This window comes from Streptomyces sp. NPDC042100, from assembly GCF_055582325.1.
This window is the reverse complement of the sequence record NZ_JBVJDK010000018.1, coordinates 55,055-110,805: the sequence shown is the minus strand read 5'-3', so window position 1 is coordinate 110,805 and position 55,751 is coordinate 55,055. Positions and strand designations below refer to the sequence as shown.

The 55,751-nt window shown below is 74.6% G+C and carries 48 protein-coding genes (2 of these 48 running past the window's edge); 17 read left to right on the top strand and 31 right to left on the bottom strand.

Features of this window, described 5'->3' with window-relative positions:
• The 7 genes from ACZ6J5_RS31805 to ACZ6J5_RS31775 form a co-directional block, all read right to left on the bottom strand.
• Positions 1-581: the 5' portion of a response regulator gene (locus ACZ6J5_RS31805; protein WP_469397247.1), read on the bottom strand. Its footprint begins 100 nt before the window's first position; the window shows 581 of its 681 coding nt (coding positions 1-581); its start codon is at positions 579-581; its stop codon lies beyond the left edge, outside the window.
• Positions 578-1,954, bottom strand: coding sequence for a sensor histidine kinase (locus tag ACZ6J5_RS31800; RefSeq protein ID WP_469397245.1), 1,377 nt, complete (start codon positions 1,952-1,954; stop codon positions 578-580). Before ACZ6J5_RS31800 ends, ACZ6J5_RS31805 begins: the two co-directional genes overlap by 4 nt.
• A gap of 50 nt (positions 1,955-2,004) precedes the next feature.
• Positions 2,005-3,255 (bottom strand): acyltransferase family protein, encoded by a 1,251-nt coding sequence (locus tag ACZ6J5_RS31795; protein WP_469397244.1) that lies wholly within the window; start codon positions 3,253-3,255, stop codon positions 2,005-2,007.
• A complete protein-coding gene (locus ACZ6J5_RS31790; protein WP_469397242.1) occupies positions 3,248-4,240 on the bottom strand; it encodes an alpha/beta hydrolase in 993 nt (330 codons plus the stop codon). The genes ACZ6J5_RS31795 and ACZ6J5_RS31790 overlap by 8 nt, the downstream gene beginning before the upstream one ends.
• 190 nt (positions 4,241-4,430) lie before the next feature.
• Entirely contained in the window at positions 4,431-4,994 is a 564-nt protein-coding gene (locus ACZ6J5_RS31785; RefSeq protein ID WP_469397240.1) for a dihydrofolate reductase family protein, read from the bottom strand.
• A 42-nt stretch (positions 4,995-5,036) separates the two neighbouring features.
• Positions 5,037-5,516 (bottom strand): (2Fe-2S)-binding protein, encoded by a 480-nt coding sequence (locus ACZ6J5_RS31780; RefSeq protein ID WP_469397239.1) that lies wholly within the window; start codon positions 5,514-5,516, stop codon positions 5,037-5,039.
• Between the two features lie 15 nt (positions 5,517-5,531).
• On the bottom strand, positions 5,532-7,886 hold the full coding sequence (locus ACZ6J5_RS31775) for a molybdopterin cofactor-binding domain-containing protein (RefSeq protein WP_469397237.1): 2,355 nt from the start codon (positions 7,884-7,886) through the stop codon (positions 5,532-5,534).
• A 217-nt stretch (positions 7,887-8,103) separates the two neighbouring features.
• On the opposite strand from ACZ6J5_RS31775, the gene ACZ6J5_RS31770 reads away from it, so the two are divergent.
• Positions 8,104-8,769 (top strand): NADPH-dependent F420 reductase, encoded by a 666-nt coding sequence (locus ACZ6J5_RS31770; protein WP_469397236.1) that lies wholly within the window; start codon positions 8,104-8,106, stop codon positions 8,767-8,769.
• A gap of 156 nt (positions 8,770-8,925) precedes the next feature.
• Positions 8,926-9,402 (top strand): RidA family protein, encoded by a 477-nt coding sequence (locus ACZ6J5_RS31765; protein WP_469397234.1) that lies wholly within the window; start codon positions 8,926-8,928, stop codon positions 9,400-9,402.
• Positions 9,403-9,447: 45 nt separating this feature from the next.
• Here the strand turns inward: ACZ6J5_RS31765 and ACZ6J5_RS31760 are convergent, their stop codons facing one another.
• From ACZ6J5_RS31760 to ACZ6J5_RS31740, 5 genes are all read right to left on the bottom strand, one after another.
• Positions 9,448-10,287, bottom strand: coding sequence for a PhzF family phenazine biosynthesis protein (locus ACZ6J5_RS31760; protein ID WP_469397232.1), 840 nt, complete (start codon positions 10,285-10,287; stop codon positions 9,448-9,450).
• A 98-nt stretch (positions 10,288-10,385) separates the two neighbouring features.
• Positions 10,386-11,216, bottom strand: a complete 831-nt coding sequence (locus ACZ6J5_RS31755) for a 2OG-Fe(II)-dependent halogenase WelO5 family protein (protein ID WP_469397231.1) — start codon at positions 11,214-11,216, stop codon at positions 10,386-10,388.
• 47 nt (positions 11,217-11,263) lie between these two features.
• Positions 11,264-11,455 (bottom strand): hypothetical protein, encoded by a 192-nt coding sequence (locus ACZ6J5_RS31750; protein WP_469397229.1) that lies wholly within the window; start codon positions 11,453-11,455, stop codon positions 11,264-11,266.
• Between the two features lie 119 nt (positions 11,456-11,574).
• The gene (locus ACZ6J5_RS31745) at positions 11,575-14,682 is read right to left on the bottom strand and encodes an alpha/beta hydrolase (RefSeq protein WP_469397227.1); all 3,108 of its coding nucleotides are present in this window, start codon (positions 14,680-14,682) and stop codon (positions 11,575-11,577) included.
• Between the two features lie 207 nt (positions 14,683-14,889).
• Positions 14,890-15,252, bottom strand: coding sequence for a hypothetical protein (locus ACZ6J5_RS31740; RefSeq protein WP_469397225.1), 363 nt, complete (start codon positions 15,250-15,252; stop codon positions 14,890-14,892).
• A gap of 130 nt (positions 15,253-15,382) precedes the next feature.
• Between ACZ6J5_RS31740 and ACZ6J5_RS31735 the strand changes: the two genes are divergently transcribed.
• Both ACZ6J5_RS31735 and ACZ6J5_RS31730 read left to right on the top strand, forming a co-directional pair.
• Positions 15,383-16,159 carry a type 1 glutamine amidotransferase gene (locus ACZ6J5_RS31735; RefSeq protein ID WP_469397223.1) on the top strand — a complete coding sequence of 259 codons (777 nt, stop codon included), beginning with the start codon at positions 15,383-15,385 and terminating at the stop codon, positions 16,157-16,159.
• 87 nt (positions 16,160-16,246) lie between these two features.
• The gene (locus ACZ6J5_RS31730) at positions 16,247-16,687 is read left to right on the top strand and encodes an OsmC family protein (RefSeq protein WP_469397222.1); all 441 of its coding nucleotides are present in this window, start codon (positions 16,247-16,249) and stop codon (positions 16,685-16,687) included.
• Between the two features lie 101 nt (positions 16,688-16,788).
• On the opposite strand, the gene ACZ6J5_RS31725 is transcribed toward ACZ6J5_RS31730, so the two are convergent.
• Positions 16,789-17,481: an RraA family protein gene (locus ACZ6J5_RS31725; protein WP_469397285.1), complete on the bottom strand. Its 693-nt coding sequence runs from the start codon at positions 17,479-17,481 to the stop codon at positions 16,789-16,791.
• A 254-nt stretch (positions 17,482-17,735) separates the two neighbouring features.
• On the opposite strand from ACZ6J5_RS31725, the gene ACZ6J5_RS31720 reads away from it, so the two are divergent.
• A complete protein-coding gene (locus ACZ6J5_RS31720) occupies positions 17,736-18,533 on the top strand; it encodes a metallophosphoesterase (protein WP_469397221.1) in 798 nt (265 codons plus the stop codon).
• Positions 18,534-18,591: 58 nt separating this feature from the next.
• Here the strand turns inward: ACZ6J5_RS31720 and ACZ6J5_RS31715 are convergent, their stop codons facing one another.
• Positions 18,592-20,064 carry a carboxylesterase/lipase family protein gene (locus tag ACZ6J5_RS31715; protein WP_469397219.1) on the bottom strand — a complete coding sequence of 491 codons (1,473 nt, stop codon included), beginning with the start codon at positions 20,062-20,064 and terminating at the stop codon, positions 18,592-18,594.
• 285 nt (positions 20,065-20,349) lie between these two features.
• On the opposite strand from ACZ6J5_RS31715, the gene ACZ6J5_RS31710 reads away from it, so the two are divergent.
• Both ACZ6J5_RS31710 and ACZ6J5_RS31705 read left to right on the top strand, forming a co-directional pair.
• The gene (locus ACZ6J5_RS31710; protein WP_469397218.1) at positions 20,350-21,627 is read left to right on the top strand and encodes an ROK family protein; all 1,278 of its coding nucleotides are present in this window, start codon (positions 20,350-20,352) and stop codon (positions 21,625-21,627) included.
• A gap of 91 nt (positions 21,628-21,718) precedes the next feature.
• Positions 21,719-22,087, top strand: coding sequence for a hypothetical protein (locus ACZ6J5_RS31705; RefSeq protein WP_469397216.1), 369 nt, complete (start codon positions 21,719-21,721; stop codon positions 22,085-22,087).
• On the opposite strand, the gene ACZ6J5_RS31700 is transcribed toward ACZ6J5_RS31705, so the two are convergent.
• From ACZ6J5_RS31700 to ACZ6J5_RS31660, 9 genes are all read right to left on the bottom strand, one after another.
• A complete protein-coding gene (locus tag ACZ6J5_RS31700) occupies positions 22,069-22,599 on the bottom strand; it encodes a GNAT family N-acetyltransferase (protein WP_469397215.1) in 531 nt (176 codons plus the stop codon). The two genes, ACZ6J5_RS31705 and ACZ6J5_RS31700, sit on opposite strands and share 19 nt — an antisense overlap.
• A gap of 65 nt (positions 22,600-22,664) precedes the next feature.
• Positions 22,665-23,183: a DinB family protein gene (locus ACZ6J5_RS31695; protein WP_469397214.1), complete on the bottom strand. Its 519-nt coding sequence runs from the start codon at positions 23,181-23,183 to the stop codon at positions 22,665-22,667.
• Between the two features lie 119 nt (positions 23,184-23,302).
• Complete coding sequence (locus ACZ6J5_RS31690) at positions 23,303-25,618, bottom strand: arylsulfatase (protein WP_469397212.1); 2,316 nt, start codon at positions 25,616-25,618, stop codon at positions 23,303-23,305.
• Positions 25,615-26,634: a formylglycine-generating enzyme family protein gene (locus ACZ6J5_RS31685; RefSeq protein WP_469397211.1), complete on the bottom strand. Its 1,020-nt coding sequence runs from the start codon at positions 26,632-26,634 to the stop codon at positions 25,615-25,617. The genes ACZ6J5_RS31690 and ACZ6J5_RS31685 overlap by 4 nt, the downstream gene beginning before the upstream one ends.
• Positions 26,631-28,493, bottom strand: a complete 1,863-nt coding sequence (locus ACZ6J5_RS31680) for an ABC transporter ATP-binding protein (protein WP_469397210.1) — start codon at positions 28,491-28,493, stop codon at positions 26,631-26,633. Before ACZ6J5_RS31680 ends, ACZ6J5_RS31685 begins: the two co-directional genes overlap by 4 nt.
• Positions 28,490-29,389, bottom strand: coding sequence for an ABC transporter permease (locus ACZ6J5_RS31675; RefSeq protein WP_469397208.1), 900 nt, complete (start codon positions 29,387-29,389; stop codon positions 28,490-28,492). The genes ACZ6J5_RS31680 and ACZ6J5_RS31675 overlap by 4 nt, the downstream gene beginning before the upstream one ends.
• A 5-nt stretch (positions 29,390-29,394) precedes the next feature.
• Entirely contained in the window at positions 29,395-30,339 is a 945-nt protein-coding gene (locus ACZ6J5_RS31670) for an ABC transporter permease (RefSeq protein WP_469397206.1), read from the bottom strand.
• 4 nt (positions 30,340-30,343) lie between these two features.
• Positions 30,344-31,936 carry an ABC transporter substrate-binding protein gene (locus ACZ6J5_RS31665; RefSeq protein WP_469397205.1) on the bottom strand — a complete coding sequence of 531 codons (1,593 nt, stop codon included), beginning with the start codon at positions 31,934-31,936 and terminating at the stop codon, positions 30,344-30,346.
• 516 nt (positions 31,937-32,452) lie between these two features.
• Positions 32,453-33,682, bottom strand: coding sequence for an ROK family protein (locus ACZ6J5_RS31660; RefSeq protein WP_469397203.1), 1,230 nt, complete (start codon positions 33,680-33,682; stop codon positions 32,453-32,455).
• A gap of 399 nt (positions 33,683-34,081) precedes the next feature.
• Between ACZ6J5_RS31660 and ACZ6J5_RS31655 the strand changes: the two genes are divergently transcribed.
• Both ACZ6J5_RS31655 and ACZ6J5_RS31650 read left to right on the top strand, forming a co-directional pair.
• A complete protein-coding gene (locus ACZ6J5_RS31655; RefSeq protein ID WP_469397202.1) occupies positions 34,082-35,191 on the top strand; it encodes a TauD/TfdA dioxygenase family protein in 1,110 nt (369 codons plus the stop codon).
• Complete coding sequence (locus ACZ6J5_RS31650; RefSeq protein WP_469397200.1) at positions 35,191-36,609, top strand: sulfatase-like hydrolase/transferase; 1,419 nt, start codon at positions 35,191-35,193, stop codon at positions 36,607-36,609. Before ACZ6J5_RS31655 ends, ACZ6J5_RS31650 begins: the two co-directional genes overlap by 1 nt.
• 126 nt (positions 36,610-36,735) lie before the next feature.
• On the opposite strand, the gene ACZ6J5_RS31645 is transcribed toward ACZ6J5_RS31650, so the two are convergent.
• A complete protein-coding gene (locus ACZ6J5_RS31645) occupies positions 36,736-37,107 on the bottom strand; it encodes a cupin domain-containing protein (RefSeq protein ID WP_469397198.1) in 372 nt (123 codons plus the stop codon).
• A gap of 337 nt (positions 37,108-37,444) precedes the next feature.
• Here ACZ6J5_RS31645 and ACZ6J5_RS31640 point away from each other — a divergent pair, with 337 nt between their 5' ends.
• Positions 37,445-37,828: a VOC family protein gene (locus ACZ6J5_RS31640; RefSeq protein ID WP_469397197.1), complete on the top strand. Its 384-nt coding sequence runs from the start codon at positions 37,445-37,447 to the stop codon at positions 37,826-37,828.
• On the opposite strand, the gene ACZ6J5_RS31635 is transcribed toward ACZ6J5_RS31640, so the two are convergent.
• On the bottom strand, positions 37,803-39,047 hold the full coding sequence (locus ACZ6J5_RS31635) for a cytochrome P450 (protein ID WP_469397196.1): 1,245 nt from the start codon (positions 39,045-39,047) through the stop codon (positions 37,803-37,805). The genes ACZ6J5_RS31640 and ACZ6J5_RS31635 overlap by 26 nt on opposite strands.
• Positions 39,048-39,498: 451 nt before the next feature.
• Here ACZ6J5_RS31635 and ACZ6J5_RS31630 point away from each other — a divergent pair, with 451 nt between their 5' ends.
• The 3 genes from ACZ6J5_RS31630 (at position 39,499) to ACZ6J5_RS31620 (ending at position 41,902) form a co-directional block, all read left to right on the top strand.
• The gene (locus ACZ6J5_RS31630) at positions 39,499-39,858 is read left to right on the top strand and encodes an SPW repeat protein (RefSeq protein WP_469397194.1); all 360 of its coding nucleotides are present in this window, start codon (positions 39,499-39,501) and stop codon (positions 39,856-39,858) included.
• 193 nt (positions 39,859-40,051) lie between these two features.
• Positions 40,052-40,408, top strand: coding sequence for a DUF805 domain-containing protein (locus tag ACZ6J5_RS31625; protein WP_469397192.1), 357 nt, complete (start codon positions 40,052-40,054; stop codon positions 40,406-40,408).
• Between the two features lie 204 nt (positions 40,409-40,612).
• The gene (locus ACZ6J5_RS31620; protein WP_469397191.1) at positions 40,613-41,902 is read left to right on the top strand and encodes an ATP-binding protein; all 1,290 of its coding nucleotides are present in this window, start codon (positions 40,613-40,615) and stop codon (positions 41,900-41,902) included.
• On the opposite strand, the gene ACZ6J5_RS31615 is transcribed toward ACZ6J5_RS31620, so the two are convergent.
• Both ACZ6J5_RS31615 and ACZ6J5_RS31610 read right to left on the bottom strand, forming a co-directional pair.
• Positions 41,880-42,392 carry a GNAT family N-acetyltransferase gene (locus ACZ6J5_RS31615; RefSeq protein WP_469397189.1) on the bottom strand — a complete coding sequence of 171 codons (513 nt, stop codon included), beginning with the start codon at positions 42,390-42,392 and terminating at the stop codon, positions 41,880-41,882. The genes ACZ6J5_RS31620 and ACZ6J5_RS31615 overlap by 23 nt on opposite strands.
• A 60-nt stretch (positions 42,393-42,452) precedes the next feature.
• Positions 42,453-44,147 carry a hypothetical protein gene (locus tag ACZ6J5_RS31610; RefSeq protein WP_469397188.1) on the bottom strand — a complete coding sequence of 565 codons (1,695 nt, stop codon included), beginning with the start codon at positions 44,145-44,147 and terminating at the stop codon, positions 42,453-42,455.
• Positions 44,148-44,361: 214 nt separating this feature from the next.
• Between ACZ6J5_RS31610 and ACZ6J5_RS31605 the strand changes: the two genes are divergently transcribed.
• Positions 44,362-45,792, top strand: a complete 1,431-nt coding sequence (locus ACZ6J5_RS31605; RefSeq protein ID WP_469397187.1) for a PP2C family protein-serine/threonine phosphatase — start codon at positions 44,362-44,364, stop codon at positions 45,790-45,792.
• A 124-nt stretch (positions 45,793-45,916) separates the two neighbouring features.
• Here the strand turns inward: ACZ6J5_RS31605 and ACZ6J5_RS31600 are convergent, their stop codons facing one another.
• Positions 45,917-47,407, bottom strand: coding sequence for a DNA-binding protein NsdB (locus ACZ6J5_RS31600; RefSeq protein WP_469397185.1), 1,491 nt, complete (start codon positions 47,405-47,407; stop codon positions 45,917-45,919).
• 236 nt (positions 47,408-47,643) lie between these two features.
• Between ACZ6J5_RS31600 and ACZ6J5_RS31595 the strand changes: the two genes are divergently transcribed.
• From ACZ6J5_RS31595 to ACZ6J5_RS31585, 3 genes are all read left to right on the top strand, one after another.
• A complete protein-coding gene (locus ACZ6J5_RS31595) occupies positions 47,644-48,771 on the top strand; it encodes an aminoglycoside phosphotransferase family protein (protein WP_469397183.1) in 1,128 nt (375 codons plus the stop codon).
• Between the two features lie 306 nt (positions 48,772-49,077).
• Positions 49,078-51,012, top strand: a complete 1,935-nt coding sequence (locus ACZ6J5_RS31590; protein ID WP_469397181.1) for an N-acetylmuramoyl-L-alanine amidase — start codon at positions 49,078-49,080, stop codon at positions 51,010-51,012.
• A gap of 162 nt (positions 51,013-51,174) precedes the next feature.
• Complete coding sequence (locus ACZ6J5_RS31585) at positions 51,175-53,373, top strand: terpene synthase family protein (RefSeq protein WP_469397180.1); 2,199 nt, start codon at positions 51,175-51,177, stop codon at positions 53,371-53,373.
• A 40-nt stretch (positions 53,374-53,413) separates the two neighbouring features.
• Here the strand turns inward: ACZ6J5_RS31585 and ACZ6J5_RS31580 are convergent, their stop codons facing one another.
• The 3 genes in view from ACZ6J5_RS31580 to ACZ6J5_RS31570 are tightly spaced (at most 49 nt apart) and all read right to left on the bottom strand, a layout consistent with a single transcriptional unit that may run on beyond the window.
• The gene (locus ACZ6J5_RS31580) at positions 53,414-53,779 is read right to left on the bottom strand and encodes an RNA-binding S4 domain-containing protein (RefSeq protein WP_469397178.1); all 366 of its coding nucleotides are present in this window, start codon (positions 53,777-53,779) and stop codon (positions 53,414-53,416) included.
• Positions 53,780-53,798: 19 nt separating this feature from the next.
• Complete coding sequence (locus ACZ6J5_RS31575; RefSeq protein WP_469397177.1) at positions 53,799-54,299, bottom strand: hypothetical protein; 501 nt, start codon at positions 54,297-54,299, stop codon at positions 53,799-53,801.
• A 49-nt stretch (positions 54,300-54,348) separates the two neighbouring features.
• A protein-coding gene (locus ACZ6J5_RS31570; RefSeq protein WP_469397176.1) for an ATP-binding protein crosses the window boundary here: on the bottom strand, positions 54,349-55,751 show its 3' portion. The gene runs 1,570 nt beyond the window's last position; 1,403 of the gene's 2,973 nt are visible here — the last part of the coding sequence; its start codon lies off the right edge, out of view — the gene reads right to left on this strand; it ends in the stop codon at positions 54,349-54,351.

Below are 55,751 nucleotides of genomic sequence, written 5' to 3'. Positions count from 1 at the left end.
GTCTTCACCGTCTGCTCAGCGACCACCAGGCTCGCGGCGATCTCCGCGTTCGACAGGCCCTGCGCGATCAGGGTCAGCACCTCGGTCTCCCGCTCGGTCAGCGCCCCGACCCGGTCCATGAGCGGCGCGCGCGGCGCGGGGCTGATCCGGGAGAACTCGGCGATGAGCCGCTTGGTCACGTTCGGGGCGAGCAGCGCGTCGCCGCGCGCCACGACCCGTACCGCCTGGGCGAGTTCCTCGGCCGACGCGTCCTTCAGGAGGAAGCCGGAGGCGCCCGCGCGCAGCGCCTCGTACACGTACTCGTCCAGGTCGAAGGTGGTCAGGATGAGGACCTTGACCGTGGCGTCGGCGGGCGCGGTGAGGATCCGGGTGGCTTCGAGGCCGCCGGTGCCGGGCATCCGGATGTCCATCAGGACGACGTCCGGGGCGAGTTCGGCGGTCCTGGCGACGGCGTCCGCGCCGTCGACGGCCTGGCCGACGACCCGGATGCCGGGCTCGGCGTTCAGCAGGACGGTGAAGCCCTGTCTGACCATCACCTGGTCGTCGGCGATCAGGACCCTGATCTCGGGGCCGTCCGTCATGAACCGTCCTTCGTCGTGGGCCGCGTGGGCCGCGCGTGCAGGGGTGCGGGCAGGACGGCCGTGACGTCCCAGCCGCCGTCGGGGGTGGGCCCGGCGGCGAGTTCGCCGCCCAGCATGGCGGTGCGCTCGCGCATCCCGAGCAGCCCGTGACCGGGCTCCCGGGACCCACCCGAGGGTACGGGGCCCTCGGGTGGGCGGGTGGCGGGGGTGTTGGTGATCCGCACGGTCAGTCCGGCGGCGTGGTAGCGCGTGGCCACGGTGGCGCGGGCGCCGGGCGCGTGCCGCATCGCGTTGCTCAGCGCCTCCTGGACGATCCGGTACGCGGAGAGTTCGGTGCCCGGCGAGAGCGGACGGGCCTCCCCGACGGTCTCGGCGGTGACGTCGAGGCCGGCCGCGCGGACGTTGGCGAGGAGTTCGCCGAGCCGTTCCAGGGTGGGCTGCGGGGCGTGCCGTACGCCCGCGGCGGCGTCGCCCGCCGCCCCGTCGCCGCGCAGCACGCCGAGCACGCGGCGGAGTTCGGTGAGGGCGTCGACGGCGTTCTGCCGGATGCCGGCCAGGTTCTCGCGCAGTTCCGGGGACGGGTTCTCGACCAGGTGGGGGGCGACCTGGGCCTGGATGGAGATGACGGACATGTGGTGGGCGACGACGTCGTGGAGTTCGCGGGCGATCCGGCCGCGCTCTTCGAGCAGCGCGCGCCGGGCGCGCTCCTCGGCGGTCAGCTCCTCCTGGGCGACGAGCCGGGTGCGGGAGACCCGGCTGGCCCGCAGGGAGGCGCCGACCACGGTCGCGGTGGCGAAGGCGGTGGCGCCGGACCAGAGCGTGGGCAGGTGCGGGACGCCGCCGGGGCCGAGCGCCCCGACGCCGGTGAGGAGCGAGACGCCGAGGGCGGCGGCCGCGGCGACCGGCCGGACGCGCAGGGCCAGGAGCAGCAGGACGAGCGTGTGGAGGGCGATGGCCCCGGCGTTCCACGGCCGCTCGGCGCCGAAGACGGAGGCGGTGACGGTCGCGGAGACCAGGAGCGCCCCGGTGGAGAGCCACCAGCCGGCGGCGGGCCGGGAGAGGGCGAGGACGGGGGCGGCGCACTGGGCGACGACGAGGAGTGTGACGCTGCCGGGGAGGGGGTCCAGGTGGCGTGCGTAGAGGTTGAGGCTCCACACGCTCAGGAGCACGGTGAGCAGGACGAGGTGGGCGTGCGGCAGCCAGTTGAGCCAGCGGCTGCGCGGGAGCGGGTCGCGGCGGGCGGTGCCGAGGTCCGCGCGCAGGATGCCGGGCACGGCGCGCAGCGCGAGCTCCCACCGCCCGGCCGTATCCGTGGCCGCACCTGTGGCCGTGTCCGTGGCCGGTCCTGCCCCTGTCCGTGTCACTGCCTTCATCCTGTTCCCCCGGAATGCGTGTCGCATGGCCTCGGCCGTTCGCATGATGATCATCGTGCCGCCTTGACGCGGGCCCGTCGAGTGTTCGCCCGCGCCGCGGGCCCCGGGGTCGCGCGGTCCGCCGGGCGGCGGCGGGCCGTGCCCCGCTCGTAGGCGTGGAACGCGGCCCCGCAGAGCAGCAGGGCGGCCGCGAAGAGCGGCAGCCAGCCGAGCCGGGCCAGGACCCAGGCGTAGCCGTCGGGCACGGTGTGCAGTCCGGTGAGCGGCGCGTGGCCGAGGAGTCCGGCGGTGAACAGCCCGCCGGCGGTGACGGCGATCATCGCGGTCTGGTGCCAGAGGAAGACGGTCATGGCGCAGAGGTTGAGCAGGGCGACGGCCGCCCAGGCGGCGGGGCGGCGCAGGAGGCGCCGGAGCGGGCCGAGCAGGAGCAGGGCGCCGCCCGCCTGGGCGAGGCCGAAGGTGACGGCGGCGAGGGTGGGCGGGTTGAGGTTGGAGACGGGGGCGCCGGGCACGCCGACCATGGAGCCGGGGTAGCCGGCGAAGGCCACGAGCAGCCCGGTGGCGGCGGTGCCGCCGAGCAGCAGCGCCCAGGACGAGCGGAGCCTCAGCGGGCCGCGGCGGGCCAGCAGGGTGCCGAGGCAGTACGGGACGAGCCAGCCGGCGGGCAGGTTGAGCCAGCCGAGCGCCTCGGGGCCGCCGAAGCCGAAGCGGATCAGGTCGACGTGGAGGACGACGGCGAGCGGCCACAGCGGGTGGATCCGGGCGACGAGCGGCGTGGCGGCGGTCAGCGCGGCGAGGACGAGCAGGAACCACAGCGGGGACAGGACGAGCTTGCCGAGGGTGTACAGGGTCACCCACGGCACGCCGCAGGCGAGCATGACGCCCGTCGCCACGACCCAGACCGCGAGGAGCGGCACCACCGGGCGGAAGAGCCTGCGCAGCCGGGCGGCGATCCAGCGCCCGTGGCCCTCGCCTCGGGCGCGGGCCGCCGCGTGGCCGCGCGCGGCGACGTGGCCGCCGACGAGGAAGAAGACCGCGAGGGTCTGGAACGCCCAGGAGACGGGGGTGAGTTCGGGCAGGTGCCCGAGCGGGCTCTCGGCGCGGAGCGTGCCGCTGTCGGTGACGAGGGCGGTGACGAGCCAGTGCCCGAGGACCACGCCGAGGATGGCGAGGCCGCGCAGCGCGTCCAGGGCGCGGTCCCGCCCGGGCGGGGTCGCGGCCTCGATCCGGGCGGCGAGCGCGCGCACGGAGGCGGGACCGGAGAGGCGGGTGGAGCCGGTCGCGGTGCGCTGCTCACGCATGGCGGGGCTCCTGTCCGTCGGCGATGCGCGCGATGTTCGCCAGGGCCGTGGACCCGGGGACCAGGTAGTCGCTGTGGCCGCCGGGGCCCGCGTCGAAGGTCCGGGCGCCGAAGGCGGGGTCCAGGGGGTCGGCGCCGAAGCCGAGTTCGGAGCCGGCCGGCAGCGGGAGGCGCAGGTGCGGCACGTCGGCTATCCAGTCGGCGGCGCCGCGCCCGGCCCAGACGGCGGCCCGGGTGCGCAGGTCGGCGACGGTGTCGGAGCCGGTGCCGGGGCTGCCGTAGAGGACGAGGGCGTCGGCGGGGGTCCCCTCGGCGGCGCGGGCGCAGACCACGGAGCCGTAGGAGTGGCAGACCAGGGTGATCCGGGCCTCGGGTCTGGCCGCGCGCAGTTCGCCGACGAAGGCGCGGAGCGCGGGCGCGGACTGGTCGGCGCGGCCGGGGGTGAGGGAGGCGGTGCTGCCGGTGGCGGGGGTGCGGTAGCCGAGCCAGGCCACGACGGCGGCGCGGGCGCCGCGCCTGTCGCGGAGTTCGTCGCGCAGGGCGACGGCGCCCGCGCGGAAGCGCCCGTAGCGGTCGAGGTCGGTGTCGGCGCCGGGGACGAGGACCGCGATCCGGTCGGCGTCGGCGAGGTCGCCGACGACCTCGGCGGCGCGTCCGCCGTCCCGCCCGTCGAAGGTGAGGAACCGGCGGCCGGGCCCGGCCATGGCGTGCAGGGCGGCGGCCCGCTTGCGCGCCCCGTACTCCTCGGCGCTCCGCTCGGCCGCGCGCACCGCGTCCCGGCCGGCGGCGTAGCGCGCGGCGAGCTCCCCGGACGTCGCCGAGGCCAGCGGGGCGACCGGTGCCGGGGCGGGCGCGGGCACGTCCGCGGGCCGGGCCGCCCCGGCGACCGGCACCGCGAGCGCGGCGGTGACGAGCGCGGCGAGCAGCGTGCGGCGGAGCCGTCCGGGAGAGGGTGCGCGGCGGGGGCCGTGCGGCTGGGGCGCCATGGGAGTTCCTTCCGTACCGGGGTTCGATCCGGTACGGAAGAAACTAGGAAGCGGGCCCTGTGGTCGGCGTCCCGCCGGGGAGCCAATCCCGGCCGTAGCTCTCAGGTATGACGGGTAGTCCGCGAGGTTCGGCGGACGACGGGTCCGGAAGGCGGACGCCGTCCCCCGCGAGGCGGTCGGGCGGCGGCGCTCACACCCGCTCGTAGCGCAGCAGCACGACCCCGTTGGGGAAGGCCCGGGTGGTGTCGAGGCGCAGGTCGGTGAAGGTGTCGGTGGGGGCGAGGAGCGGGGTGCCTCGGCCGATCACGACGGGGTGGACGTACACCTGGTAGACGTCGATGAGGTCGTGTGCGCGGAAGGAGGCGACGAGGTTGGCCCCGCTCACCGTGAGGTCCCCTTCGGTGGCCGCCGCGAGGGCGCGGACCTCGTCCGGGTCGACGCGGGGGACGACGGTGGTGTCCCAGTCGGCCTCGGTCAGGGTGGTCGAGTAGACCGTCTTGGGCATCGTGCGCCAGATCCCGGCGAACTCGCGCGTGGCGGGCGAGCTCGCCGGGTCGGCGTCGGCGGTGGGCCAGTAGTCGGCCATCAGCTGGTGGGTGCGGCGGCCGCTGAGGAAGCGGCCCATGCCGGCCAGCTCCGCGTTGAAGTGGAAGTGGAGCTCCTCGTCGACGCGGTGCCAGCCGATGTCCTGGCCGGGACCTTCGGTGTAGCCGTCCAGGGACACTCCGGCGAACAGCACGATCTTTCCCGGCATCGGTGGTACGCCCTCTCGTCGGGGAGGGCCCCGGCCGCCGGGTCAGACCATGCGGCGGGCGCCCTCCTTGATGGCCTCACGGATACGGTTATAGGTTCCGCAGCGGCAGATGTTGCGGATCTGGTCCAGGTCGGCCTCGTCGACCTCGCGCCCGGCCTCGTGGGCGCGGCGCACCGCCGCCACGGCGGTCATGATCTGGCCGGGCTGGCAGTAGCCGCACTGGGCCACGTCGATGTCGAGCCAGGCCTCCTGCATCGGGTGCAGTTCCGCGCCGGCCGTCGCGGGCAGCCCCTCGATGGTGGTGACCTCGTCGGCGGGTCCGAGATCGCGGACCGGGACCGAGCAGGGGGTGAAGGCGCGTCCGTTGAGGTGGCTCGTACAGGCCTGGCAGACGCCGACCCCGCAGCCGTATTTGGGTCCGGTGACGCCGAGGACGTCCCGGAGCACCCAGAGCAGCCGGACGTCGTCCTCGACGTCCGCGGTGACGGCCTTGCCGTTGAGGATGAAGGTGTGCTGGGGCACGGTGGCTCCTGGGTCTCAGAGGGCGCGGGCGCGGCCGTCGACGGGCGCGGCGGGGATCGGGGGGACGGTCGGCAGGGGGGTGAAGGCGAGCGGCTCGGCGTGGTTGACGGGGAAGGCGGTCGGCAGGGTCCCGGTGGCCCGGCCGTAGGCGCAGGCGACGGCCGCGGCGGCGGCTCCGACGGCGAGCTCACCGGCGCCGCCGGGCTTGTCGCCGGTCGGCGGCATGACGATGATCTCCAGCTCGGGCGGGGTGTTCCACTGCCGGGTGTAGTAGTAGTTGTCCCAGCTGCTCTCCTGGAAGTGCCCGTCCTTCAGGTGCAGTCCGGCGGTGAGCGTGAGGGCGATGCCGTCGATGACGCCGCCCATCATCTGGGCTTCGAGTCCGCGCGGGTTGACGGCGAGGCCGACGTCGACGGCGCACACGACCTTGGTGACGCGGGGGCCCGTGCGGGCGTCGCGGACCGTGCGGCCGGTGGTCTCGGGGCGGCAGTCGATCTCGGCCAGGACGGCGACGAAGGCGTGGTACTCGGGGTGGACGGCGATGCCCTGGGCGGTGCCGGGGATCATCTTCCGTCCCCAGCCGCCCACGTCGGCGACCTTGTCGAGGACGGCCCGCGCCCGCTCGTCCTTCAGCATCCGGCGGCGGAACGCGAGGGCGTCCTGCCCCGTCCGCCGGGCGATCTCGTCGAGGACGAGTTCCTGGGCGCAGCGCACGTTGGGCGAGTAGATGTTGCGCATGGAGCCGGTGTTGAAGCCGGTGTCGACCTCGTTGAGGAGCTGGGTGGTCACCCCGAGGTGGTACGGGCTGGCCTGGGTGAGCTGGAACATCGTCTCGGAGAACGCCAGGTTCGCCACCGGGAGCCGGGCCGCCTCGGAGGTGATGATCTCGCCGATGCCGTGTCCGAAGTCGGTGGCGACGGAGGTGTGCCTCTGTTCGTAGGTGAGGACCTCGCCGAGCGCGTAGGTGGCACGGACCCGGGAGGTGGCCATCGGGTGCGTACGCCCCTGGCGGAAGTCGTCGGTGCGGTGCCACATCAGGCGGACCGGCTTGCCGAGCGCCTTCGAGATCTCGGCGGCCTCGCCGGCCGCGTCGTGGAACAGTTTGCGGCCGAACGAGCCGCCGCCCTCGGTGACATGGACGGTGACGGCGCCGACCGGCAGGCCGAGCTGGAGCGCGATCTTCTCCTGGGCGACGATCGGCGCCTTGAGGCTCGCCCAGATCTCCGCCGAGCCGGGGCGGACGTCGGCGACGGCGCAGTTGGTCTCCAGGGCGCCGTTGCTGGCGAAGGCGAAGGTGAAGCGGACGTCGACGGCCTTGGTGAGCAGGTCCAGCGGCGGGACGACGAGGGGGAGTTCGGCCGCGCGGAGCTTCTGGAGCACGGTGGCGTCGGAGGCGCCCTCGGCGGTGCCGGGGCCCCAGTCGACCGTGAGCGCGCGGACGGCGTCGATGCACTGGCCGAAGGTGCGGGCGCGGACGGCGACGCCGGTGGACACGGTGACGACGTCCGTGACGCCGGGCATGGCCCGGACCTCGGCGAGGTTGGCGACCGCGCGGACGGTGCCGTTGATGGTGGGCGGGCGGCAGACCATCGTGGGCAGGGCGCCGGGCACCTGGACGTCCATGGCGAACTTCTTCCGCCCGGTGACGGCTTCGAGGGCGTCCACCCGGCCCCGGGCGGTGCCGATGACCCGGAAGTCCGCCCGGTCCTTGAGGGTGACGGAGACCTGGGTGTCGGTGAGGGCGGCGGCCTTCACCGCGAGTTCCCCGTACGTGAGGCGGACACCGGCGGCCGAGGTGATGACACCCGCCTTGGCGGTGAGGGTGCCGACGGCCTCGCCGAGTTCGAGCGCGGCGGCGCGCAGCAGGCGCCCGCGCGCGACGGCGGCGGCGATCCGGATCGGGGTGAAGGTGGCGATGGTGGTGTTGGAGCCGCCGGTGAGCTGGTTGAAGAGCAGCTCGGGGCGGGCGTCGGCGAGGCCGACCCGGACCTTTTCGACGGGCAGGTCCAGCTCCTCGGCGATGATCATCGCGGTGGAGGTGGTGATGCCCTGGCCGACCTCGGCGCGGGGCAGCGCGAAGTGGGCGGTGCCGTCCGGGTCGATCCGGAGGGTGATGAGGTTCGCCGTCGGGAGGGTGGCGTGGGTGAGCATGTCGTTCAGGTCGTAGAGGTCGGCGGGCCCGGGGAGGGAGGGCACGACGGCCGGGACCGAGGCTTCGGCCGGCGCGGGCGCGAGGGCGTCGGCGCCTACCCGGGCGGCGACAGCGAGGGTCGGCGCCGCCAGTACGTAGCCGAGGAATCGGCGCCGTCCGATGCCGCGCGGCGGCGCGTCCTTCCGGTCCTGCGGTACGGCGCGGTCCTGCGCTGTCATCGGCGCTGCCTTTTCTGCGAGGGGTGAGGGGCGGGGCGCCGCTCGGTCCGGCGCCCCGTGGATCATCACCCGTCCGGCCCCGCACCGGGGCCGGAACGGCCCCGCTTCCCCCTGGGGAACGTCACGTTCTCACGCCGGGGCCGGGGAATAGCGCGCGGGGCCGGCCCGTTGCGGAGTGCCAGAACGCCCACCGCGTCACCGCTCGAAAGGCAGACCCATGAAGATCGGCATCATCGGAGCAGGCAACATCGGCGGCAACCTCACCCGCCGCCTCACCGCGCTCGGCCACGAGGTCTCCGTCGCCAACTCGCGCGGCCCGCGGACGCTCACGGCCCTCGCCGAGGAGACCGGGGCGACGCCGGTGACGGTCGCGGAGGCGGCGCGCGGGGCGCGGATCGTCGTCGTCACGATCCCGCTGAAGGCGATCCCCGACCTCCCGGCGGAGGGCCTGTTCGACGGGTCGGCCGAGGGCTTCGCCGTGATCGACACCGGCAACTACTACCCGCGTGAGCGCGACGGCCGGATCGCGGGCATCGAGGACGAGGGCCTGACCGAGAGCCGCTGGACCGAGCGGCACCTGGGCCACCCGGTGGTCAAGGCGTTCAACGGCACGTACGCCCAGGACATCCTGGACCGGCACCGCCCGGCGGGCGACCCCGAGCGGCTCGCGCTGCCGGTGGCGGGCGACGACGAGGGGGCCAAGAAGGCGGTCCGCGCGCTCATCGACGAGCTCGGCTTCGACACCGTCGACGCGGGCGGCATCGACGACTCCTGGCGCCAGCAGCCCGACACCCCCGTGTACGGGCTGCGCGGCGGTGTCGAGGCCGTCGAGCGCGCCCTGGCGGCCGCCTCGCCGGAGCGGCCCGCGTCCTTCCGCGGCTGACGGCGGCACATGCGACGGTTCCCGCCGGGTCCCGTCCGGGGCCCGGCACCGCTCCCGTAGCAGAAGCGGCCCGCCCCCGTCGGGACAACCGCGGAGCCGGTCCCCCGGGCGCGGGCGGGTGGGACGATGGACCGTCACCACCCACGAGGAGGGGCCATGAGCACCGACATCCGTGAGCGGCTCGCCGAGCTCGGTCTGAGACTGCCGGAGACGAGCGCCCCCAAGGGGGCGTACGTGCCGGCCGTGCGCAGCGGCACGATGGTCTTCATCGCCGGCCAGATCCCCCTCAGCGGGGGCGAGTTGACGGCCACCGGCCGGGTCGGCGCCGAGGTCCCGCCGGAGCGGGCGAAGGAGCTGAGCCGGCAGTGCGCGCTGGCGGCGCTCGCGGCCGTCGACTCGGTGGTGCCGCTGGAGCGGGTGGTACGGGCGGTGAAGGTGATCGGCTACGTGTCCTCCGCCCCCGGATTCCTCGGGCAGGCGGCGGTGGTCGACGGGGCGAGCGAGCTGCTGATCGACGTGCTGGGCGACGCGGGCCGGCACGCCCGCAGCGTGGTCGGCATGGCCGTGCTGCCGCTGGACGCGCCGGTGGAGATCGAGATCGTGCTGGAGGTCGAGGCGGACGGCACTCCTTGACCGCCCCGCCCCGGCCTCCCCCGCCGTCGCGGGCTCCGCCCGGCCTCAGCCGATGGGAACGGCGGTGCCCGTCACCTGGATGCCGCTGGTCCGCTGGGCCGGGACACCGACCGTGAGGAGGCTCGGACGGCCCATGTCGACGCCCTGATGGATGGTCAGGGTGGCGGGCAGCTCGACGAGTCCGTGCGAGCGGAGGTAGCCGCCGAACGCGGCTGCCGCCGCACCGGTCGCGGGGTCCTCGAAGACCCCGCCGGGCGGGAAGGGGTTGCGGGCGTGGAAGACGGTCTCCGACTCGCGGTGCACGAGGGCGACGGTGGCCCAGTCGCGGCGGGCCATCAGGTCGCCCAACGCCGCCATGTCGTAGTCCAGTTCCGCCAGCCGCTCCCGGGTCGCCGCGGCGATCACCGGGTGCCAGGCGCCCCCGTAGGCGGCGCGCGGCGGCAGGGCCGGGTCGAGGTCGTCGGCGGACCAGCGGAGGGCGGCGAGGAGTTCGGCCAGGTCGTCCTCGGCGATCTCCTCGTCGCGCGGCTCGACGCTCACGAGCGTGGCGACGACGGTGCCGTCCGGCCGGGTCGAGGTGGTGACCGGGACCGGCCCCGCCTTGGTGCGCAGCAGCAGGTCGCCGACGCCGTGCCGGTGGGCGTGGGCGACGGCGGTCGCGATGGTCGCGTGGCCGCAGAACGGCACCTCGATCTGCGGGCTGAAGTAGCGGATGTCGAGGGTCCCGTCGGCGCGCGGGACGGCGAACGCCGTCTCCGAGTAGCCGACCTCGGCCGCTGTGGCGGCCATCGTGGCCTCGTCGATGCCCGCGGCGTCCAGCACCACTCCCGCCGGGTTTCCGCCGTGCGGGTCGGTGCTGAAGGCCACGTAACGCAAGATGTCCATCGCCAGAACCTAGCCGCTGCCTCACGAGACCGTCAAAGCACCCCGGGTGCGGGCGAGATGACGGCCCGGCCCGCCGGAAGAGGCCGCTCAGCGGGTGTTCAGGCCCAGGTGAGCAGTTGTCCGGCCGAGGAGAGGCCGACCGCGAATCCCAGGGCGATGCGCCGGGCGCCCACGCTGGGGCGTACCGCGTGGAAGAAGCGGGGGTCGATGAGCAGCGCCTCACCGACGCTCGGCGCGATCGTCAGCGACTCGGCGTCGCGGACGACAGCCTCGTCGTAGCCGTACGAGGCGGGCAGCCGGTGCGCCTCGTCCTCGGGCTGCCAGCGGTGCCGCCACAGGACCGTCTCGCCGCCCGAAGGGGGCACGCTGAGGTAGAGGTTGAAGGCGAACTGTCCGATCAGCGGGGTGTCGAGCAGATCCCGCTCGTACTCGCGCAGCGAGTCGTCGAAGTGCACCCGGAAGCCCTGGTTCGGCTCGCGGGCCACGCCTTCCCCGAGCTCGCGCCCGCCCCGTCGGCCGACCGCGACGCCGCCGGGCCAGTGGGCGCCGAGCCGCTCGCGGCAGAGGGCGAAGGGGTCGAAGGAGAGGCCGAGGCCCCGCCATGCCTCGTGGTGCCGTTCCAGCGCGGGCCAGTAGCTGTCGGCGACGCCGCCGTCGGCCATGTGGTCGCTGATGCCCACGCCGAAGCGCATCACCCTCGGCTGGACGCGGGCGCTGCCGTACGCGTCGAAGGCCCGCTCCTCCAGCGCCGTCAGCACCTCGGCGCACCGCTCGGCCGGCAGGAACCCGGGCACCCGGACCGCCGCGTACCGGCCGGCGGCGAGACCGGTGAGCAGCTCGTGGGTGAACGCGGGCGCGGTCGCGGCGCGGAAGAACGGATCGTGCGGCGCTTTCGGCGGCAGGTCCTGCGTGCGGTTCCCTGTGGTCATCTCATCGGCCCCCCGACTTCCTGAAAGACAACGGAAAACAACGGCGCCTATCCGGGATGCGTCCCGCTGGTGGTGCGGAACGCGGTCTTCGCGTCGAGTTCGAGCGCCTGACGTCCGGCCTCCAGGGCCTCCATGGCCACCTGTCTGCCGAAGTCGGCCTGCATCTCCTCCAACTCGCTCCCCGGTGCGCCCCACGTCAGGGACTGGTCGTCGTAGGGGTCGGTGGGGCGAGAAGACATCGGCGGACCTCCGAACGTTTCGGGAAGGGACGCGTCACACAGGGTGAGGCACCGTCAGGCTACGCGCAAGCCCGCCGGGCCCGGCGGGCTTTGCCCAGCTCGGTCCCGGCACCCCGCGCTCAGGTGGGCATGTCCCGCAGCGCCTCCAGCAGCCCCTTGGCCTGCAGCGACAGCGGGTGGTCCGAGGTGACCACCCGGTCGAGGTCGCGCACCAGGCCGCGGAGCGCGTTCACCGCTTCGGGGGTACGTCCCCGAATTCCCAGCAGGACCAGGACGTATGTGTAGCGCAGCCGCATCACGAGGTGGGAGTCCTGGGCCTGGGAGGCGTCGCCGAGCGCCCCGCCGATGACCTCCTCGGCCTCCTCCGCGCGCCCCTGCGCGAGCAGCGCGTGGGTGAGCGTCTCGCGGACCCGGAGCGTCTCGGGGGTGGCGGGCGGCCAGTGGTTGCGGCGGCTGATGGCGAGGATCTGCCGCGCCTCCGCCTCGGCCTCGCGGTGGGTGCCGAGGGCGAGCATCGTCCGGGCCAGGGTGTGCCGGACCACGAGGGTGTCGTAGTGCTCGGGTCCCCGCACCTTGTTCTCGGCCTCGACGATCGAGCGCAGCAGGACCTCTGCCTCGCTCTCCCGCCCGGCCTGCTCGTTGATCGCGCGGGCGAGCTTGTGCCGGCTGGCGAGGGTGTCGGCGTGGTCCTCGCCGAGGATGGCGGTCCGCGCCGCGACGACGAGCCCCAGGGCCTCCTCGGCGCGGCCGAGCTCCTCGCGGTCGAGGAAGATCCTGCCCTGCTCGTGGCGCAGCCCGAGGATCTCCCGGTCGTCGGGGTGGAAGCCGTACGAGGCGCAGCGCTCGATCAGCGCGGCCACCAGGACGTACGCGGGGCCGAGCAGCCCGGTGGCGATGAGGTAGCGGGCGGTCAGGCGCGCGAGTTCGAGGGCCTCGGTGCGCACGGTGCGGTCGTTGAGCCTGAGGTCGCCGAGCAGGCAGGTCCGGGAGACCTCCAGGGCGTGCGGCGAGAGCGCGGCCCACAGCGGCCAGTTGGCGGGGTGGTCGGGGTTGCGCGGGAAGGCGGCCGCGAGCAGCATCCGCAGGGCGAGGCCGTGGTACTCGGCGGGGCGCTCCCGGACCTCCGCGTCCTCGCGCAGCACGCCGTGGACGACGGGGTGCAGGGTGAGCAGGCCCGCCAGGTCGTGCTCGCCGGGCCCCTCGCGTTCGAAGGCGTCGACGAGGCCCAGTTCCTCCAGCCCCTTGAGGGCGTGGCTCAGCGACCCGGCGGTCGCGCCGGGGAAGAGGGCGGACTCGGCGAGCGCGGGACCGGTCAGCAGGAGGCGGTACGGGACGGGGGCGATGCTGAGGCAGGCGAACACCTTGAGGAGGGTCGGCGCCTGCGGCAGCTCGTGCTCGGTGAGCAGGTCCATGCCGATCCCGCAGACCTTCTGCACGATCTCGCGGCCGAGGAGCTCGCCGAGCTGGGGCGCCTCCTGGCCGGCGACGGTGTCCTCCCGGGGTTCCAGGACGCGGCGGAAGCTCTCGAAGTCCACGATGTCGCTGTCCAGCCGGATCCGGCTCTCGTGGACGGCCTTGATCACGTCGGCGGCCTGGCGCAGGGCCAGCGGCAGCCCGCCGAGCTGCCGCGACAGGCGGCGCGCGTCCTCGTTGGTGCCGCCGAGATCGCCGGTGCGTTCGAGCAGCATGGAGGCGCCGTCGTTCTCGTCCAGCGGGAGCACCTGGTGGATGACGGTGGCGTCGCCCCAGGCGCTCCGGCTGCGCACGCGGCTGGTGACGAGGACGGTGCCCTTGGCGTTCTTCGGGGTGCGCAGCCAGCCGGTCCCCCGCGCGACGGGGGCGTCGGCGGGGCCGAGCCGCTCCGGGTCGTCGGCGTTGTCGAAGACCAGCAGCCAGGGCTCGGGGCAGGCGTCGAGGAGCTGCCAGACCAGGTCCATGGCCGTGCCGACGAGCCAGGCGCGTTCCACCGTGATCGAGGGGGCGCCCAGGTCGCGGGCGATCATCGGCATCCGCTGGCTGAGTTCGGGCGTGGACACCCACCAGACCCGGTACCCGGCCCGGCGCGCCCGGTCGGCTGCCTCCAGCGCGATCCGGCTCTTCCCGGACCCGCCGAGCCCGGCGACGACGTGCACCTGCTGCCGGGCCTCCTCGGACAGCAGCCGGGCGACGAGACCGAGCCGGTCCTTCCCCTTGAGCTGCCCGTCCGCGAGCTGCCCGTACGGCGGGGGCGGAAAGCCCGCCAGGTCGGGGGACGGGGGCGTCGGGGGGACGGCGGGGACGGACGCCTGGGCGGGGGCGAAGACGGGGTGCGGGGCGGGGGTGGCGGGCTGCCCTGTGTCGGGGGCGGGGCGTGGTTCCGGTCCGGCGGCGGGGCCGTGGAGGCCGGCACTCCCGTCCCCGGCCCCGGCGCCGCGCGTCCCGTCGGCGCCTCGGGCCTCGCCGACCGCCCCGGGCGCCCCGACCGCCCCGGTCCGCCCGGCTTCCTCGGCTTCTCGGGCCTCCCTGGCGTCCTGCGCCTCCTGGGCGACCCTCAGCAGGGCGCGCTGCACGGCCTGGTAGGAGGAGGCCTTGCGGTCCGCGGGCTGGACGATGCTGAAGTGGTCGGCGGTGACCACCCCGCCCTTGGGGAAGACGCCGCGGGCCACGATCGGGGGCACGATGTCGTCGGCGGTGCCGCCGTAGGCCAGCACGGGGATGGGGCACTCCTGCTCGGAGAACTCCCGGGCGTGGACCACGGAGCTCAGCACCGTCCGCTGGGCCTCGGTGACGGCCCGGTCGAAGGGGCGCAACTGCTGTTCCTGGGGGTTGCGCCACAGGGGCAGGGCTTTGCGCACCGTGAGGAAGAAACCCGACCCGGTGTTGGGGCAGGCGAACATCGTGAAGTGCTTGATCCGGGCCAGCTCGCGGCCCTCGCCGTTCCAGAGCTTGCGGGCGAGGAAGCGCTGCACGACCAGGCCGCCCTGGCTGTGGGTGACCAGGACGATCCGCTCGGCGTCGGCCAGTTCGGTCTCCAGGAACGTCCCGAGCTGGTCGGCGACGTCGTCGGTCTCGGCGATCCGGCGGTCGGGGCGCAGCCGCACGAACGGCGAGTCGTACTGGAAGGGGTGGACGCTGACCCAGCCCGCCAGCTCCGGGTCGTCCGCGATGAGCTTCTCGAACGCCTGCCACACCTTGGCGGAGGAGAACAGCCCGTGCACCAGCACGAGGTGGACGCGCGTCGAAGCCATCGCGAACCTCCTTGCTCAGAAGGGATTCTGAAAGAGAGTCAATTCGATCGCGGATAATCAGTCGTCCTACCCATGATGCACGAGGGACGACTGATAGGACCACGACGGGACGGCCCGCCGCCGACCGACGGAGCGGCCCGCCGTCGACCGACGGAGCGGCCCCCCCGACCATCCCCCTACCCTCACGCCCTGCCGCCGCTCCCCCCGCTACCGCCGCCCGGTCGGCCCCGCCGTCCCCCTCCCGGCCGAGGCGGCCGCGCGGGGCCTCCCGCCCGCCCACCGGGCGGACCGGACCCAGGCGCCCCGCGCCGTCGACCGCGCCGTCGTGAGGGCCCTGCCCCCGCAGCCCCGCAGCTGGGTGCGGGACAGCCGGGCCCGCTGGCCACCGCCCGCGATCAGGGCGTTCACCGACACCATCGGGTCGCCCCCGGCGGTCCGCGCCACGAGTGCGCCGACCACGAGCGGCAGCAGCGCGACCGCGAGGGCCGAACCGGTGGCGGTCGCCGTGGCGGTGACGCCCCGCGCAGGCCGGGGGCGCCGGGCGGCGGGGCGGGAGCTGTCCGTGTCCATGACGCCAGTTCACCAGCGGCCCCGGGAGCGGCACACCGTGCGCGGTACTCAGGCGCCCCGGCACCGGATACTCACCCCGGGAGGACCGCACCGGCGCGCTCCTCCGGCCCATCCTGGAGGCGGAACGCCCGTGAACACCGCACACCTGACCGCACATCCCGTCCTGGTGGTCCAGCACGAGGACGACGCGGGACCCGGCCTCGTCGGCGAGCGGCTCCGAGACGCCGGGCTCGACCCCCGGGTTTACCACCCCTGGCGCGGCGAGGCACTGCCCGCCGACCTGGCCGGCTGGGCGGGCCTGCTGGTCCTCGGCGGCGCGCCCAACTGCGAGGACGACACGGCCGCCCCGTGGCTGCCGAGGGTGCGCGCGCTGATACGCGAGGCCGTCGCCGCCGGGCTCCCGGTGCTCGGCGTGTGCCTCGGCGGCCAGCTCATGGTGCACGCCCTCGGCGGCCGGGTCGCGCGCCGCGCGCGGGGGCCCGAGGTCGGCGCCGTACCGCTGCGGCGGCTGCCCGGGGCGGACACGGACCCGGTGCTGGGCGCGGTGCCCGAGGGCGCGCTGGCGGCGCAGTGGCACTGGGACGAGGCCGTGTCCCTGCCACCGGGCGCGGTGCCGCTGCTGGCCGGGGACGACTGCCCGTACCAGGCCTTCCGGGTCGGACCGCGGGCCTGGGGCGTGCAGTTCCATCCCGAGGTGCTGGCGGACGCGATCGCGGAGTGGGCGGGCGCGGACGGGCCGGCGGTCCGCGCGGCGGGCGGCGACCCGGACCGCGCGATCGCCTCCGTACGGGAGGCGGAGCCCGAGCTGCGCGCGGTCTGGGGCGCGATGACCGGGGCGTGGGCGGCGGTCATACGGGAGACGGCGGAGGGGGCCGCCGCCCCGGGCGCCGCGCGCGGGCGCGGGTGAGGGCGGTCCCGGGGGCACGGGAATGATGGGATGGCCGTGCGCACGCGTCCGTGTGCGCACGGACCGCAGCAAGGAGCAGTGCCGCCCATGGCCGACTACCGGATCGAGACCGTCCGCACCGGATACCGCACCTGGACCGCCCGCAACGACCGCGGTGCCGAGGTCAGCATCGGCGCCGCCGACGACGCGGACGCCCAGCCCTCGTTCACCCCCGTCGAGCTGCTGCTCGCGGCGATGGGCGGCTGCGGCGGCATGGTGATCGACCGCACGGCGCGGGCCGTCGACCACGACGACCTGCGGATCGTGGTCGAGAGCGTCTCCGGGCCCGAGGACGACGGCCGGATCGGGCGGATCCGGGTGAGCTACGAGTTCGAACTGCCCGACAGCAACCCGAAGGCGGCGGAGGTGTTCGCCCGGGGGGTGCGCCTGACACACGAGAAGTTCTGCACGGTGAGCCGTACGGTCGAGCACGGCGCGGAGGTCGAGGCGATCCTTCCGGACGGCACGGTGGGCTTCCGGGCGGGCTGAGGCACGGAACGGGCGGCGCCCCCGCCGCCCCTCGCTCACTCCCCCTTACTCCTCTGCTCCTCCCTACCCCTCTGCCCCTCGACCCCTCCCCCACTTCTCCCTCATTCCTCGATCGCCCCGCCGATCTTCCGCAGGTGGCTGCGGAAGGAGTAGTCGGGGTCCTCGGCCCGCCGCGCCAGGTAGGTGTCGAACCGGGTCTGCTCGCGCAAGGTCTGCCCGTCCCTGATCAGCCGGGCTTGATTCCGCTCGGTGCGGAAGATTCCCTCGGCGGTGTCCAGGACCGCCTCGGCGCGGTCCGCCGCCACGAAGAGCACGCCGTCGTCGTCGGCGAAGACCACGTCGTCCGCGCCGACCGTGTGCGCGCCGACACGGGCGCTGCTCAGCGCCTCGGGCCCGCGCGGGTCGAGGCGCACGGGGCCGGGCGCGTACGCCCCGTACGAGTACACCGGGAGGCCGATCTCGACCAGGTCGGGGGTGTCCCGGTGCAGCCCCCACACGACGACGCCGGTGATGCCGGCCGTCCCCGCCTCCAGGACGGCGAGGTCGCCGATACACGCCTCGTCCCGCCGCCCCTCGTTGTCGATGACGAGCACGTCGCCCGGGGTCGCGCGGGTGTATGCCTCCAGGAAGACGTCGACGCTGCCGTAGTGCCGAACAGGCAGCACGCGGCCGGCCAGCTTCCGGCCGGGGAGCACCGGCGAGACGCCGACGGGCGCGGCCCTCAGCGGTTCTCCCAGGCGCACGCAGGCGTCGGCGACGAGCGGGGTGGCGAGCTCGGCGAACCGCTTCCGCAGGGCGGCGAGGTCGTTCACGGGAAGGCTCCCTTCGACGGGGTCGGCGGTCCGGATGCTAGCGGAGCGGTGGGCCCGGAGCCGACGGACCGGGGCGGGGGCGGGCCTCGCCGAAGCGGCGGGCCGGGGCGGCGGGCGCCACGGGCCGGGGCAGCGGGCAGGGGCCTCAGTCGGCGGCGGGGGTACGGTCGCCCCGGGGGCGCGCGGGCGCCCCCGCGCAGAACGGGGCCGGAGGCCCGGGACCGGAGGACTTCACCGTGATCGTCATCGCGCACCTGAGCGACATCCACGTCGACGCGTCGACACGCAGCCGGGAGCGGACAGCGGCCGTACTGGCGTACCTGGAAGCGCTGCCGTACGCCCTCGACGCGGTGGTCGTCACCGGGGATCTGGCCGATCACGGCGAGGAGGCGGAGTACGCGTGGATCCGCGCGCGGCTGGCGGCCTCCCGGCACCCGGTGCTGTGCTGTCCGGGCAACCACGACCGCAGGGACGCGTTCCGGCGCGTCCTGCTCGGCGCCGAGCCGGAGCTGCCGGGGGCGCCGGTCAACCAGGTGCTGCGCGCCGAGGGGTTCGCGCTGGCGCTGTGCGACTCGTCGGTGCCGGGGAAGGACGACGGCTTCCTGGAGGAGGAGACCCTGCAGTGGCTGGAGGCCGAGCTGGCGCGGACGCCCGCGGGGACGCCGGTGTTCGTCGGCTTCCACCACCCGCCGGTGCCGCTGGGCATCCCGTTCGTGGACGGGCTGCGCCAGTTCGGGGAGGAGCGGCTCGCGGCGCTGGTGCGGCGGCACCCGGACGTCGTCGCGCTGCTGTGCGGGCACGCGCACACGGCCGCGGCCACGATGTTCGCCGGCCGGCCGCTGCTGGTGGCGCCGGGCGTGGTCTCCACGTCCAGGCTGCCGTGGGAGCGGGACGGCGCGGGGCGCGACTACGTGTACCGGGACGAGATGGCGCCGTCGCTCGCCTTCCACGTGCTCGACGGCGGCCGGCTGACGACCCATTACCGGAGCGTCCCGCGCGAGGGCGCCCCGGACGGCGGCGGTCCGGGAGCGTAGCGGCGGGGTCCGGGCGGCGGGACCCCCGTCCCCGCCGCCCGGCTCAGCGCCGCCCCGCTCAGCGCCGCCAGATGGCGCGGACGCCCTTGAGCGGGTCCTCCGTCACCTCGGGCGTGGTGTCCCAGCTCAGGGTGGCCCGGCGCTCGGCGGTGTAGGCGGGCCACTGCCCGCCCGGATTCCGCTCGGAGACGAACGAAACCCAGGCGCGGTGCATGGCGTCGGCCAGTGCCTGCGGCGGGTGGTCGCCCGCGGCGGCCGTGACGCCCTCCGCGTCGAGCAGGTCGAAGGCGAAGGGCAGGTCGAGGCAGTGGAAGGACTGCCCGTTGACCGGTGAGGTCCAGTCGAACTGGTAGAGCCAGGTGGGCTCGCCGCGCTCCGCGCGGGCGTCGGCGACCTCCAGCGACGGCGCGCGGAAGGTCACGTCGGTCAGCGCCTGGCCGAACAGCCGGGCCGGGTCGGCCTCCGCGTACGCCTCCGCGAACGCGCCCGCCCCGGCCTCGTCCAGGCCCAGACCTCCGAGCAGCAGGGGCAGCGGCAGCGGCTCCCCGCCGGGGCCCGCCGCGGGCGTGGGGAACATGTTGAACTCGTGGGCGGTGAAGCCCAGCATCAGCGGCACCCCGGCGCCCGCGCCTCCCGTGGTGAGCGCGTCCAGCACGGGCTCGGGGATGAGCTCGCCGTCCGCGAAGGGCACGAGGGAGAGCATGGGCGGCAGGCCCTCGCGGTCCGGTCCGGGCTCGCCGAGGCGGTCCTGGAGGGCGAGGATCTCGTCGTCGCCGAGGTCCTGGAGGGCGGCGGCGGTGGCCGGGAGGCCCGTACGGGAGGTGAAGAGGCGTGCGACGGCGCGGGCGACCTCGGGTCCGTCGGGGCGCATGACGGCACCGGACACGGAGATGACGCCTCGGAAGAGCTCGCGGGCGGAGGGGACGGCGAGCAGCGTCTGCACGGCGCCGCCGCCCGCCGACTGGCCGGCGATGGTGACCTTGGCGGGGTCGCCGCCGAAGCGGGCGATGTTGTCGCGGACCCATTCGAGGGCGGCGACCCAGTCCCGTACGCCCCGGTTGTCGGGGGCGCCCTCCAGGTGCAGGAAGCCCTCGATGCCGAGGCGGTAGCCGAGGGAGACGAAGACGACCCCGTCGCGGTTGAAGGCGGCGCCGTCGTACCAGGGGCTGGCGGCGGAGCCCGCGACGTAGCCGCCGCCGTGGATCCAGACGAGCACGGGCAGGGCCGCGTCCGGGTCGGGCGCGGGGGTGAAGACGTTCAGGTTCAGGACGCCGTCGCCGGGGATCGAGGGCTCCGGGATGGTGGTGACGTCCGCGAACGGGCGGCGCTGCGCGGTCGGTCCGTACGCGGTCGCGTCCAGCGGTTCGGTCCACGGCTCGGGCGGGACGGGCGCGGCGAAGCGGAGCGGGCCGACGGGCGGCTGGGCGTACGGGATGCCGAGGAAGCGGCTGCTGCCGTCGGCCCGGCGCTCGCCTCGGACGGGGCCGCGGGTGGTGTCGACGACGGGGGCGGAGTTTCCGGGGGCGGTCATGGGGGGGCTCCTGTCGGGGTGGGGCGGGTTCGCTCGACGCTGCCTTGCCGGCCGGTTCGCGACGGGCGTCCGGTGCGGTTCCGAGGGCCGCGTCGGCCCTCGACTCCTTCGTCGGGCACGTCCCCAGCGTCTGGCCGGAAAACATTTACGTCAATGCTCGAAATAAAAAGGTGACGCGTGTCACTTACTCGTGCCATCTGCGCCCGTCACCCACCTGCCGACGGTGGTCGCCCGATGACGCGGGGTGCCCACCGGCGCCGGGAGCGCGTCGGGGAGAATGACCGGGTGCCCGCACCGCCCGCCGACTCCGCCGCCGTACGCCGCCTCAACCTGTCCCGCGCCCTGCGCCACCTCGCCGACCACGGCCCCCGGTCGCGCAGCGAGCTCTCGGCCGCCACCGGGCTGGCCCACGGCTCGCTCACCGCGCTGACCGCCGACCTGATCGACCGCGGGCTCGTCCGCGAGGCCGGGCTGGCACCGGCGGGCGGGCGCGGGCGGCCCCGGCGGCGGCTGGAGCTGGCACCCGGACGCGTCCTCACCCTCGCGGTACGGATCACCCGGCGCCGCCTCCAGGTGACGGTGGCCGACCTCGCGGGCCGGGCGCACCACCGCACCGCGCTCCCCCACCGCACCCCGCAGGGCGATCCGCGGCCCCTCGCGCGCGCCGTCGCGGAAGCGCTGCGGGAGGCCGGGGCGGCGGCGCTGGCCGTGCCGGGGGCACATCTGTGGGGCGCGGTGATGGCGATGCCCGGTCCGGTCGACGCGCACACCACGGACGGCGCCCTGGCGTTCAGCACCGACTTCGGCTGGCCCGGCCCCGTACCGCTGACCGCCCTCGTCCGCGAGGAGCTGCGGCGCGGTGAACCCGCCCTCGACGGGCTCCCGTTGGCCCTGGTCAACGACGCCAACCTGGCCGCGCTCGCCGAGTACCGCGCGCTCCTCCCGCACCGCGCCGCGCCGCCGCGCTCCCTGGCGTATCTCAAGGCGGACATCGGCGTCGGCGGCGGGCTCGTCCTCGATGGCCGGATCCACACCGGCGGGCACGGGGTCGCGGGCGAACCGGGGCACATGCCCGTCGCCTTCGACGGCCCGCCGTGCCCGTGCGGCGCGCGGGGCTGCCTCGCGCTGTACGTGGGCCCGGAGGCGCTGGCCGACGCGGCGGGGTTCGCGGGGCTGCGCGCGGCGGAGGGGCCGGACGCGGCGCTCGCCGCGCTGGGCGCGGCCCTGGCGGCCGGGGAGCCCCGGGCGGTGGACGCCCTGGACGCCGCGGGCGAGGTGCTGGGCGCGGCCGTGCTGGCGGTGACGAGCCTGCTCGACGCGGACGAGGTGGTCCTCGGCGGCTACCTCGCCGACTGGCACCCCTGGCTCGAACGCGCCCTGACCGCCCGCCTGTCCGGGCGCCGCGCCCTGTCGGACCGGCTGGTCCCCGAGCCGGTGCCGGGCGTGCTGGGCGCGGACGCGGCCCTGGCGGGCGCCCTCACCTACGCGCGGGACGCCGTCCTGGACGACCCGGCGTCGGTGCCGGTGGTGGTGCCGGCGGCGCCCGCCCCGGGCTCGGGGTGACGGGCGGCCTGCGAGCCCCGGCGCGCGCGGGACGTCCGCGCGCCCTCCCGGGTTGCCCGCTCGCCGGACAGGGAAGGCTCGCGGGGTGAACGTGAGTCCCGATGCCCTGCTCGGAGCCCTGGTGGTGGCGGCCGGCGTGGTCCTCGTCGCGGCAGGTACCCGCTGGAAGGGGCGGGCGGTGCGCCCGCCCGCGCCGCGCCGGGCCCGCCGGGCCGCCTGGGAGAGTTACGTGCGGGCGCTGACCCGCTCGGCCGAACTGGCCATCGCCTCCGCGCGGGGCGCGGCGGGGCGGGGCGAACCGGCCATCGTCACCGTCGAGTCGGTCGTACGGACGGCCCACGAGCGCTTCGGTTACGAGGAGGTCAGCCGGGCGCACGCGGCCGCCGCGCTGCGCCACGCGTACGAGCGGGGCAGATGCGCGGAGGACTGCGTGACGGACGCCTACAGCTCGATCCAGTAACGCCGCTTGAGGCCGAGTTCGGTGGGGCGGACGTCCTCCAGCACGCCGCCGTTGAGCTCGATGGTGCGGGCCGAGGCGATGTTGTCGTCGTCGCAGGTCAGCAGGACGCGGCCGAGACCGAGGGCGCGCGCCTCGGGGAGGACGGCGCCGAGCGCCCAGGTGGCGAGGCCGCGGCGGCGGGCGGAGGGGCGGACGCTGTAGCCGATGTGGCCGCCCGCCCGGAGCAGGAAGTCGTTGAGCTCGTGGCGCAGGTCGACGGCGCCGAGGTAGGTGTCGTCCTCGACGATCCACCAGTGGGTCGCGTGCACCCGGCCCTCGGGCAGTGGCCGGGTGCGGTCGGCCTGTTCGCGGAGCCGGCCCACCCAGGAGGCGAAGACCTCGGGGACGGCGAAGGCGTCGTCGCCCGCGAGCCGCATCCCGGAGCCGTCCTGGTTCGCACCGGGGCTCCACTCGGCGTGGGCGGCGAGCCAGGAGTCGTGGAGACGCTCGGTGGGAGTGATCAGCTGCGGCATGCGGTGACGATAGCAGCGGTGGTCGGGGGCACAGCCAGGGGTTTCTTCCGCTCCGAGCGGAAGGCTCACTCGCCGGTGGTCCCGTCGATGCGCTCGCGCAGGAGGTCGGCGTGGCCGTTGTGGCGGGCGTACTCCTCGATCATGTGGGCGAGAACGTAGCGCAGCGAGTAGACCTCGTCGCCGAGGCGGCCGGTGACGTCGAGCGTGGGGGCGGCGTCGACGATCGCGCGGGCGAGCCGGCACTCCTCGCGCCAGACGGCGAAGGCCTCCTCGACCTCGGCGTCGCCGGCGTCGTCCACGTCGAAGTCGGCCCAGTCGGTGGAGCCGGCGGGGGTCCAGGGGCTGCGGCTGGTCTCGCCGTTGACGACGTCGCGGAACCAGCCGCGTTCGACCTCGGCGGCGTGCCGGACGAGGCCGAGGAGGGAGAGCCCGGAGGGGCCGACCGCACGGTCCTTGAGCTGTTCCGTGCTCAGGCCCTCGCACTTCAGGGCCAGGGTGTCGCGCTGGAAGTCCAGCATGGCGGTGAGGGTGGTGCGTTCGTCGGCGGTGACGGGCGGCTGGATACGGCGGTCGGTGGGTGTCATGTCCGCATCCTGCCAGCGGGGGCGGGCGGGGGGCGCCCGGATTTCCTCCTGGCGTCCCCCGCCCGTAGCGCCCTCCTCCCGGTCGTCACTCGATGGCGGTCGTCACTCGAAGGCGGTCGTCACTCGAAGGCGGCCGCCGCCGCCTTCAGGGCCTCGGCGACGGCCTCGGGCGCGTCCGGTCCCGGCGGGCCTGGCCGGTAGGTGACCGCGCGTAGCTTCCCCTCGAAGCGGAACGAACGCCGGCGCTCGTACAGCGGCCAGGAGACCGGCGACTTGCGGTCGATGCCGACGCTGATGCCCTGGAAGGGGGCCATCCCGATGAGCTGGTGGACGCTCGCGGGGGCGGCGCGGAGCTCGCCGTCGACGTGGACGGCGAGGCGCCAGCGCAGGCCCTCCTCGGCTGTCGCGGTCAGCACGATCGCGTGGGCGCCGGGCGCCAGGGCCCCGGCGTCGGTCTCATGGAGGGTGCCGTACTCGTTGTAGGCGAGGACGAGCCTGCCGTGCTCGACGTGGAGGCTGTAGCCGCCGCCCTGGTCCCCGTGCGAGACCAACACGCCGTCGCCGGTCTCCTCGACGTCCACGGCGATCTCGAACGAGCGCAGCGAGATCAGCCGCGAGGAGCGGTAGCGCTCCAGCTCGGGGGTGCCGGGCAGCAGGGTGAGGGGGCGGGCGAGGCGCTGTTCGGCGGGGTTGCGGCGGGCGAGGGCGCCGCTGTGGTCGGGCAGCGGGAAGACGCCGTTGCGCCAGGCGGCCTCCTCCCACGCCTTGGAGAGCTCGGCCACCAGGTCCGGGCGGCTCGCGGCGAGGTCGTGGATCTCGGTGGGGTCGGCGCGGATGTCGTAGAGGGCCCATTCGGAGTCGTCGTAGGGGGTGCCGGGGCGGTGCAGAGTGACGAGCTTGTGGCCGTCGCGGTAGTGGCTGCGGTTGCCGGTCATCTCGCAGTACTGCTCGGGGTGGGTCGAGTCGTGCGCGGGGTCGGCGAGGACCGGCGCGAAACTGGTGCCGTCGGCTTCCTGGACGGGGCTGCCCCGCCGGGCCTCGGGCCGGGCGACGCCGGCGAGTTCGAGGAGCGTGGGGGTGATGTCGGTGACGTACTGGTACTGGGCGCGCTGCCCGCGCGCGAGCCGCCCGTCGCGGGCGCCCTCGGGCCAGGACAGGACGAAGGGGACGCGGACGCCGCCGGCGTAGGTGTGGCCCTTGTAGAGCCGGAAGGGGGTGTTGGAGGCCATGCCCCAGCCTCGCGGGTAGTGGACGAGGCTGCGCGGGCCGCCGATGAGCTCGGGGTCGCGGTCGACGTCGGGGTCCCAGTCGCCGGGCAGCCGCGGGTGGTGGACGAAGCGGCTGAAGTAGGAGCGGGTGCCTTCGGCGCCGCCCTCGCCGGTGCCGCCGTTGTCGGAGGTGAAGACGATGACGGTGTTGTCGAGTTCGCCGAGGGCGGCGAGGGTGTCGGTGAGCCGGCCGAGGTTCTGGTCGATGTTGTCGACCAGGGCGGCGTAGACCTCCATGTAGCGGGCGTAGAGGCGCCGCCGCTCCTCGGTGAGGGAGTCCCAGGCGGGGACGTCGAGTCCGGCTTCACCGTTGCGCTCGGGGAGTTCCGTTCCGAGCGGAAACAATCCGGCGGCGATCTGGGCGGCGAAGCGCCGGTCGCGCAGCGTGTCCCAGCCCTCGTCGTAGCGTCCCCGGTGGCGGGCGATGTCCTCGGGCTTGGCCTGGAGGGGTCCGTGGACGGCGTTGTGGGCGAGGTAGAGGAAGAAGGGCTTGTCGGGGTCGTGGGCGCGCAGCGACTTCACCATGGCGATGGCCTCGTCGGTGATGTCGTCGGTGTAGTAGTAGCCGTCGGGGAACTCGTCGATGTCCAGCGGGCTGTTGTCGCGGACCAGCTGGTGCGGGTGGAAGAGGCTGGTGAGGCCTTCGAGGACGCCGTAGTAGCGGTCGAAGCCCTTGCTCAGGGGCCAGTCGCGGCGGTCGTCGGCGGCGTTGGAGGCCGAGTCGCGGACCAGGTGCCACTTGCCGACGGCGTACGTCGCGTAACCGGCGTCGTGGAGGAGTTCGGCGAGCGTCGGCACGTCCTCGGCGATCCGCATGGCGTAACCGGGGAAGCCGGGGTCGGAGTTGGCGACCATCGCGTAGCCGACGCGGTGCGGGTTGAGGCCGGTGAGCAGGGCGGCGCGGGCCGGGGAGCACAGCGGCATGGTGTGGTAGTTGGTGAGCCGCACGCCGTCCTCGGCGAGGCCGTCGAGGACGGGCGTGGGGATCTCGGAGCCGAAGGGGCCGATGTCGCTGTAGCCCATGTCGTCGACGAGCACGACGACGATGTTGGGCGCCTTGGCGGGCGGGGCCGGGCGGTCCGGCCAGGAGGGCTCGGATTCGGCGAAGGTGCGGCCGACGCGGCCGGGGAAGCCCTCGTACGGGTCCCGGCGGGTGCTTGTGGTCATGCGGGGTGGTCTCCGGTGAGGGTGCGGGAAGGCGCGGGGGCGGGAGTGGGGCCGGGGGCGAGGGAGCGGGCGCAGCGGAAGCCGCCGTGGCCGGTGGAGGAGTCGGGGGTGTTGTGGGAGCGGGCGGCGACGCGGTAGCGGTTGCAGTAGGAGTCGTGACAGAGGTAGGAGCCGCCTCGGATGACCCGTTCGGCCGGTGCGCCGGGGTGGGCGGGGGGCGCGAAGGCGTCGGAGCACCACTCCCAGACGTTGCCGGAGGTGTTGTGGAGGCCGCGGCCGTTGGGGCGGTGGGCGGTGACGGGGACGGTTCCGGTGTGACCGCCGGGGCGGTCGGAGCGGTACGGGAAGGAGCCCCGCCAGATGGTGCAGCGCTCCTCCCCGTCGGGGGCGAGGTCGTCGCCCCACGGGTAGCGGGCGCCGTGGAGGCCGCCGCGGGCCGCGTACTCCCATTCGGCCTCGGTGGGCAGCCGCAGCCCGGCCCAGTCGCAGTAGGCGGTGGCGTCGGTGTGGCTGATGTGGACGACGGGGTGGTCCGCGCGGCCCTCGACGCCGGAGCCGGGGCCTTCGGGGCTGTGCCAGGCGGCGCCCTCGACACCGAGCCACCAGGGGGCGTTCGCGACCCGGCCGAGGACGTGGGCCCCGGCGGCCGGGTGGAGCAGCAGGTGGAAGACGAACGAGGAGCCGTGGTGCTCGGCGTCGGTGCGGTGGCCGGTCGCGGCCACGAAGCGCGCGTACTGGGCGTTGGTGACGGCCGTGGTGTCGATGGCGAAGGGCGCGACGGTCACCTCGCGCACCGGGCCCTCCCGGTCGGCGGGATGGCCTTCGTCGAAGTGGTCGCCCATGGCGAAGGTGCCGCCGGGCAGTTCGGCCATGGGCAGCACGGGGGTGTGCCGTCCGGTCGTTCGTATCGTCGGGAGCGGAAGGAATTCCGCAGTGCGCGGCCCGGGGGCCCGGGCCGCCCCGGGTGCCCCCGCCTCCCCCGCGCAGGCGCGGCCCGGCGCGCAGCAGGCGCTCATGCGCCCACCCCGGCGGCGGTCAGGAGCGGGGGTGCCGGTACGGGTTCGGGGGCGGCGGCCAGCAGGGCGCGGGTGTAGGGGTCGCGGGGGTGCTCGCAGACCTCGTCGGCGCCGCCGGTCTCCACGATCCGGCCCCGGTGCATGACGGCGATGCGGTGGCTGATCTGGCGGACGACGGCGAGGTCGTGGGCGATGAAGACCAGGGCGAGGCCGAGGTCGCGCTGGAGGTCGGTGAGCAGGCCGACGATCTGGGCCTGGACGGAGACGTCGAGGGCGGAGACGGGTTCGTCGCAGATGAGGACGGCGGGTTCGGGGGCGAGGGCGCGCGCGATGCCGATGCGCTGGCGCTGGCCGCCGGAGAAGGACCGGGGCAGCCGGTCGGCGACGGCGGGGTCGAGGCCGACCAGACGCAGGAGTTCGGCGACCCTGCGGGCGCGGGCGGCCCGGTCGCCGAGGCCGAAGGCGCGCAGCGGTTCGGCGACGGTCTCGCCGACGGTCATCCGGGGGTCGAGGGACGCGTACGGGTCCTGGAAGACGAGCTGGACCCGGCGCCGTATCGCGTGGAGTTCGCGGCGGGAGGGCCGGCTGACGTCCCGGCCGTCGAGCAGCAGCCGCCCGGAGTCGGCGGGGTGGGCGTGGGCGAGGACCCGGGCGAGGGTGGACTTGCCGGAGCCTGACTCGCCGACGATGCCGAGGGTCTCCCCGGCGGCGAGGGTGAGGGACACGTCGTCGAGGGCGGTGAAGGTGCGCCGGCCGCGCGAGCGGTAGGTCGCGCGGAGCGATGCGGCGGCGAGGACGACGGCGCCCGGCGCGGGCCGCTCGATGCGGGCGGGCGGCGGGGGCGGCGGCAGGGGTTCGGCGCGCTCGGCGGCGAGCAGGCAGGCGACCCGGACGTCGCCGTCGACGGCGACGGGCACGGGGGCGGCGGCGCGGCACGGGTCGGTGACGTGGGCGCAGCGGTCGGCGAAGGCGCAGCCCGCGCCGAGGAGGGTGGGGTCCGGGGGGTTGCCGGGGATGCCGGTGAGGCGGGTGCCGGAGGGTGCGGAGAGGCGGGGTACGGCGGCGAGGAGACCGGCGGTGTAGGGGTGGCGGGGGCGGGTGAGAACCTCGGCGGTGGGGCCGTCCTCGACGACGGTGCCGCCGTACATGACGAGGACGCGGGAGCAGGCGCGGGCGACGACGCCCATGTTGTGGGTGATGAGGACGAGGGCGGTGCCGGTCTTGCGGCCGAGGTCGGCGAGGAGGGTGAGGATCTGGTCCTGGACGGTTGCGTCGAGGGCGGTGGTGGGTTCGTCGGCGAGGAGGATGTCGGGCTCGCCGGCCAGGGCCATGGCGATGAGGATGCGCTGGCGCTGGCCGCCGGAGAACTGGTGGGGGTGGTCGTCGAGGCGGCGGGCGGGGTCGGGGATGCCGACGAGGTCGAGCAGTTCGGCGGCGCGGGCGCGGCGGGCGGCCCGGTCCCCGTACCGGTGGGCCCGGAGCACCTCGTCGAGGTGGGTTCCGACGGTCAGGACCGGGTTGAGGGCGGTCATCGGGTCCTGGAAGACCATGCCGATCCTGGCCCCGCGTACGGCCCGCAGTGCGCGTTCGTCGGCGGTGGTGAGCTCCTGTCCGTCGAGGCGTACGGAGCCGGCGGCGATCCGTCCGGTGCCGGGGAGCATCCGGAGCAGGGCGAGGGCGGTGGTGGACTTGCCGGAGCCGGACTCGCCGACGACGGCGAGGGTCTCGCCGCGGCGCAGGGTGAAGGAGACGTCTCGGACGGCGCGCAGGGCGGAGCCGTCGGGGGTGGTGAACTCGACGTCGAGGCCGCTGACTTCGAGCAGGGCGGGGGCCTTCCCGTCGGGGGCCGGTCGGGTCATCGGCGGGTCTCCCGGTTCAGCGCCTCGGCGATCAGGGAGAGGCCGAGGACGAGGACGGTCACGGTGATCAGGGGTCCCGCGGCGAAGTGCGGGGCCTGGGCGAGATAGGGCATGGACTGGCTGAGGACGGCGCCGAGGGTGGGCTGCGGGGGACGGACGCCGACGCCGAGGAAGCTCATGGCGCCCTCGATGAAGACGGCGACGGTCAGCGAGACGGCGAGCTGGACGACGAGCGGGTCCGCGGCGTTGGGAAGGATGTGGCGGGTGAGGATCCGGCCGGGTGAGCTGCCGCCGACGCGGGCGGCGGTGACGTACTCGCGGGAGCGCTGGACGAGGATCCCGGTGCGCAGCAGGCGTCCGAAGGCGGGGATCTCGGCGAGGGCGATGACGAGAACGACGGGGAGCGGTCCGGGGCCGAGGACGGCGGTGACGGCCAGGGCGAGGATCAGTCCGGGGAAGGCGAGGATCAGGTCGAAGGCGCGCTGGACCGCGGTGTCGGCGGCCGGGTGGACGGCGGCGAGGAGGGCGGCGAGGCAGCCGAGGGCGGCGCCGAGCGGGACGGCGACCGCGATGATGCCGAGGTCGGCGCGGATGCCGTAGAGGAGCCGGGCGAGCAGGTCGCGGCCGAGGTCGTCGGTGCCGAGCGGATGCCCGGGGGTGCCGGGTCCGGCGAGGGAGAGGGCGCTCTGGTCGGTCGGCCCGTGCCCGGCGAGGAGCGGGGCGAGCAGCCCGGCGGCGACGACGAGCCCGACGAGGACGAGCCCGGTCCGGCCGCGTGCGGTGGCGAGGGCGGCCCGGTAGGGGTGGCGGGGGCGGCGCGGGGCGGTGGTGGTGCGGGCGCCGGGGGCGGCCGGATCCGTGGCGGCCGGTTCCGTGGTGACGGGGCTGGTGGTCATGGCGGTCACTCCCACCTGATCCGGGGGTCGAGCCAGGCGTGGACGAGGTCGGTGAGCAGCTGGACGAGGACGAAGACGGTGACGAGGAGGAGCAGCAGGTCCTGGACGACGGGGTAGTCGCGGCGGACGAGGGCCTGTTCGGCGAGCTGGCCGAGCCCGGGCCAGGCGAAGATCGCCTCGACGAGGACGGCCCCGCCGAGCAGGTGGCCGGTCTGCATCCCGAGGAGGGTGACGACGGGCGGCAGGGCGCCGGGCAGGGCGTGCCGCCAGAGGATGCGGCGGGGTGCGATGCCGGCGGCGGTGGCGGTGCGGACGTGGTCCTCGGTGAGGGCGCGTTCGATGCCGTCCTTGAGGTAGCGGCCGAGGACGGCGGCGCTGGGCAGGGCGAGGCAGAGGGCGGGCAGCAGCAGGTACTGGACCCCCAGGTCGGGCGCGGTCAGGATCGGGACCCGGCCGCCGGGCGGGAGGACGCCGAGGAGAACGGCGAACAGCAGGACCAGCAGCACGCCGGAGACGAACGGCGGTACGGCGAGGGCCGCGGTGGTGACGACCCGTACCGCGCCGCGCAGCCAGGGTGCGTGGGCGGTGGCGCCGAGGATGCCGAAGGCGCCGCCGAGGAGGACGACGAACAGCAGGGCGCCGAGGGTGAGTTCGACGGTGGCGCCGAGGCCGTCGGCGATGAGGTCGGCGGTCTGGCCGCCGATGGCGTACGAGGGTCCGAGGTCGCCGGTGACGAGGCCGCCGAGCCAGTGCGCGTACTGGCCGAGCAGGGGGGCGTCGAGGCCGAGGCGGGCGCGGATCGCGGCGACGGTCTCGGCGCTCGCGTCGGGTCCGGCGAGCGAGCTGGCGGGGTCGCCGGGCACGAGCCGGATGAGGGCGAAGACGAGGAAGGAGGCGAGGAGCAGGACGAGGAGGGCGGAGGGGAGCTTCCGCAGCAGGTGGCGGCCCATCGCCTCAGCCCGCCAGGTAGGCGTCGTCGAGGTTGAGGTAGGAGAACTTGTTGAGGGTGACGCCGTGCAGCTTGGCGGAGGCGACCTGGACGTTGCCTCGGATGACGAGGTCGATGATGAAGGCCTCGTCGAGCAGGATGTCGGAGACCCGGTTCCGCAGAGCGTTGGCGGAGGCGCCGGTGGCGCGGCTGGTCCATGCCTCGCGGACGGCCTCGGTGTAGGCGGCGGAACGGTACTTCGAGGTGTTCTTGGCCTCGTTGAAGGGGTACGCGCTGACGGCGAGGGTGGAGGGTTGCACCTGCGCGAAGCCGTGGCCCATGGTCCACAGGGCGGGCATGTTCTGCGAGATCAGGTTCTTCTGGGCGGTGGCGGGGTCGGTGGGCTGGAGGGTGACCTCGACGCCGGCCTGCTTGAGGTCGTACTGGATCGACTCGGCGATCGCGGTGTCGCCGGGCAGGCTGACGTGGAGCAGGGGCAGCCGCAGCCTCGGGTGTCCGGCGGCCTTGAGAAGCTCGCGGGCCTTGCCCGGGTCGTACGTGTAGTGGGTGCGGCCGGTCTCGGTGAACGCGGGCGACGACTTCGGCCAGGGCGCGGCGGAGTCGAGGCCGTAGCCGCCGAGGGCCTGCTTGAGGAGGCGTTCGCGGTCGACGGCCCAGGCGAGGGCCTGGCGGACCCGCTTGTCGTCGAGCGGGGCGACGGTGGTGTTGACGCCGAGGTAGTAGGCGCCGGCGCCGGTGTCGTAGCTGGTGACGGTGAGGTCGGGGTTGTTCTTGACGACGGCGAGGCTCTTGCCGGGGACGTTGAAGGAGAGCTGGGACTGGCCGGTGCGCAGGGAGGAGATGAGCGCGTCGGCCTGGGGTATGACGCGGAGTTCGACGCCGTCGAGGTAGGGCCGGCCGGGCTGCCAGTAGGCGGCGTTGCGGGTGAGGCTGAGGCCGGTGCCGGGGCTCCACTTGGCGAGCTTGAAGGGGCCGGTGCCGTTGAGCCGCTTGCCGGTGACGGCGTCCTCGACGCTGTTCCGATCGGTGATGATCATGAACTCGAAGAGGTCGAAGAGGTTGTTGACCGGATGCGCGAGGCGGAGCGTGAGCTCGTGGTCGCCGCGCTTGTCGAACCCGGTGACGGCGGCGGCGGTGGCCCTCAACTGGGCTGCCCGCAGCGGATTCTGGAGGTTCTTCACGGCGAAGACGACATCGTCGGCGGTGAAGGGTCGCCCGTCGTGGAAGGTCACGCCGGTGCGGAGCTTGAGGGTGAGGGAGCGGCCGTCGGGGGCGTAGTCCCACGAGGTGGCGAGCTCGGGCTGGGGGCGGAGCCGGTCGTCGTAGCGGGTGAGGGTGTTGAAGAGGAGGCGCTGCTGGAGGGACTGACCGCTCTGGGAGAAGAGCAGGCTGGGGGTGAAGTCGCTGTTGACGGCGATGGTGGCGGTGCCGCCGCGGCGCGGCCCGGCGGCGGCCTTCGGGTCGGCGGCGCCGGACTCGGAGACGGCCGAGCGGCAGCCGGCCAGACCCAGCCCCAGGAGCAGGGCACCACCGCCCGCGGCGCGCAGGGTGGTGCGGCGGGAGGGGGCGCTGGGCGGGGAGGGGTGGAGCTCGGTCATCGGATTGCCTGCCTGTGGGTGGGAAGGAGAAGGGTCCCCGCGGGACGGGGGGCGGGGCGTGTCGCAGCTGCCGCCGAATTACTTCCGCTGCGAAAGAAACAAACAAAGCCCGGACAGCGGACAGCGAACAGCGGACAGCGGACAGCGGACAGCGGACAGCGAAGAGGATCGGAGGATCGGAAGCCCAGGGGACCGGAGACTCAGAAAATCAGCGGGTCAGCAGCTCAGCGGGGCGGAAACTCCGCCGCTGACGCGATCGCAGAGTTCTCGTGCGGTCCGAAGGTCACCTTGAGCGCGGCGAGCGCACGGCACGCGCGGGGCCCACGTCCGGCGTGCGGGACGCGTGGGGAGAAGGCGGGACGGGCCGCTCAGAGGCGGACGGCACAGACCGCGCTGGCCTGTCGACAGAGGTCGACGTGCCTGCGGCAGATGAGGCGCATGTCCGGATTCACGGGAGCAATATGGCAGCGGCTTCGCGGCCCGGTCAACTGGGCATGTCCGAATATCGAGACCCCGTCAGTGCGCAACCTCCCACCCTGACAGCCCTTTGAGGCCCTGAATAGGGTTCCTGAACAGGGGATTCAGCAGAACCGTACCCGCCGCGACGGGCAGTGTGGCCGGTCCGGCATGTGGACTGACGATCCGTTCGGGGTCGTCGCAGACGTGCGAGAGGTCCACCGCGGCGCCCCGGATCTCCTCCAGGTAGTCCGGGTTGAGGACGCTGGCCTGCTCGGTGACCACCACCAGGTCGGGGTTGAGCACGTCCAGGAGGAGCGCGACGGCCCGCCCCACCGCGCGGGCCCGTTCGCGCAGCAGCCGGTCGGCGCGCCGGTCGCCCGCCGCCGCCGCGTCCACCACCAGGAACACGTCCGGCTCGGGGACCAGGCCCCGACGGTACGCGGTCTCGGCGACCCAGGTGTTCGACGCGGTCGCCTCCAGACAGCCCGAACGTCCGCACGGGCAGGGCGTGGTGGAGTCGGGTACGGGCAGGTGGGCCACGTCCCCGGCGGCCGAGCCCGGGCCCTGGTGCACGACCCCGGCGATCCCGAGCGCGGCGTCCACGACGTTGCCGATGAAGAGGTGGACCAGGCTGCGACGGGCCTCGGGCCGCCCGAAGAGGATCTCCGACTGGGCGATCGCGCGGGCGTGGTTGTCGATCCGCACCGTGCGCCCGCCGAGCCCGCCGGTGAGCTCGGCACCCAGCGGCCGGTGGTACCAGGCGAAGGCGTCGTGCCGCATGACGTGACCGCGGTCGGGGTCCACCCAGCCGCCGACGGCCGCCCCGACGCCGAGCAGCGGGCGCCCGTCGAGGTGCTCGGCGAGGAAGGCGCGCAGCTCCCGGGCGACCAGCCCGGGCAGCACACGCACGTCCGCCCCCTCGTGGCCGAAGGTGCGCCGGGCCAGCAGCCGTCCGCGCAGGTCCACCAGGCCGAACGAGGAAGCGGGCACGCCGAGATGGACGCCGCCGGCCACCGGGCCGCCGGTGGCGCCGAGGTGCAGGTCGACGGGGATCTGCGGGCGGCCCACTCCCCCGCCCTCGGCGTGCTCCGGCAGCTCGCGGAGCAGGCCGAGTCCGAGCAGGTCGGTGGCCTGGCGGGAGACGGCCGCCGGACTGAGCCCGGAGAGCCGGGCGATGGCGCTGCGGGCGACCGGCCCGTGGTCGAGGACGGTGCGCAGCACGGTGGCGGCGTTGGCCTCGCGCCGGCCGTCCCCGGCCATGCGCGGGCTGTGTGAGGTGAAGGTCATGACGGCCTCGTCTCGGGAATGCTGCTGAGTATTGCGACGGCGTGAAATCCCCGGGCGTCCCGGAGGGCGCCCCCGGGCCGTGGCGCCGGCCCTTCCCCAAGAGCTGTGCGTGGTGGAGAAGGCACAGGTCACCCGTGGTGCGACCGGGTCCGGCAGTTGCTCGACCGGCGTCGGCGGGGAGGCCGATTCAACCACTCCGGCGCGATCTCCGCCGGGCCTGTGGATCGTTGACGGTCCACCGGGGGCGCTGCGATGGTCCTGGGCATCGCCCCGCCGCACCGTCCGGCTCTCCGGTGCCCATCCGTGGCCGCCGGCCGGTCCTCCCGGTGTCCGCCCTCTGGCGTCCTCATTACTTCCCCTGCGAAATTAACTCCGCACCCCGCCTCGAAGGGATCCGCCATGACGACCTCGACCGCCCCCACGACCTCCCCCGAGTCCCCCGGCCCCCTCGCCTCCCCCGAGTCCCCCGAGTCCCCCGAGTCCCCCGAGTCCCCCGGCTCCCTCGATTCCCCCGCCGCCACGGACTCCGGGCTCACCGTCCGGAAGGTCGGCGGCCGGATCGGCGCCGTCATCTCCGGTGTCCGGCTCGGCGGCGACCTCGCCCCCGGGACCGTCGCCGCGATCCGCGCCGCCCTCCTGGCACACAAGGTCGTCTTCTTCCGTGGCCAGGACCACCTGGACGAGGAGGCCCACGAGGCCTTCGGGCGCCTGCTGGGCACGCCGGTGGCCCACCCCACCGTCCCCTCAGCGGACGGCCGCTACTCCTTCCCCATCGACTCCGACTACGGCGGCCGGGCCAACCAGTGGCACACCGATGTCACCTTCGTCCCCGCCTACCCCGCCTTCTCGATCCTGCGCGCCGTCGTCATCCCGCCGTACGGCGGCAACACCCTGTGGGCCAACACCGCCACCGCGTACGAGCGCCTGCCCCAGCCGCTGCGCGTCCTCGCCGAGGGGCTGCGGGCCGTGCACTCCAACGACTACGACTACGCGGCGCTGCGTCCCGACACCCTGCCCGAGCAGCTCGTACGCTTCCGGGAGGTCTTCGCCTCGACGAAGTTCCTCACCGAGCACCCCGTGGTGCGGGTCCACCCGGAGACCGGCGAGCGCACCCTGCTGCTCGGCAACTTCGTCCAGCGGATCAGCGGGCTGACCGGCGCCGACTCGCGCGCCCTGGTCGACCTCTTCCAGTCCCACGTCGAGCGGCCCGAGAACACCGTCCGCTGGCAGTGGCAGGTGGGCGACGTGGCCATCTGGGACAACCGGGCCACCCAGCACTACGGCGTGGACGACTCCGACGCCCACGACCGCAAGCTGCGCCGGGTGACCATCGACGGCGATGTCCCGGTCGGCGTCGACGGGCGCGCCTCCGTCCTGCTCGCGCCCGAGGGCGTGCCGGACCCGGCCTTCGGCATCGCCTCCGGCGCCTCGACGGCGGCGCCCGCCGCCGCCTCCGGGATACCCGAGACTCCCGCCGCCACCGCCGTCCCCTCCGCCCCCTCCGCCTGATGCCGCCCGCCGCCGCCCGGCCGAGCGTCGTCGTCGTCCTCACCGACCAGCAGCGGTGGGACACCACGGGCGCGCACGGCAACCCCGCCGGGGTGACCCCCGAGTTCGACCGGCTGGCCCGTGAGGGCACGCTGGCCGAGCAGGCCGTCACGCCCAATCCGGTGTGCGCGCCCGCCCGTGCCGCCCTCCAGACGGGCCGCTATCCGACGGCCACCGGGGTGTTCCGCAACGGACTTCCGCTCGGAGCGGAACTCCCCACGCTCGCCGGCTCCTTCGCCGAGGCCGGGTACGTCACCGGCTACATCGGCAAGTGGCACCTGGCGGGCGAGGACAGCCCCGACGGCCCGGTCCCGCCCGGCCGGCGCGGCGGCTACGGGCGCTGGCTCGCCTCGGACCGCCTGGAGTTCACCTCCGACGCGTACCGGACGGTGGTGTACGACGAGGAGGGCGAGCCGGTCCGGCTGCCGGGCTACCGCTCGGACGCCCTGGTCGATGCGGCGATCCGCTTCGTCGCCGATCACCACGAGCGCCCGTTCCTCCTCTTCCTCTCCCTCCTGGAGCCGCACCATCAGAACCCCACCGACGACTACCCCGCCCCCGCCGGCTACCGGGAGCGCTATCAGGGCCGCTGGCTGCCTCCCGACCTCGCGGCGCTCAGTCCCGGCTCCGACCAGGGCGGCGCGCACCGGCACCTCGGCGGCTACCTGGGGCAGATCAAGCGGGTCGACGAGGGGGTGGGGCGGCTGCGCGACGCGCTCCGCAGCCTGGGCATCGAGGACGACACCGTCTTCGCCTGGACGGCCGACCACGGTTCGCACTTCCGCACGCGCAACGCCGAGTACAAGCGGTCCGCCCACGAGGCCTCGGTCCGCGTCCCGTTCGCCCTCACCGGCCCCGGCTTCCGCGGCGGCGGGCTGGTCCGGCAGCCGGTCTCCACGGTGGACCTGATGCCGACGCTGCTCGACGCGGCGGGGCTGAAGGTGCCCGAGGGCGTCCAAGGGCGCTCGCTGCTGCCGCTGGTGGGCGGCGGTACCGACCCGGAACGCCCGTACTCGGTGTTCGTGCAGATCAGCGAGGACGTCATCGGGCGGGCGGTGCGCACCGACCGGTGGAAGTACGTGGTGACGGCGCCGCCCGGCCCGGAGCCCTGGCGGCAGCCGGACGCTGACCGCTACCGCGAGACCGAGCTGTACGACCTGGCGGCCGATCCCTACGAGTTGGAGAACCTGGCCGGGCTCACCTCGCACCGGCGGGTGGCGGACGGCCTGCGCGACGCGCTGGCCGGCTGGCTGCGCGAGGTGGAGGGGGCCGAGCCGGTCATCGAGGCGGCCCCGCCGCGCACCCTCGACCAGCGCTCTCCCGACTCCTTCCCGCACGGGAGCGTGCCGTGGGAGGGGGTGCGCTTCGGCCACGCCTGACGCAAGCGAACGTCCCCGGCCGACCCGTACGCGCCCGGCCCCTCCCCGGCCTACCCGTCCAGGGCCTACCGAGGGCCCCGCCGACGGCCCGGCCGGAATCCGGCCGGGGGCCCGTCCCGTCCGCCGTCAGGAACCGGACGGTACGGCGTAGTCGCCGAAGCCGACCCAGTCCAGGGCCACGCAGGCGTCGTCGCCGAGTACCCAGGCGTCGTGCCCCGGCTGGATCTCGTAGAAGTCTCCGGGGGCGAGCTCGGCGCTGTCGCCGCCGTCCATGACCACCTTCATCCGGCCGCTCACGACATAGCCGACGTGGTGCGCCTGGCAGCTGTCGGTGCCCGCGAGCGGCTTGACGTGCTCGGTCCACCGCCAGCCGGGTTCGAACACGGCCCTGCCGATCTGTCCCTTGTCCGTGTTGAGCAGGTCCAGCCGCCCCTTGGCCCCGTCGAAGGGGCGGGTCTCGTCTGCGGAGTCGAAGCTCCTGGAAACGATTCCGGTCATCGTCGTCCGCCTCCCGGCGGTGGGACATGAGACCCCCGAGTCCACTTCCAGGCTACGCCGGGGAAGCCGTGGCGGGGCTGTGAGGGGGGCGGTGCGGGGCTTGTGGGGGGGGCTGCCGCCGTGTCCGTAAACCCCGTTGTGGGTCGTGCTCCGCGCGGCCTACTGTGGGGCCATGACTGCCGGGTCGGCCATGGGCCGTGATCGAGACAGGCGCCCGGCCGTGGTGTGAGCGCCGCCGGGTGGTGGGCGCGGGGTCCGCCGCGGCCGTCCCTCCCGTACCGCTGGTACGGGGCGAGGTGACAGTCGAAGCGCTTACCCTGCGAAAGGCCCCCCTTCCATGTCCGTCGAGCTCAACCACACCGTCGTGTACGCCCGTGACCGTCAGGTGTCCGCGACCTTCCTGGCCGAGGTGCTCGGCCTCTCCGTCGGTACCCCGATGGGACCGTTCCTGCCCGTGGACACCGGCAACGGCGTGACCCTGGACTACTACCAGCAGGCCGACCGGCCGTTCACGCCCAACCACTACGCCTTCCTCGTGCCGGACGAGGAGTTCGACACCATGATCGACCGGCTGGAGCGGATGCGGGTGACGTACTTCGCCGATCCGCAGCACACCGAGCCGGGACGGATCAACCGGCTCTTCGGCGGCCGGGGCGCCTACTTCTCCGACCCCGACGGCCACAACATGGAGATCATCACCCGACCGTACGCCCGCCCCTGACCTGGATCGGCAGCGCGGCCGGCCGGCGGACGAAGAGGCTCGGCAGATAGCCGGGCGTCTCGCCCGCCGGCAGGGCGATCGCCCGCGTCGCGGAGAGCAGGAGACGCAGCGCGACCACCGCCTCCAGGCGGGCGAGGTGGGCGCCGAGGCAGTAGTGGATGCCCCGGCCGAAGGCGGTGTGCCCCTTCGGGGCGGGCCGGTCCAGGTCGAGGGCGTCGGGCTCGGGGTGGGCCGCCGGGTCCCGGTTGGCCGCACCCCAGAGCAGCATCAGGCGGGCCCCGGCGGGCAGCCGCACCCCGCCGAGCACGGCGGGGCGGGTGGTGATCCTGAAGTGCCCCCGGAACGGGCTCTCCAGCCGGAGCGCCTCCTCCACGAGGCGCTCCACGGCCGCCGGCTCCCCGCGCAGCCTGTCCTGGAGGCCGGGGCGCTCGGCGAGCATCCGTACGGCGCTGCCCAGCAGGCTGGTGGTGGACTCGCTGCCGGCGATGACCAGTTGGAGCAGCATGGCGGTGGCCTCGTCGGCGGTGACCTCGCCACGCGCGCGGGCGGTCACGAGGGTGTCGACGAGTCCGCCGGAGGGCGCGTGGGCGGCCGTGTCGAGCCGGTCCCGGAGGTAGCCGCGGAAGTCGTTCATGGCGGTGCCGAGGCGGATCATCCGGTCGGCGCCGGCATGGCCGGAGAAGAGCTCGACACCCGCGTCGGACCAGGCGGTGAGCCGGTCGGCGTCGGTGTCGGGGAGTCCGAGGACTCGGGCGATGACGCGTACGGGGAGGGGTGCGGCGACCTCGGCCATCCAGTCGCCGCCGCCCCGTGCGACGAGGGCGGCGACGCGCGGCGCGGCGATCTCCTCGACGGCGGCGCGCCAGGACTCGACGGAGCCCCGGCCGAAGGCGTGCCGGACGATGGCGCGTTGTCCGGTGTGGGCGGGCGGGTCGGCGGTGGCGAGGACGTCGGGCCCGGTGGCTCCGGTACCGCCCGCGTCGAGCAGGGCCGGGCGTCCGTCGTCGCCGGCGAAGAACAGGGCGGTCAGGTTGCTGGAGTAGGTGACCGGGTCGTCGAGGACCTGGAGGACCTGGGCGTGCCGGGTGACCAGGTGGAGTCCGGCCCCCGGCAGGTGGTGGACGGGGCCCTCGGCGCGGAGCCGGGCGTAGAGGGCGTGCGGGTCGTCGAGTGCGGCGGGTGTGAAGACGTCCTCGGCCAGGACGGGAGCGCGCTTCATCGGGGCCTCTCCAGGGTCGGCGGTCCGGGCGGGGCGAGCGGGCGGCCTGGCCGGAGGATGGGGGACGGGACGTGACAACTCAAGGGGGGCGCGGGTGCCGATGCCGAGAATCTCTTGATCCTCTTCCCGGGAGTCTCTTGATCTCCTTCCGGGAATCCCTTGATCCTCTTCCGGGAATTCCTTGATCCTTTCTCTAATTTTGTTGAACATCCCCCACCTTTGGCCGTTCCGCGCATACGGAAGCGCTCAATTCTGTATGGATCCCTTACCGGACAGATCTACACATAAAGGCAGGATAAGGGCACAATGAAACAGCGGCATCCGTGCCGCGATCTCGGTCAGACGTGCAGGACGCCAGAAGGAGGCGAGTCGTATGGCCGACGTCTCTCACCGTCCAGGTGATATCAGCGCACACCCCGACGCGGGTGAAATGCGGGACCGCTATGCCCGCATGATGCAGACCCGGGGCGTGGCGGCGGTGGAGGAACTGGTGATCATCGCCGGTCTCTACGCGGCGGTGTCCGCGTGGACCGTCCACTTCGCCGCGGCGAGCCCGGAACTGGCCATCAGCAACCTGATCGTCGGCGTCGCCCTCGCCGGACTCGGGCTCTGCATGTCGATGGCCCCGGAACGCTCCCAGGACCTCAACTTCGTGGTCCTGCTGCTCGGCGCGTGGCTGATCGTCTCGCCGTGGGTGGTCACCCGGAACGCCGGCACCGGCGCGATCCTCAGCAATGTGATCACGGGCGCGTGCGTCTGCCTCTTCGCCCTCACCGCGGGCGGACTCCTCATGAGCAAGAGAAGGACGTGATCAGGATTCCCCACCCGCAATGGCGTCGCCCCTCGCACGAGGAGGCGACGCCATTCACTTTCGCCCCGCCCGTACCTGTGAACGGCCGCCGCCCGGTAACGGATTGACCCTCCTGGTTTCAGCCACATAAGTTCTGCGTAAAGCTAATCCCACAGGAACAGGCATCTCTCAACCCAGTCCTCGGGGGGACGAAGTGAACTGGTACCTCGACGTTCTCAAGCAGTACGCGGTGTTCACCGGGCGGGCACGGCGCCAGGAATTCTGGATGTACGTTCTGTTCAACATCATCGCGGCGATCATCGTCGCGATCCTGGACGCGCTCCTGGGCACCAGCCCGCTGCTCTACGTCCTCTTCGCCCTCGGGGTGCTGCTGCCCAGCCTCGGCGTGGCGGTCCGCCGGCTGCACGACACCGGCCGCTCCGGCTGGTGGATCCTGATCGAGCTGATCCCGCTCGTCGGCGGCATCATCCTGATCGTCTTCCTCGCCCTGGAAGGCGACGCCCACGACAACGCCTACGGCCCCGACCCGAAGGCCGTACGGGCCGCCTGACGGACCGGCCGGTCAGGCGTCGGCCCTCGCGAGCACCGCCGCGGGGGCCGACGCGTGTCCCCGGCGGCCCGCCGCCCGCATAGAGCCGGTACGGCGCGTTAGGCCGCGCCTCCTTGTGCAGGATGGCGCAGGCCCCGCCCCGGCCCGCCCACCTAACCTCGCCGTCACGGAGCGCGACAGCGGCAACGAGGGGCGGTACCACCCGTGAACTGGCTCATCCACGACTACCGCGAGAGCGATCTCGCCGCCGTCGTCCATCTGATCGACACCACGGCCGAGCTCGGCCAGGAGTCGGTCTTCTCGCTCGCCGAGTGCATCGGCGCGCTGACCTCCCGGCAGCCGGCCGTCGTCGCCGTGCACCAGGGCACCCCCATCGGCGCCGCGCTCGCCTGCGTCGCCGGGGAGCGCGCCTGGGTCATGCGGATCGCGATCTCCTCCGCCTGGCGCGGCCGGGGCCTGGCCAGCGCCCTGCTCGTCGAGCTCGAACGGCGCCTGGTCGCCGCCCGGGTGGGCCGGATCGCCTATGTGCTGCCCGAGGAGGAGCTGGTCGGCGAAGGCCTGCTGAACGCCGGGTACACCCGGCAGCCCGCCGTGGCGTACTTCGAGAAGGTCGAGCCGCTGCACGGACCCGCGGCGGGCCTCCTGGACGACCTCGGCGGCCGGCTGCTCCCCGCCGACCTGTGGGCCGGGGTGGCCGGCATGGAAAGGGAGAAGGACCTGATCGAACGGCGTGTCGTCCTGCCGCTCGCCGAGCCCGAACGGGCCGCCCGGCACGGGGTCAGGCCCCCGCGCGCGCTCGGCCTCTTCGGCCCGCCCGGCACGGGCAAGACCACCTTCGCCCGCGCCATCGCCTCCCGGCTCGGCTGGCCGTTCGTGGAGATCCTGCCGTCCCGGCTCGCCGACGAGGGCAACCTGGCGGCGGCGCTGCGTGCCGCCTTCGCCCGCATCGCCGAGCTGGAGCGGGTGCTGGTCTTCATCGACGAGGTCGAGGAGATCGCGCCCGTACGCACCGAACCCGCCGCCCCCGGCGGCACGCACGGGGTGACCAACGAGCTCCTCAAACTGATCCCGGGCTTCCGCGAGCGGGACGAGCGGCTGCTGGTCTGCGCGACCAACTCGATCCGCTCGCTCGACCCCGCGTTCCTGCGCCCCGGACGCTTCGACTACCTGATCCCGATCGGCACCCCGGACAAGGCGGCCAGGGCGGCGATCTGGTCCCGCTACACGGACGCCCGGCCGGACGTCGACATCGACGCGCTCGTCCTCGCCAGCGAACTGTTCACCCCCGCCGACATCGAGCACGCGGCCCGGATCGCCGCGCAGAGCTCCTTCGAGCGGGACCTGGTCGCGATCGGCGCCCGCGCCGGGGACGGACCCGCGCCGGGCGCGACCACCGGGGACTACCTGGACGCGATCGCCCAGTGCCGGCCGACGGTCACGCCGGAGATGACCGCCCAGTTCGAGTCCGACATCACGACCCACGCCCGGTTCTGAACGCACCCCGGCGCACCCGGTACAGCACCTGGTGCGCCTCCCACTCCACATAGGAGTCGGCGTGGGTCATCCCGACGGCCTCCAGGAGCCGCCGCGACGGCGTGTTGGCCTCCTGGGTGACGGCGACGACGCTCGGCGCGTCGGCCAGGGCCCGCTCGACGGCGGCGGCGACGGCCTCCCGGGCGTAGCCCCACCCCCAGTGCTCGGGCAGGAACTGGTACGAGACCTCCGTCTCGCCGTCCCGGCCGTACCGCTCCACCGTGACCAGGCCGAGGACCACGCCGTCGGACGTCCGCTCGACGGCGTGGAAGCCGGGCGCCCCGACGATCCGCCGCTGCCGGATGCGCACCACGGACTCGATCACGGGTCCGCCCAGGTGGCGCCGCACCTCGGGGTCCGTCCACAGCCGCGTCACGGCCGACAGGTCCCGCGACCGGACGGGGCGCAGGACGAGCCGCTCGGTGCGGAGCTGGACTGATGCAGGGGCCATGTATCGATGATGCCAGCCCCCCCCGGGGGGCGGGGCGTGGTCCGGGCAGGGGTACGGTCCTCAGCCCAGCCGGCGCTGTAGCGCGGCGAGCGCTCCGGCGCGCCGCCCCGGCACCTGCCGCCGCAGCTCGACCAGCGCGGGGCCGAGCGCGCGGGCCCTGGCCTGGTCCCGGATCTGCTCCCACTGGTGGTGGGCCCGGTCCACGGCCCCCTCGACGTCCGGCTCGTCGGGGCCCTGGCGCAGGCCCAGCCGGGCCTGGGCGGCGGCGATCCACAGCTCGCAGCTGCGCGCGGGCTCCCCGGCGAGCCGCGCCAGGTCGGCCCGCACCTCGATCCAGTGCACCGCCTCGCCCGACCGAGGGCCGTGGCGGCGCAGGGCGTCGCTCTCCCAGGCGGCGGCCATCGCGGCGGCCTCGCCGTGCCGGCCCGCCATGGCGGCGGCCAGGATCGCCGGATGCGGATCCCCGCCGCCCCCGGACCGCACCGGCGCGGCCGGCCGCGCCACGCCGACGCCCGGCACCCGGGGCGGCGCCGACGGTGCCGGGGGCGCGACGGACGCGACGGACGCCACGGACGCCGAGGGCGCGACGGACGGTGCCGGGGGCACGGGCGGCGCCGAGACCCCTAGGGAGGCAGGCACGGGTACGGGGGCCGCGACCGGCTCCGGTGCGGGACCGGGCGCCCGGACCGGGGCGGGGGCCGCAGGGGGGGCCGGGACCGGGATCGGCGCAGGGTCCAACTCCCCCGCGCCCGCGCGCCGCGCCGTCAGGGAACGGCCGGGCGAGCCCCCGAGACGGCGCGTCGGCGGCGAGTCGGGCACCGTCACGTGGGGCACGGACGCGGGTCCGGTCACACCGGATCCGTGCCCGGCGGGCACGGGCACGCCGGGCACGGGCACGCCGGGCCCGGAGACAGTGGGTACGGCGGGCACGGATGCGGCAGGCGCGCCCGGCACGGACACAGCGGGCACGCCCAGCACGGACACACCGGGCACGGATGCGGCAGGCACACCCGGCACAGGCAGAGCAGGCACACCCCGCACACCCGGCGCGCCCGCCACAGGCACACCCGCCCCAGGACCAGCGGGCGCGGGCGGTTCGTGCGGGGGCGGCGCGGTGGCGAGCAGGACCGCGTCCGGGACGCCCGCCGCCAGGGCCGCCTGCGCGTGGAGCTCCGGGAGCGGGGGGCGGGCGCCCGCGCGCCACACCGTGGCGTAGTGACGCAGGTACTCCGGGGCCGAGGGGGTGCCCCGCTTGGGGAAGGGGGCCACCTGGGCGAACAGCGCGACGGACGGCCCGAGTCCGAGCGTGCCGGGCTCGGCGGCGAGGCGCTGGAGGAGCTCGGGTTCGGCCGCCAGGTCGGCGACGACGGTGGTCGTGCCGGGTCGGCGCGGCGCCAGTTCGGTGGCCAGCCAGTGCCAGGGAAGTCCCGTGTAGCGCAGGGTCGTCGGGGTGCTGCGGGCGAGCGCCAGGTGCGGCAGCCGCTGGCGCCGGTCGAGCTGGAGCTGGCCCGCCAGGCAGAGCACGAGCGGTCCCGGCGAGGCGGCGGCGGCGCGCAGCCGGGTCAGCACGGTCTGCGGATCGAGCGGGTCCGCCAGTTCGACCACCGTCGCCGTGTCCGTACCGGTGAGAGCCCTGGCCGGAACCGCCGCCAGCGCGGGCAGCACGGAGGCCGCGTCGATCGCCCGTCCCCTTCCGGCCGGCGCAGCCGCCAGCAGGAGGGCCGTACCCACTGTGTTCACCTCGTCGCTCACCACACCAGCACCGTAACCCGAGTCGGTGTGGCCGAAATGCCGATGGCTACCGGACGGTCACCCGGTGGGCCTTTGGCATATGTCAGAAGCACCACCGTATCGAGTGTTGCCAAATCCCTTACGAGGTGTCCCGGCCTGTGCGAAAGTCGTGTCCGGGCTTCAACTTCATGACCCTGGCCGTGCCGTGTGGTCCCAGTCGCCTGTATCGGAGTACGACATGCCGTCCCATCTGTTCGCGGACCGTCCCGCCCAGCCCCCCGAGCCGGGCACGGTGGACGCGCTGATCTCGCAGACACGGCGTCTGCGGGGGGACGTGGACGCGGTGCGCCGGGACTCGGCCGCGGACGAGGACGACCCGCGCAACCGCTGGCAGCGCGCCCTGTGCGATCTGGCCGTGAGCCAACTGGACGACCTCGGCGCGCACTTAGGGCAGCTCAAGGCCGGTCTCCCGGCCGAGCAGGCGCCCGACTCGCCCGCCGCGTACGCCGTGCCGGCCCCGCGTGCCACCGGTTCCCTGCTGTCCCGGGTCGGCAGCGCCGAGTGGGACCTGCTGACCGACGAGGTGCACTGGTCGGACGAGCTGTTCCAGATCTTCGGGCGGCCCCGGGAGAGCGGCCCGATGTCGCTGGACGAGCTGCCCTCGCTGGTCTTCGCCGAGGACCAGCCGGTGCTCCAGGCGATGGTGACGGACTGCCTGATCGACGGGAAGCCGATCGACGGCGAGTTCCGGATCGTCCGCAGCGACGGCCGGGTCCGCACGGTCCACATGACCGGCGAACCGGTGCTCGACACCGACGGCTGCACGGCCTCGATGTGGGCCGTGCTGCGCGACGTCAGCGAGCTGCGCCGCAGCGAGCGCGCGGTCCGCGAGAGCCGTGACAGCCTCCAGCGCCACCAGCAGATCGAGCACACCGAGCGCCGGGTCGCCGTCGAGCTCCAGGAGGCCGTGCTGCCGCCCTGGCGCGGTTCGCTGCGCTTCGCCCACGGCGGCCCCGCCCCGCTGGACGTGGCCGGGCACTACCTCCCCGCCGCCTCCACGGGACTCATCGGCGGCGACTGGTACGACGCCCTCGCGCTCCCCGGCGGGGACGCGCTGCTCACCGTCGGCGACCTCACCGGGCACGGCGTGGCCGCGACCTCCTCGATGGCCATGCTGCTCGGCGCGCTCCGCGGCATGGCCGTGGCCGGGATCCGGCCGGGCGCCCTGATGGGGCACCTCAACCAGCTCCTGGAGACCTCCGTCCAGCCGGCCCTCGGCAGCGCGATGTGCTGCCGCTACGACCCCGCCTCCCAGATCCTCACCTGGTCCCAGGCCGGGCACCCCGCCCCGCTGCTGTTCCGCGGCGGGGCGGTGCGCGCCCTGGCCCGGCCGGAGGGCGTGCTCCTCGGCGCGACACCCGGCGGGTCGTACGAGGAGGCCGAGACCCCGCTGCTCCCCGGCGACCTGCTGATCCTCCACACCGACGGGCTGACCCGCACGGCCGGCGCCCACCACGACGACGACGCCACCGGACGCCTGATGGCCCTCGCCCCCCGGCTGGCCGCGGCGCGCGACGCGCAGGAGTGCGTACGGTCGGTGGTCGAGCAGTTCGGCGAGGGACCGCGCGAGGACGACGCCTGCGTGATGGTCGTCCGGGTCGGCGGCTAGCCGGCCTGGCCGGACCCCGCCGACGGACGACACGCCGGAGCGCGACGCCACGCACGGAAGGACACGCCCGAGCCCCGCGAACGGGCCGGAGCGGCCCCGCGCTCTCCCTCCCCGTCCACGCGCCTCACGCCTCCCCGGTCCTGGGCCGGTTGACCGGCGCCTTCGGGAGCGCGGTCGCGATCTCCTCGCGCAGGTCCTCGATCTTCGTGTAGCCCGCGTACTGCCCGGTCAGCCGGTACATCTCGCGCAGCCGGTCCCAGGTGCGGTGCGACGAGGTGTCCCCCATCGACACCAGCGCCAGGCGGGCGTAGCGGTCCGCCTGCTCGGGGTCGTCGGCGATGAAGCAGGCCGAGGCCAGCGAGATGTGGTCGAAGAGCTTCGAGCGGTCGTGGCCGTTGCGCCGCAGTTCCAGCGCCAGCTTGGCGTGGCGCTGCGCGGGGACCGCGGCGGTCGGGTCGTGCTCGGCGAGCGTGCGGTAGGCGAGCGCCTGCATCCCGTGCAGATCGGCCTCGTCGAAGGTCTGCATCCAGCTCGGCTTCTCCTTCCCCGGGTCGGAGACGAACAGCTCCTCCGCCTCGCCGAGGGTGCGCCGCATGGCCTGGCCACGGCCCATCGAGGCCTGGGCCCAGGCCTCGATGGTGTGGAACATGGCCTGGGTGCGGGGCAGCACCCGCTCCCCCGATCCCGACTTCGCCAGCTTCATCAGGTCCAGCGCGTCGTCGGGACGGCCCAGGTGCACCATCTGGCGCGCCGCGCGGGAGAGCGCCTCGCCGGCCCTCGGCCGGTCGCCGCCCTCGCGGGCCGCGTGCGCGGCGATCACGAAGTACTTCTGGGCGGTCGGCTCAAGCCCCACGTCGTGGGACATCCAGCCGGCCAGCACGGCCAGGTTGGCGGCGACGCCCCACAGCCGCCGGTGGAGGTGGTCGGGGTGACGGTAGGCGAGCATCCCGCCCACCTCGTTGAGCTGGCCGACCACCGCCTTGCGCTGGAGTCCGCCGCCCCGGGAGGCGTCCCAGGCCCGGAAGACCTCCACGGAACGCTCCAGCGCGTCGATCTCCTCCGAGCCGATCGGGGCGGCCTCGTAACGGTCGAAGCCCGCCGGATCGGCGTGGATCGGATCGACGGCGCGGGGGGTGGCGCCGGGTCGTGCGGGGTCGGTGTGCAGCCAGTCCTGCATGGCGTTGGTCAGTACGGAGCCGGCGGCGAGCGCGGCACCCGCGCCCACCAGGCCGCGTCGGTTGAGCATGAGGTCCATTCCGGTGAATTCGGTGAGGACCGCTGCCGTACGCTCGGGCGCCCAGGGCAGCCCGTCAGGGTTGTCGTCGTTCCTGACGTCCCGCCTCTTCCCGGCGCGCCCGTGTCGTACGAACCCGAGGTCCTCGATGGTCACGACACGGCCGAGTCGCTCGGTGAACAGCGCTGCCAGCACCCGGGGCACGGGATCGCGCGGGGTCTCCCCCATGTCGATCCAGCGCCGCACCCGCGAGGTGTCGGTCGACAGCTGCGGATGGCCCATGGCCGCCGCCTGCCGGTTCACGAGCCTCGCGAGTTCGCCCTTGGACCACCCGGCGAGGCCGAAGAGGTCCGCCAGGCGGGTGTTGGTCTGTCCGGTCACGTCTAAGCCCCCAGGTTCTCGGCTGAGTTGACAGTAACCCCCTGTCAGAGGGCTGGCGACTATTCGCCAGGGTTCGCCAGGGTGCGCCCGATGTTCCGCCACCCGGGCGCGGGTGTCAGGTAGGAACGCGCCACCCCGTCCCGTCGACCGGCCCTCATTTTCCCCAGGGTGCGGACCGTTGGGCGGGCGGGGCGACGCACGCAACTCGTCGGCGCACGAAGGGATCTGTCTCCTCCATGTACACAGCATCGTCCTCCGTGACCGCCCCGCCCCGGCCGCTCCACCGCACCGTCCCGGCCGGCTCCGGACCGTACCTCGCCCCCGTTCCGCAGGGAGCGGCGCGGCCGAGGCGCTGGGCGGGGAGCACCGTCCAGCCGCCCAGCGGGAGAATCGACCTGTCCGGCCCCCAGGGCGCGCAGCTGCGCATGGCGATCGCGTCCGTCCACCGGATCTGCCCGGAGTTCCATCCCGTCCAGGTGCTGCGCCGCAGCGGCCGTTCCGTGCTGATCGTCGGGACGACCGGGCGGACCACGGCGGTCGCGAAGTGTTTACTGGACCATTCCCCCGCGTGGGTCGAGCGGTTCCGGCACGAGATAGCGGCCTACCGTTCCTTCGTCCGGCACCGTCCCCCGGTGCGCGCGCCGCGGCTGATCGCCGCGGACCCGGAGAACTGCACGCTGGTGATCGAGCGGATGCCCGGGCGGGCGGCGGCGCTGACGCGCCACCCCGCCGAGGCTCCGCCCCGCGCGGACGTACGGGCCGCGCTCGGAGCGGTCGCCCGGCTCAACGCCTGGCGTCCGCCGGCCGGGACCTTCGACGCCCCGCTCGACTACGGGGCGCGGATCGCCCGCTTCCATGAACTCGGTCTGTTCACCGACCGTGACCGCGACGACCTGCAGAAGCTGCTGCACGGGCTGGCGCAGGCGGGCGGCCGGCAGGGCATGGGGCAGTTCTGTCACGGTGACGCCCTGCTCTCCAACATCCTGCTCTCCCCGGCCGGCCCGGTCTTCGTCGACTGGGAGCACGCGGGCTGGTACCTGCCCGGGTACGACCTGGCGACGCTGTGGGCGGTCCTCGCGGACGCCCCGCTGGCGCGGCGCCAGATCAGCCAGCTGGCCCAGCAGGCGGGCACGGCCTCGCGGGACGCGTTCCTGGTGAACCTGATGATCGTGCTGACCCGTGAGATCCGTACGTACGAGACGGCGGTGCAGCGCACGATCCGGGACGCGCCGCCGGCCGGTTCGGTCCCGGTGCCCGCCGGGGCGGTCTCGCCGGGCGAGGAGCAGCGCCGGCTGCTGCGCCGACTGCACGACGACTGCGCGATGGCCCGGCGGGCCGTGCGCGCGGCGGTCGGGACCCGCTGAGGGGCTCCGGCACGGAACGGGGGCGGCGCGCCGTGCGCCCGGTGCCGACACACCGGGGGTGCGGCGCACCGCCGTCCCGAAGGGCGCGCGACGGCGCCCAGGCGACGCCCATTGGTCTACTCCACTGACGCACCGCAGGCGGGCGCACCGCCCGCGCGAAACTCCGCACGGCCGCCGCTCCAGCCGCTCTGACGTGGGAAATCGCCTCTGCCTGCGGGTGATTGACGGATGCTCCGGAAGCCGCTACCCCTGTACGGGTTCGGTACCGCACGGCCCCCGTTCGCCCATCCGTCGCTGGAGGCTGCCTTGCTCCGTTCCGCTCTCCTCAGACGCGCCGCTCCGGCCGTCCTGCTCCTTCCCCTGCTGTCCGCCGCGCCGTCGGCGACCGCCGACGAGCCGGTGGCGGGCGCGTTGCAGCGCCAGTTCGCGGCGGCGGCCGAGCGGTACGGCGTGCCGCCGGGCGTGCTGCTCGGCGTGTCGTACCTCCAGTCCCGCTGGGACGGACACGCCGGCGCGCCGAGCGTGACCGGGGGGTACGGTCCGATGCACCTGACGGACGCGGTGACCGCGCTGGCCGAGGCGCCGCACCACTCCGAGGGCGGTGAGGACGCCCGGGGCGACGAGGCGCGGGCGCCCCGCGCGGGCGGCCCGGCACGCCTGCCGTCGGCGGCGGAGCCGCCGCCCCGGCTGCGGACGCTGGAGCGGGCGGCTGCGCTGTCCGGGCGGTCGCCGGAGGAGCTGCGGACCGGCACGGCGGCGAACATCGAGGGCGGCGCCGCGCTGCTCGCGGCGGCGCAGCGGGAGGCGGGCCTCCCGGCGAGCGCGGACCCGGCCGACTGGTACGGGGCGGTGGCGCGCTACTCGGGCGCCGACGACACGGCGACGGCGGCCGCCTACGCGGACGACGTCTTCGACGTGATCCGTACGGGGGCGTCACGGACGACGGACAGCGGGCAGTCGGTGAGCCTGGCGGCCGAGCCGTCCGTCGCCCCGGTGACCGCCCAGATCCGGGCGCTGGGGCTGCGCGCCCCCGCGAAGGGTCCGGTGGAGTGCCCGCGCGGGGTGGCCTGCGAGTGGATCCCGGCGCCGTACGCGGAGTTCGGGGACGGCGACTACGGCAATCACGACCTGGCCGACCGGCCGTCCTCGCAGTCGATCGACTACATCGTGATCCACGACACCGAGGCGAGCTGGGACACCACGCTGAAGCTGGTGCAGGACCCGACGTACGTGTCGTGGCAGTACTCGCTGCGGTCCACGGACGGGCACGTGGCGCAGCACCTGGCGCTGAAGGACGTGGGCTGGCACGCGGGCAACTGGTTCGTGAACGCCAAGTCGGTGGGGCTGGAGCACGAGGGCTTCCTGACCTCGCCGGACTCCTGGTACACGGAGGCGATGTACCGTAGTTCGGCGCGGCTGGTGCGGTATCTGGCGGGGCGGTACGGCATCCCGCTGGACCGGCAGCACATCCTGGGCCACGACAACGTGCCGGGCACGGTGACCTCGTCGATCCGCGGGATGCACACCGATCCGGGGCCGTACTGGGACTGGGCGCACTACTTCCGGCTGCTGGGCCGGCCGATCACGCCGAGCGCGGGGCCGGACGCGGGGGTGGTGACGATCCATCCGGAGTACGAGGGGAACCGGCCGGTGTACACGGGCTGTGCGACGGCCGGTGTGGCGTGTGCGCCCCACGGGAGCGGGGCCGTGCGCCTGTACACCGCGCCGAGCGCCGACGCGCCGCTGGTGAAGGACATCGGTCTGCGGCCGGGCGGGCAGGATTCGACGGTCGACGTCAACGACACGGGGGCGCGGGCGTCGACGGGGCAGAGCTTCGCCGTCGCGGAGCGCCGGGGCGCCTGGACGGCGATCTGGTACCTGGGGCAGAAGGCGTGGTTCCACAACCCGAGGGAGGCGCGGACGGCGGTGAACGCGCGTGGGACGGTGCTGACGCCTAAGGAGGGCCTGGAGTCGGTTCCGGTGTACGGGAGGGCGTATCCGGAGGCCTCGGCCTATCCGGCGGGCGTGCCGGTGCAGGCGGTGTCCCCGCTGCCGTACAGGCTGCTCGCCGGGCAACGGTACGTGGTGGGCGGCAGCACCCCGGGCGAGTACTTCTTCGCTCCGACGTTCGATCCCGCGGGGCACACGGTCGTGCGTGGCCAGGAGCTGTACTACGAGATCCAGTTCGGGCACCGGGTGGCCTTTGTGAAGGCTTCTGACGTGCGGGTTTCCCGCGCCTGAGGGCTCGGCGGGCACGGCGCCCACGGGGTGCCGGGCGGGGCGCGACCCGGCCGGCACCCCGTGGCGTTCATATGACTATTCCGGTGTTCGTGTGAACGCGGGGGTCGAGGGGTAATGCTCGGCCGGACGACAGCCCCCCGTTCTCCGAAAGGCCTCCCTGGCATGGCTCAGCCCTTCGTTCTGCCCGACTTCTACGTGCCGTATCCGGCACGGCTCAACCCCCATGTGGAGGCCGCCCGCGTCCACACCCGGGACTGGGCCCGGGAGATGGGGATGCTGGAGGGCTCCGGCGTCTGGGAGGAGGCCGACCTCCAGGCCCACGACTACGCGCTGCTCTGCTCCTACACCCACCCGGACTGCGACGCGGACGCCCTCTCCCTCGTCACCGACTGGTACACCTGGGTCTTCTTCTTCGACGACCACTTCCTGGAGATCTTCAAGCGCTCCCAGGACCGGGTGGGCGGCAAGGCCTACCTCGACCGGCTGCCGCTGTTCATGCCGGCCGACCCGGCCGCGGGGATGCCCGAGCCGGTCAACCCGGTCGAAGCCGGGCTGGCCGACCTGTGGCGGCGGACCGTGCCCGCGATGTCGGAGGCCTGGCGGACGCGGTTCGCCGAGGCGACCGAGCACCTGCTGAACGAGTCCCTCTGGGAGCTCGACAACATCAACGACGGGCGGATCGCCAACCCCCTGGAGTACATCGAGATGCGCCGCAAGGTCGGCGGCGCCCCCTGGTCGGCCGGGCTCGTCGAATACGCGGCGGGCGCCGAGGTCCCCGAGCGGGTGGCGTACTCCCGCCCGCTGCGCGTGCTGCGGGACACCTTCTCCGACGCCGTCCACCTGCGCAACGACCTCTTCTCGTACCAGCGCGAGGTGGAGGAGGAGGGCGAGAACAGCAACGGCGTGCTCGTCCTGGAGACCTTCCTCGGCTGCACCACCCAGGAGGCGGCGGACGCGGTCAACGACCTGCTGACCTCCCGGCTCCACCAGTTCGAGAACACCGCGCTCACCGAGGTGCCCGCGCTCTGCCTGGAACAGGGGCTGGGCCCGGCGGAGGCCGCCGCCATCGCCGCGTACGTCAAGGGGCTCCAGGACTGGCAGTCCGGCGGGCACGAGTGGCACCTGCGCTCCAGCCGCTACATGAACGAGGGCCTGGTGGGCGCCGACGCGCCCGGCAGCGGCACGTTCGGCGCGTCCGCGCGGAACATCCGCACCCTGTTCGGCCGTCAGGCGGCGAGCCGGACGCGCGCCCTCACCCATCCGCCGCACCAGCCGGTGGGCCCCTCGCTGCTGCCGGACTTCGACCTCCCGTACCCCGTCAGCGTCAGCCTGCACCACCAGGAGGCCAAGCGGCGCTCGGAGGACTGGGCCGAGCGGATGGGGCTCCTGGACGGGCTCTGGGACCGGCCGATGATGGAGGGCTTCGACTTCGCGCTCTGCGCCGCCGGGCTCGACCCGGACGCCACCCTGGAGGAGCTGGAGACCAGCGCCCTGTGGCTGACCTGGGGCACCTACGCCGACGACTACTACCCCTTCGCCTTCGGCCGCTCCCGCGACCTCGTCGGCGCCGCCGGGCAGACCCGGCGGCTCAAGGCGCTGATGCCGCTGGAGACCCCGGACGCCCCGCCCGCGCCCTTGCTCAACCCGCTGGAACGCGCGCTCGCCGACCTGTGGGCGCGCACCGCGATCCCGCTGGAGCCCGCCGCGCGGGCCGAGCTCCGCGGTGCCCTCGACGCGATGCTGGACAGCTGGATGTGGGAGCTCTTCAACACGGCGCAGCACCGGGTGCCCGACCCGGTCGACTACATCGAGATGCGCCGGTCGACCTTCGGCTCCGAGCTGACGATGCTGCTGGGCCGGCTGCGGCACCGGCGGACGCTGCCGCCCGAGCTCTTCCGGACAGGCACGGTGCGCGCCCTGGAGAACGCGGTCGCGGACTACGGGGCCTTCGTCAACGACCTGTTCTCCTACCAGAAGGAGATCGAGGTCGAGGGCGAGACGCACAACCTGGCCCTGGTGGTGCAGACGTTCTTCGACTGCGACTATCCGACGAGCGTCCGGCTGGTCGACGGCCTGATGCGCGGGCGGCTGCGCCAGTACGAGCAGCTGAAGCGGCGCGAAGTGCCCCTGCTCTACGCGGACTTCGAGCTGGACGCGGCGGGCCGGGCGGCCTTCGCCCAGTATCTGCGGGAGCTGGAGGACTGGCTGGCCGGGGTGCTCCACTGGCATCGCTCCGTACGGCGGTACGGGCCGGAGGACGTGCGCTCCGGCAGCGGCAGCCGACTGCTCCCGGCGGGCCCGCGCGGGCTCGGGACGGCGACGGCGCGGGCGGCGGGACTGCTCGGCGCGCCGGTCGGCTGAGACCGGGCGCGGAGACCGCCCCTCCGGGCGGTCTCCGGCGTCAGGGGCGCGGGCCCCGGAGCTGGTCGAGCTCGCGGCGGTCGCGCTTGGTGGGGCGGCCGGCGCCCCGGTCGCGGACGGCCGCCACGGCGACGTGCTCGCGCGGCGGCGGGGGCGGGCTGTTGTCCACGTACGCCTCGGCGGCGGCGGGCGGGCCGACCCGCTTGGTGAGCAGCTCCCTGACCTCGACGATCCGCTGCCGGCCACCGTGCGTCAGCCGCACCTCGTCGCCCGGCTTCACCGGCTGGGCGGGCTTGGCCCGCTCCCCGTTGACCTTGACGTGACCGGCCCGGCAGGCCGCGGCGGCCTGGCTGCGGGTCTTGGTGAGCCGGACCGCCCAGATCCAGCTGTCGACGCGTGCGCTCATCGGCCCCCGGCCCTCCCCGTCAGCCCTGCTGGAACAGCTCGGCGGGCAGCGGCTTGAGCAGCGCGTACAGGTCGTCGGTGATGGGCCGGTCCCAACTGGCGATGGTCACCAGGACGTTGTCGCTGCGGTCGAACTGGACGCAGGAGATCCGGCTCTCCGAGAGCTTGAGCCGGCGCACGATCAGCAGGTTGTCGCCCTGCATCACGGGGACGTCCTCGGCGTCGAGGACGTCGACCGGCTCGTCGTTCTCCAGGGCCGCGAGGAGCTGGGCCACCTCGAAGGGGATCTGCCCCTCGGCGAGCTCGCGCGCCGGGGAGCCCTCCGGGAGGTTGCCGATGATCATCGCGGGTCCCCGGCCGCCGAAGAGGTCGTAGCGCAGGAACACCCCCTGGCAGGTGCCGTCGGGGGCCGGGAGCAGCCCGGCGCCGAGATTGCCGGGCCAGTCCCCCGGATCCATGGCGAGGACGTCGAAGTCCGGGCCAGCGGGTGTGGCGGCGCTGCGGCGGCGGAGGAAGGACATACCGCCATGGTACGTGTCCCGGCGCGCGGTGCGGCGCGCCGGGGCGGTGTCAGGATCTGCCGCCGGTCAGGGCCTCGGCGAGGCCCGCCGGATCCGTGCCGAGCTTGCGGTAGACGCCCGAGAGCAGCCGGGTGACGGCGGTGTGGTCGAGGCCCAGGACGGCCGCCGGGTCCTCGCCGCGCAGGGTCAGCTCGGCGGCGGCGCGCTCACGGACGGTCAGCGTGTCGGTGCCCGTCGGGTGCAGCGTGCGGGGGCGCAGCCCGGCGGCGGCGAGCTCGGCCCTGGCCTCGTCGACGAGGGCGTCCGCGCCGCAGTCCTGGGCGGTCTCCAGGCCCCGGTAGAGGTGCTCGGCGGCCTCGGTGGTGCGGCCGGTACGGCGCAGCGCTCCGCCGAGGGCGACCAGGGAGCGGGCCAGCTCGTAGGCGGCGGGCGAGCGCTCCAGCCAGTCCACGGACTCCTCCAGGAGCTTGACCCGCTCGCCCTCGGCGGAGACCTCGGCGGTGACGCGGAGCGCCTGGCCGATCGCGGAGGGCGCGCCGTACTGGCGGGCCCGGGCGACGGCCTCCAGGGCCGTGTCGCGGGCCCGCTCGGGGGTGTCGCGGGCCTCGGCGAGGGCCAGGTGGAGCAGCCAGGGGCACCAGGCGGGGTTGCGCATCCCGCGCGGTTCGAGGCGGCGGCCGACGGAGGCGAGCTCTGCGGCGGCGGCCTCGGTGCGGCCGGTGGCGAGGAGCAGTTCGCCGTAGACGGTCTGGGAGTCGGGGAAGGTGACGGCGGCGGGGAACGGCTCGCCGAAGTCGTGGGCGCGGGCGACCTGCTCGGCCTCGTCGGTGCGGCCCCGGGCCAGCAGGACCTCGACCATCACGCCGACGGCGTACCACTCGCAGGGGGTGCGGGGGCCGACCCGCTCGGCGAGCCGGAGTCCGGCTCGGACGAAGTCCTCGGCCTCGACGAGCCGGCCTCGGCGGTAGCGGATGTAGCCGAGCAGGGTGTACGCGAAGGAGAGGTGGGCGCCGCGCCAGCCCTGGCGTTCGAACTCGGCGGTGCCGGCGGCGAACAGTTCCTCGGCGCGGCCGGGCCGGTCGGCGTAGAGGAAGGTGAGGGCGGAGAGGACGGGGACCTCGAAGCCTCGGCTCTCGTCGGCCCAGCTGAGGCCGCCGGTGAGGGCCCGGTCGGCGTGGCCGACGGCGACGGTGGAGGGTTCGCCGCGCAGGGTGGCGTCCCAGGCGCGCAGGCCGATGATGTAGCGCTCGGTGAGGTCGCGGCCGGTGAGCCGGTCGGCGAGCCGGGCGAGGCGGCGGGAGCGGGCCGGCGAGTCGGGTTCGTCGGCGCGGAAGGCGTCCCACATGAACTTCTCGGACTGCATCCGCAGCCTGCTGCGGGCGTCGGTGGTGAGCCGGGACTCCCGGCCGAGGAGCTCGGACGCCTCGACGAGCCGGTCGCTGTGGGCGAGGA

Excerpts from the sequence above, each read along its gene's own strand:
- ACZ6J5_RS31800 (WP_469397245.1), bottom strand. The coding sequence starts at position 1,954 with ATGAAGGCAGTGACACGGACAGGGGCAGGACCGGCCACGGACACGGCC.
- ACZ6J5_RS31795 (WP_469397244.1), bottom strand. The coding sequence starts at position 3,255 with ATGCGTGAGCAGCGCACCGCGACCGGCTCCACCCGCCTCTCCGGTCCC.
- ACZ6J5_RS31790 (WP_469397242.1), bottom strand. The coding sequence starts at position 4,240 with ATGGCGCCCCAGCCGCACGGCCCCCGCCGCGCACCCTCTCCCGGACGG.
- ACZ6J5_RS31785 (WP_469397240.1), bottom strand. The coding sequence starts at position 4,994 with ATGCCGGGAAAGATCGTGCTGTTCGCCGGAGTGTCCCTGGACGGCTAC.
- ACZ6J5_RS31775 (WP_469397237.1), bottom strand. The coding sequence starts at position 7,886 with ATGACAGCGCAGGACCGCGCCGTACCGCAGGACCGGAAGGACGCGCCG.
- ACZ6J5_RS31770 (WP_469397236.1), top strand. The coding sequence starts at position 8,104 with ATGAAGATCGGCATCATCGGAGCAGGCAACATCGGCGGCAACCTCACC.
- ACZ6J5_RS31765 (WP_469397234.1), top strand. The coding sequence starts at position 8,926 with ATGAGCACCGACATCCGTGAGCGGCTCGCCGAGCTCGGTCTGAGACTG.
- ACZ6J5_RS31760 (WP_469397232.1), bottom strand. The coding sequence starts at position 10,287 with ATGGACATCTTGCGTTACGTGGCCTTCAGCACCGACCCGCACGGCGGA.
- ACZ6J5_RS31755 (WP_469397231.1), bottom strand. The coding sequence starts at position 11,216 with ATGACCACAGGGAACCGCACGCAGGACCTGCCGCCGAAAGCGCCGCAC.
- ACZ6J5_RS31750 (WP_469397229.1), bottom strand. The coding sequence starts at position 11,455 with ATGTCTTCTCGCCCCACCGACCCCTACGACGACCAGTCCCTGACGTGG.
- ACZ6J5_RS31745 (WP_469397227.1), bottom strand. The coding sequence starts at position 14,682 with ATGGCTTCGACGCGCGTCCACCTCGTGCTGGTGCACGGGCTGTTCTCC.
- ACZ6J5_RS31740 (WP_469397225.1), bottom strand. The coding sequence starts at position 15,252 with ATGGACACGGACAGCTCCCGCCCCGCCGCCCGGCGCCCCCGGCCTGCG.
- ACZ6J5_RS31730 (WP_469397222.1), top strand. The coding sequence starts at position 16,247 with ATGGCCGACTACCGGATCGAGACCGTCCGCACCGGATACCGCACCTGG.
- ACZ6J5_RS31715 (WP_469397219.1), bottom strand. The coding sequence starts at position 20,064 with ATGACCGCCCCCGGAAACTCCGCCCCCGTCGTCGACACCACCCGCGGC.
- ACZ6J5_RS31700 (WP_469397215.1), bottom strand. The coding sequence starts at position 22,599 with ATGCCGCAGCTGATCACTCCCACCGAGCGTCTCCACGACTCCTGGCTC.
- ACZ6J5_RS31695 (WP_469397214.1), bottom strand. The coding sequence starts at position 23,183 with ATGACACCCACCGACCGCCGTATCCAGCCGCCCGTCACCGCCGACGAA.
- ACZ6J5_RS31690 (WP_469397212.1), bottom strand. The coding sequence starts at position 25,618 with ATGACCACAAGCACCCGCCGGGACCCGTACGAGGGCTTCCCCGGCCGC.
- ACZ6J5_RS31685 (WP_469397211.1), bottom strand. The coding sequence starts at position 26,634 with ATGAGCGCCTGCTGCGCGCCGGGCCGCGCCTGCGCGGGGGAGGCGGGG.
- ACZ6J5_RS31680 (WP_469397210.1), bottom strand. The coding sequence starts at position 28,493 with ATGACCCGACCGGCCCCCGACGGGAAGGCCCCCGCCCTGCTCGAAGTC.
- ACZ6J5_RS31675 (WP_469397208.1), bottom strand. The coding sequence starts at position 29,389 with ATGACCACCAGCCCCGTCACCACGGAACCGGCCGCCACGGATCCGGCC.
- ACZ6J5_RS31670 (WP_469397206.1), bottom strand. The coding sequence starts at position 30,339 with ATGGGCCGCCACCTGCTGCGGAAGCTCCCCTCCGCCCTCCTCGTCCTG.
- ACZ6J5_RS31665 (WP_469397205.1), bottom strand. The coding sequence starts at position 31,936 with ATGACCGAGCTCCACCCCTCCCCGCCCAGCGCCCCCTCCCGCCGCACC.
- ACZ6J5_RS31660 (WP_469397203.1), bottom strand. The coding sequence starts at position 33,682 with ATGACCTTCACCTCACACAGCCCGCGCATGGCCGGGGACGGCCGGCGC.
- ACZ6J5_RS31655 (WP_469397202.1), top strand. The coding sequence starts at position 34,082 with ATGACGACCTCGACCGCCCCCACGACCTCCCCCGAGTCCCCCGGCCCC.
- ACZ6J5_RS31650 (WP_469397200.1), top strand. The coding sequence starts at position 35,191 with ATGCCGCCCGCCGCCGCCCGGCCGAGCGTCGTCGTCGTCCTCACCGAC.
- ACZ6J5_RS31645 (WP_469397198.1), bottom strand. The coding sequence starts at position 37,107 with ATGACCGGAATCGTTTCCAGGAGCTTCGACTCCGCAGACGAGACCCGC.
- ACZ6J5_RS31640 (WP_469397197.1), top strand. The coding sequence starts at position 37,445 with ATGTCCGTCGAGCTCAACCACACCGTCGTGTACGCCCGTGACCGTCAG.
- ACZ6J5_RS31635 (WP_469397196.1), bottom strand. The coding sequence starts at position 39,047 with ATGAAGCGCGCTCCCGTCCTGGCCGAGGACGTCTTCACACCCGCCGCA.
- ACZ6J5_RS31630 (WP_469397194.1), top strand. The coding sequence starts at position 39,499 with ATGATGCAGACCCGGGGCGTGGCGGCGGTGGAGGAACTGGTGATCATC.
- ACZ6J5_RS31615 (WP_469397189.1), bottom strand. The coding sequence starts at position 42,392 with ATGGCCCCTGCATCAGTCCAGCTCCGCACCGAGCGGCTCGTCCTGCGC.
- ACZ6J5_RS31605 (WP_469397187.1), top strand. The coding sequence starts at position 44,362 with ATGCCGTCCCATCTGTTCGCGGACCGTCCCGCCCAGCCCCCCGAGCCG.
- ACZ6J5_RS31595 (WP_469397183.1), top strand. The coding sequence starts at position 47,644 with ATGTACACAGCATCGTCCTCCGTGACCGCCCCGCCCCGGCCGCTCCAC.
- ACZ6J5_RS31585 (WP_469397180.1), top strand. The coding sequence starts at position 51,175 with ATGGCTCAGCCCTTCGTTCTGCCCGACTTCTACGTGCCGTATCCGGCA.
- ACZ6J5_RS31580 (WP_469397178.1), bottom strand. The coding sequence starts at position 53,779 with ATGAGCGCACGCGTCGACAGCTGGATCTGGGCGGTCCGGCTCACCAAG.
- ACZ6J5_RS31575 (WP_469397177.1), bottom strand. The coding sequence starts at position 54,299 with ATGTCCTTCCTCCGCCGCCGCAGCGCCGCCACACCCGCTGGCCCGGAC.